The organism is Streptomyces sp. NPDC038707 (assembly GCF_040636485.1).
Taxonomy (GTDB): Bacteria; Actinomycetota; Actinomycetes; order Streptomycetales; family Streptomycetaceae; genus Streptomyces.
This window is the reverse complement of the sequence record NZ_JBEZUP010000048.1, coordinates 1-52,421: the sequence shown is the minus strand read 5'-3', so window position 1 is coordinate 52,421 and position 52,421 is coordinate 1. Positions and strand designations below refer to the sequence as shown.

Sequence of the window (52,421 nt, the reverse complement as noted above, 5' to 3'; positions counted from 1 at the left end):
TTGGCCTGGCGGGTGCGGACCATGAAGTCGTGGTTGGCCGGGTCGTAGGAGATGTTGCCCGTGCCGTCCTGCTTCTCGATGCCGCCGATGCGGTGTTCCAGGCCGGGGGTGCCCGGGATCGCCCACGGCCGGGCGAGGGTCTGCGGGTCGCGCTTGTAGGGCCAGAACACCTCGGTGCCGTCGGCCAGGGTGTGGTTGGGGCCCTGCGCGAACCGGACCCTGAGATCGGGCAGTTCCTCCGTTTCCGGGATGCGCCAGGGCTCCGAGCCGTTGGCCAGGTAGCCGTCCGACAGCAGCATCACGGGTGTGCGGTAGGCCAGCGCGATCCGGGCGGCCTCCAGCGTGGCGTCGAAACAGTCCGCCGGGGTCCGCGGCGCGACCACGGGCACCGGCGCCTCGCCGTTCCTGCCGTACATGGCCTGGAGCAGATCCGCCTGCTCGGTCTTGGTCGGCAGGCCGGTGGAAGGGCCGCCGCGCTGGATGTCGACGACGAGCAGCGGCAGCTCGAGACTGACGGCCAGGCCGATCGTCTCCGACTTGAGCGCCACGCCCGGGCCGGAGGTGGTCGTGACCGCGAGGGAGCCGCCGAAGGCCGCGCCCAGCGCCGCGCCGATGCCGGCGATCTCGTCCTCGGCCTGGAAGGTGCGCACCCCGAAGTTCTTGTGCCGGGACAGCTCGTGCAGGATGTCCGAGGCCGGGGTGATCGGGTACGAGCCCAGGAACAGGGGGAGTCCGGACCGCTGAGACGCCGCCACGAGCCCGTAGGCCAGCGCGAGATTCCCGGAGATGTTGCGGTAGGTGCCCTGCGGGAAGGCCGTCGCCGCGGGCGCGACCTCGTAGGAGATTGCGAAGTCCTCGGTCGTCTCGCCGAAGTTCCAGCCCGCCTTGAGGGCCGCCAGGTTGGCCGCGGCGACGTGCGGCTTCTTCGCGAACTTGGCCGTGAGGAACTGCTCCGTGGCCTCGGTGGGCCGGTGGTACATCCACGACAGCAGACCGAGCGCGAACATGTTCTTGGAGCGTTCGGCCTCCTTGCGGGAGAGGCCGAACTCCTTCAGCGCCTCCACCGTCAGCGTCGTCAGCGGCACCGGGTGCACGTGATACGCGTCCAGCGAGCCGTCCTCCAGCGGGCTGGACTCGTAGCCCGCCTTCGCCATCGCGCGCTTGGTGAACTCGTCCGTGTTCACGATCACTTCCGCGCCGCGCGGCACGTCGGCGATGTTCGCCTTCAGAGCGGCCGGGTTCATCGCCACCAGGACGTTCGGCGCGTCGCCGGGCGTCAGGATGTCGTGGTCGGCGAAATGGAGCTGGAACGACGAGACGCCCGGCAGTGTGCCTGCGGGCGCCCTGATCTCCGCCGGGAAGTTCGGCAGCGTCGAAAGATCATTGCCGAACGCTGCCGTCTGCGATGTGAAACGGTCGCCGGTGAGCTGCATACCGTCACCCGAGTCGCCGGCGAAACGGATGACGACCCGGTCCACGCGCCGCACCTGGCGGGACCGGTGCGGCGGCGGCGCCGGTGGGCTGTCTGCTGTCTGCACGGTCATGGCCGAACCGTAGGAAGCCCTCCTTGCGACGGGCCAAAGCGAGCCTCCGGCGGGGGACGCCGCACCGGGCGGACATGAGAAATTCATGGGAGGCGAGTGACGATCTTGCTGTCGGGGGCCCCGGCGTCCACGCGAGAATCGGGTGCCGACGAAAGGGGATGACATGTCGCGGGTCGTCGAGGGCCGCGCGCTCCATCTCTGGTCGTTGCACGAGGACGTGACCGTCGAACAGGACGACGCCGGGGACGGGTTGGTGCTGCGCAGCCGGTTCGGAACCGAGCGCGTCGGCGCTCCCACACCCGTGGAGCGCGAGGCGCTCCGCAGAATGCAGCTGGGACCCGTCCTGCTGGCCAACATCAGCACGCGTCAGCTGAAGGCCGACGCGTCGGGGCAGGGGCGGGGCGCGTATCTGATGCTGTGGCCGATGCTGCGCCGGCTGTCCCATCTGATCGTGCGCACCCTGAGCCTGGAGGATCTCAAGGGCCCGCTGCTGTCCGTCATCACGATCCGGCAGGGGGCCGAGTTCGCGCCCGCCGACGTGTCCGCGCAGCGTCTGATCCGGCTGATGAGCGACGCGTCGATGACCCTCGATCCGGCGGGGTTCGCGCTGCGCTCCGCCGGGTCGGCGCACTGGGTGCAGCTGCACCGGCCGGAGGCCGTGTGGGTCGTGGGACTGCTGGCCTGGCCGGTCACCCCGTCCCGGGCGGCGGCCGTCCTGCCGCTGCCGCCCGAGGTGACCGAGGCCGTCCTCAGCTATCTGGTCGCCGCGGGCATGACGGTGGACTGCTGACGGCCGGCGGCGGCTTCCTCACAGCAGCCAGCCCGATTCCTGCGCGATCAGGACGGCGTCCAGGCGGTTGCGGGCGTTGAGCTTGGTGGTGATGGTGGTCAGGTAGTTGCGGACCGTGCCCGTGGACAGATGGAGCTTGTCCGCGATCTCCGAGGGCTCGGCTCCCTTCGAGGCGAGCCGCAGGACCTCGGTCTCCCGCTCGGTCAGGGGGCTCGTCTGCCCGCCCCAGGCCGCCACCGCCAGCTGCGGGTCGACCACGCGCATGCCCGCGCCCACCCGCCGTACCGCGGAGGCCAGTTCGGCGGGCGGCGCGTCCTTGAGCAGGTAGCCGTCCACCTTGGCGGCCATCGCCCGCAGCAGGGTGCCGGGCCGGCCCATGCTGGTCAGGATGAGGACGCGAACCTCCGGCAGTTCCTCCCGGAGGTTCGCGGAGGCCGTCAGTCCGTCGGTGCCGGGCAGATCGATGTCGATGATCGCCACGTCGGGACGGTGTCGCCGTGCCTCCGGGACGATGTCGTCCCCGTTCTCGACCTCGCACACGATCTCGATGTCGTGCTCCAGGTTCAGCAAGGCCACGAGTGCGCCACGCACCATGCGCATGTCCTCGGCCAGCAGTACACGAATCAACGTGCCGCCCCGTTTCGTCCCCCCGACCCCACTGACCGTGGGCCCCCTGTGGGACTCTACCAACGGAGCGCCAGTACGAGTATGGAAAGTTCAAGGATCCAATACCAGCGCTCCCCGTGCGCTCACCCGGCGGGCCGGCGCGGGGTCACGGCCCGTACCTCGAAGGTGCCGTCCGCCAGGACGCGGGAGCTGAGGGTGCCGCCGATCTCGCCCACCCGCAGGGCGAGGTTGCCCAGGCCGCTGCCGCCGTGCGGGGACGGCGCCGTCGGCTCGTCCGGAACGCCGTCGTTGACGACGGTGAGGGTCATCTCGTCGCCCTCGGCGGTGAGCTCTATCGCGCACCGGCTCGCCTTGCTGTGCCGCAGCACGTTCGTCACGGCCTCCCGAAGCACCGCGGCGAGGACGTTCTCCACCCGGTGGTCGGCCGGGCCCGCCACCACGCGCAGCCGCACCTCCACGTCGGCGGCGTGCAGCACCGACTCGGCCGAGGTGACCTCCTGGTCGAGCGACATGTCGCGGAAGCCACTGGCGACCCGGCGCACATCGGCCAGTGACTGGCGGGAGATGGACAGGATGTCGGTCACCTCCCGCGTGGCCCGCTCGGGGTGGGTCGGGATCAGCCGGTGCACGAGCTCGCTCTTCAGCGTGATCGCCGACAGGCTGAAGCCGAGCAGGTCGTGCAGGTCCCGGGCGAACCTCAGCCGCTCCCGCACCACCGCGAGCCGGGCCAGCTCGCCGTGTGCGTCGGCCAGTTCGCGGATCACCTCGCTGAGCCGGGACAGCGCGTAGACCACCAGACCGGTGAGCAGGGTGGACTGGCACAGATAGATCGAGTCGACGATCCCCCGGCCGGTCAGCAGCGGGGGCAGGAACATGCTCAGCCCGGTGGCGGCGAACAGGGTCCACGCGGGCCGGGGCGGCAGCAGGAGCAGCAGCGAACCGGCGAAGAACCCGCCCAGCGCTCCCCACTGCGCGTGGTAGACGAACAACGGAAGGTAGGTGAGCAGGAGTTGGGCGCCCAGGGTGAGTGCCTTGTCCAGCGGCGGCCGGCGCGCGGCCCATAACGAGGAGTGCCGCAGCTGGATGAGGAAGACCACGACGAGTCCGGCGACGGCGCCGGCCCGGCCGGTGGTGCTCAGGTGCGTGCTGAAGACGTTCAGCGCCGTGATGGACGTGTAGGACAGCAGGGCCACGCGCAGGATGACCCGGGCCAGTCGCGGCCCGGGCAGCGCGAGGCCCGACCGGGTTCCGTCCGCAGGAGCGCCCACCGATGCGTCTGCCAGACGCTTACGCAGTCCCATGACCCGTCCCCCGACGTGTAGAGGCCTTCACGGACTCCAGCTCGTACCACAGAGAGCCGCCTCGGATCATATGGGAATGGCGTGAAAACTGTGAGTGACAGGTGTTGACAGCATGTTGACGGGATCTGGGCCATCTGGCCCTGCTGTGACGCGGTCTCCTGCGGCGAGGCTCCTACACGAACAGCGGAACGGGGTTGAGGTCGGCACACCGTGTCGGCCGCGCCAGCCTGCCGAGCTCGACCGGCACGTCGAACAGCCGCCCCGGTGCCAGCCGCGCCCAGAAGTGCCGCAGGCCGGGCACGATCACCTTGAGCACGGGCAGTTCCAGGTCCGGCCGGGTCTGGTCCAGGACCAGCAGTTCGAGACCCCGGGCGCGCACCAGATCATGCACCGCGTTGATGTCGTCCAGGAGATCGGCACGTGGCGAGTACGCCCAACTTCCGGGAACTCCCGCCCGCTCGAACGGGTCGGGGGTCAGATACGGCTGGTTGCCGAGCGTGGCGGTGCGCCACCAGTGGACGGCGTCGGGGTCGTCGATCCCGTAGCCGGGGCCGCCGGGCCGGCGCGGCAGCACCGCCGGCAGCATCTGCCCCATCTCCGTCAGGGCCCGGCACAGGGCGACCCGGGGGTCGAAGTGGGCGCCGAAGCCGAAGATCACGTCCTGCGTGGGGGCGCCGGTGCGCCGGCTGAGCGCGGCGACGACGGGGATGCCGAAGTCGGAGGTGAGGTCGAGGGCCCACACCTCGCGGCCCATCCCCGCGTAGCCCTCGCGTATACGGTCCACCTCGGGTGAGGTGAACGCGTCGAGGTCCACGGCGGGCTGGCGGGTGCGGTTGTACCACCACAGGGCCACCGCGTCCCGTTCCACCAGTTCCAGGAACCCCTGCAAGAGGGCGTCCTCGGGACTGCTGCCCGCCGCGTTCCCGTTGGAGTCGCAGCTCAGCCCGTCCTCGGCGGGAGCACCGCTGGAGAAGTAGAGCATCGAGGTGGGCAGCAGCCGGTGCCGCCCGGCCGTCATCGACCACACGGGGGTCCAGTCGGTGGGCCGGGTCTCGTCGAACGGCCGCGGCACGTACTGGAAGTGCGAGCCCCGCGCGTTCCACGCGTCGCGGTCGCGCAGCTGCTGCTCCCCGTAGAGCTGGCAGGCATTGGGGTGCAGGGCGTCCGCGCCGAGCGCGCGGTAGCTGTCCCGTACGACGGGCTCGTCGCCCTGCCGGGTACCGCTGTACCGCTCGGCCGCCTCACCCAGGGCACTGACCTGCGCCTCGACCGGGTCGAGCCCCTTGCCTCCGCTCAGTGCCCGCAGGCCCGCGCGCAGACCGGCCAGATCGTGCGGGCTGAAGGCGAGGTTGTGGCCCGACAGATAGCTGTCGACGAAGTCGGGGGTGCGCGGGGCCCGCCGGATCTCCTTCACGATCCCGGTGACGGGGCCCACGAGATGGCTGTAGCGCTCCAGCGTCCGCGCCGGTTCCTCGGCCCGGTGGCCGTTGCCGTGGCGCATGGCCTTGGGGCGGCTCGACGGGACGAACGGTGCGCGCGCCGTCCGTGCCACGATGCCCCGGTCGCCGCAGACCGGGCACTGGGGGCGCCGGTGCACGGGGTGGGCGGAGGCCCGCAGCAGCATGGTGTCCAGGGTGTGCACCAGGTCCTGTGCCGGGTACCGCATGCCCGCCAGCCACTTGGCGGCCTCCAGGACCGTGAGGTGGACGGCGATGGCGCGGCCCGCGGCCAGCGAGGCGGCAGGCCGCGCCGGTGGCCCCGCGAGCCCCAGCGCGCGCTGCACCGGCCACTCCGAACGCCGGTGTCCGCGCAGCCGGTCGGCCAGACAGGACCAGCACGGGCCCTGACCCGGACGGAAGATCGGCCCCACCCAGGGGTCGGTGCCGCACACCTTGGCCAGCAGCCACGGCGTCCCGTCGGCGCGGTGCCGCGCGTCGACGTCGGCGAGTTCGGGTGAGAGGTAGTCGTCGCACAGGACGAGGGAGAGGCCCGCGGGCGCGGAGGTGGTACCCGCGGCGGCGACGGAGAGCCCCGACTCCAGGCACGCCGCGCGCACCGGTTCCGCCTCGATGCCGGGCAGTGCCTCCAACTCGAGGGCGGCACCGGCCAGTTCGTCCGTGGCCCGGCGGCCGTCGAGGCCCGCCAGGTCCCAGTACGCCTCGGCCATCGGGTCGCCCTGCCCGTCCTGGGCGCCGGCCGGGGCCGCCGGGCGGAAACCCAGCAGCCCCGAGCGGGTCAGTGCGTCGAGCGACTGCCCCGCCTCCTCAGGGGGCAGCACCCGGGACGCCTCCCGCAGCACCGAGTCGACGGTGTGCGTCCCGTCGAGCAGTGGCACGAGGACCTCCGCCTGGGGGCCGCGCAGCGCGGTGACGCCGCGCCGCGAGACCAGGTAGGCGGCTTCGCCGGGAACCACGACCGGGCTGAGATGACGCTTGAAGCCCACCAGCGCAGTGTCGTCCGGGCGCAGCGTCCCGGATCTGTGCTCCCCGGCACCGGTCATGCCGCGATGTGCCCTCTGGCGTCGTTGACCGAGACGGAGACGATGCAGATGCTGAACAGCGCGACGTCGCACTGTCCCGCGCCGTCCAGATCCTCGATCACCAGCGACCGGCCGGCCCCGCGGGCCTGGGTGGTGTCGTCGAGGTGAGAGCCGGACGATCCTGCGTTGACCATGGGGAAACCTTTCCCTCGGATGTGCCTGGCAGTGAATGTCTGGACGCTGCGAGGCGCGGACGGAGGCTCTCCGTGCGGGGGACCGCTGTCTCACGGCCAGAATTCTGCGATGGCCGACCGGAGGCGGACAGTGCTGCCCTCACTGGTGGGGGATGACGTTTTCATACGTCTTCGATGACCGGCCCTAGCCGTCGTTTAGCACCGCCCCCGACCATCGGGGCTCCGCGCCGCGCCGTCGCGCGCGGCTGCCGAGAGGAGCCCCGATGTTCCGGCCCCTGGATGTTATCGCCCGCGTACTGGGCGAGGCCTACAACTGCCTGGTCGCGGCTGGTCAGATGTGGGTCCACCTGCCCGTCGAGCACGCCCGGTCAACGCTCTCCCACCCGCTGGAGAGGCTCCGGCCGGACATTCCGCTGAGCCCGGTCGAGCGGGCGCTGGACCGGCAGCTGCGGGACCTGGACAGCCTCGGCTGACGCTCCGCCCCGGCGCATCGCGGCGAACTCCAGGACCTGGTCCGTGAGGATGTCCAGGCGGCGTGCGGTGCGCGCGTCCGCGCAGGCGCCGGACGCGGCGAACTCCGTGTCGGCCGGCACCACCAGGCCCATCGGGACGGCCCAGCCGCGCAGCGACTGCGCACAGGTGCGCAGCGCGGCGAGCGCGGACGCGCCCGCCACCTCGTTCCACGCCACGCTCAGGCAGCCCACGGAGCGCCCGTCCAGGTAGGCGGGCACGTCACCGGCCAGCCCCTCCGTGTGGTCGAGGGCGTTCTTCAGCAACCCCGACATGCCGCCGTGGTACGTCGGACTGGCCAGCAGCACCCCGTCCGCGGCGCGCAGCGCCGACAGCAGCCGCGCCTCGGCGGCGCAGGGGCGGGTGGTGTCCGGGTCGTAGGGCGGAAGCACGAGATCGGTGCCGCACACCAGGGTGACCTCGGCTCCCGCGCTGCGGGCCCGCGCCGCGCACGCCCGCAGCGCGGCCGCGGAGACCGACCCCGAGCGCAACGAGCCCCCGATGGCGGCGATACGGATCGGACGCATGGCAACTCCGTTGTGTCGGAAGGGGATGGCTTGCAGCGGGCGGCGGCCGCCCTCACAGACGGGCGGCCGCGGCGTCGGCCGCCCGGGTTCCGCTGAGCACACAGGCGTCGGCGAGCAGACCGGCAGGACCGACCCAGTCACCCGCCACGAAGACCCCCTGATGGCCGGGGACCCGCACGTCGGGACGGCCCGCCAGCCCGCCGGTGCGTGCCTCGGGCACGGCCGTCATCGTGGTGATCCGAGGCAGGAAGCGCTCGTGCACCACCGCCTCCTGCCAGCCGGGCTGGCACTGGTCGAGGAGCTCGTACAGCCGCTTGCGGACCTCGGTGGGGCCGAGCTTCGAGCCGTCGTCGTAGCGCGCCAGATGGAGCACGGCGCCCCCTTCGGGAGCCAGCCGGGCCGTGCGCGAGAACACCGACAGGTACAGCGGCTCGTCGACACCGACGACGAGCGTGCGGCGCGGGTCGGGCAGGCGGTTCAGCGCCACGTCCAGGCAGGCGGTGTGCAGGGGCCGGGCGGCAGGAGCGCCCGGGCCCGGCCCGGCCGAGCCGAGGAGCCGGTCCGCGGCGCGCTGCGGCAGTCCGGCCAGCACCACCGACCGGGCCCGCACCGGATGCCCGTCGGCGGTCACCACCCGTGGGCGCTCCCCGCCTTCCACGACGGCGCACCGGCAGCCCGTGCGCAGCTCGACGCCCAGCTGCCGGGCCCGCGCGAGCAGCGCGTCCGTCAGGGTGCGCCAGCCGCCGTCGACGTACTCCACACCGCGCCGCACCTCGGCGAAGTGCAGCGACAGCGCGTCCGCGCCGATCATGTCGGGGCGGCCCGTGTAACTGCTCATGCGCAGCACCGCGAAGGCGGCCTGCCGGGCCCGCTCGGTGGGCAGCCGGTCGCCCAGCCACTGTGCGGCGTCGGTGCCGGCCAGGTCGGCGCGGCCGCGGGCCAGACCCAGCAGCCGGGCCACCGCGATCCGTTCCCGGGGCGAGAGGAGACCGGTGCGCAGCAGCGGCCCGGCCGCCGCGTACCCCGGGTGCAGAGCCCCGTCCCGCAGGGCCAGGGCCCCGTTCAGCCCGGGGGTCCGGCCGGGGACGCGTACGCCCAGCGCCCGCAGCCGGTCGCGGGTGGTGCGGTACAGGGCGCGCGGGCCGAGCCCCAGATGAAATCCTTGGTGTTCGGTGGTGCGGGCCCGTCCGCCCGGCTCTCCGCCGCCCTCCAGCAGCAGCACCCTGCGTCCGGGACCGGCGACGCGGGCCAGCCGCACGGCCGTCACCAGACCGGTCAGACCCGCCCCGACGACGACGGCGTCGGCCTGCTCGTCGGCCCCGGCGCTCATGCCCGGCCGGCCCCGGGCAGGATGAACGGGAAGCCGTGCCGGTCGAGCTCGCGCGCGGAGTCGGTGACCGCCGACACCAGGGCGTCGAGGTCCTCGGTGCTGTGCGCGCCGCCGGTGAACAGCATCGGCAGGCTGAGCGTGTAGAAGCCGCGCCGGCGCAGCATCAGGGTCAGCAGGAAGAACGCGATGGGGTTCACCGACCCGGCGAACGTGCGGTAGTCGTCGTAGGAGTCGTGCTCCAGGAAGCCGAACGATCCGATGAAGTCGCCGAACCCGACGAGCCGCAGCGGGATGTCCGTCTCGGCACGGAACGCGGCGAGACGATCCTGGACCCGGGCGACCTTCGCGCGGGTCTCGGTGTAGTACGTGTCCCGCTGCTCGTGCAGCAGCCGCAGGCTCGCGTAGGAGGCGCACAGGGCCAGGTGGTTGCCGGCGTGGGTGGTCTGCACGCAGGTCTTGCGGCCGATGTCGGTGAGCGGGAGCCCGGAGGTCTGGGTGTGGTCCAGCAGTGCGGCCCGGCCGCCGACCGCGGACAGCGGGATGCCGAGACCGCTGAGCACCTTGCCGTAGCAGTACAGGTCCGCCTCGATGCCGAAGTACGCGGCGGCGCCGCCGGGACCGTAGCGGAAACCGGTGAGCACCTCGTCGAGGACGAACGGCACGCGCAGGGCCCGGCAGCGCTCGGACACCGTCTTCAGGAGCGGAACCGTGTGCTCCACGAACGGGAACGACGAGGACGCCGCCTCGGTCAGCACACAGGCCAGCTCGTCCTTGTGCCGCTCGATCAGCTCCACGGCCCGCACCGGGTCGTTGGGCAGCACCAGCAGGTCGCGCGCATCGGCGACCGGCACCCCGGTGAGGGCCGACCGCCGCTCGATGCCGCCGTCCGGCGTGCTGCCGGGGAAGGGCTGGGTCGGATGGCCGTGGTACCAGAAGGCCGTGTTGTGCATGCCGAGGTCGTGCACGCCGTGCAGGGAGCCCTCGAACTTGGCCACCATCCGGCGTCCGGTGTGCGCGCGGGCGAGCCGGATGGCGGCCGCGGTCGCGTCGGTGCCCGAGTTCAGGAACGCGAACTTCTCGCAGTGCGGCACGAACTCGCCCAGTAGGTCGACGAGTTGGGACTCGACCGGTGTGCAGTATCCGTTGCCGGTGGTGGTCGTGAGGTGGTCACGGACGAAGTCGACCACCGGCTGCGGGCTGTGCCCGTGCAGCGCCTGCGCGCCGAAGCCGAGGTGACAGTCGGTGTAGGTGTTCCCGTCGGCGTCGACGATGCGGCTGCCGTGCGCCTCGGTCACCATCAGCGGGAACTGCGGCGAGTGGAAGGGCCAGAAAACGTGGGTGGCGGCGTCCTTGGTGCGCAGCTGCTCGGTCGCCGCGGCCGACGCCTTCTGCCGCTCGGTGAGTTCGCCGAAGAGGTCGATCAGCCACGGCTGGGTCAGCAGGTCGGCGACCAGCGACTCGACGGCCGTCGCGGCGGGGGCGGTGTTCGTCATGGTCAGCTCCCGGCCGGCTTGGTCGCGCGCAGCACGCCGTAGTGCATGACGCCGCGCTCGTACGCCTGCTTCATCAGCGGCACCGAATTGAGGAAGCGGAAGATGTCCACGCCCTTGGCGCGGACCAGCTTCCAGATCACCGAGGGGTCGCGGACCACCGGCTTGACGATGTCCGTGGACAGCTTCCAGGTGTCCCACACCTGCGGTGACCAGTCCGCCGTCCGGACGTCGGCAAGTCCCAGTTCGCCCGCGAGCTGCGCGTAGCGCTCCAGCGGGAGGACGTGGGAGACGACGAAGTCGCGGTAGATGCGGTGCAGCAGCCGGGTCTCGTCGGCGTCGAGGCTCTCGTCGCGGGCGCACCAGGTGGCGACCAGGAGCGTGCCACCGGGCTTGAGCACCCGGGTGCACTCGGCCAGGAACGCCTTCTTGTCGGGCATCAGCTCGCAGCTCTCCAGCGCCCACACGACGTCGAAGGCGTTGTCGGGGTAGTCGGTGTGCATCGCGTCGAGCAGCCGGAACGTGGTCCGGTCGGTGACGCCGGCCTCGGCGGCCTTCGCCTCGGCGCGGCCGATCTGCTCGGCGCTGATGGTGATGCCGTCGACGGTGCACCCCAGGCGGTTCGCGAGGTGCACCGCGGAGGCGCCGATGCCGCAGCCGGCGTCGAGGACCGTGGCCATCGGGGGCACCGGGCCGAAGGCGATGAGCTCCTCGACCAGGCGCACCTGGGCGGCGTGCCGCCCGCGGTCGGGCTCGTCGCCGGCCCAGTACCCGTGGTGGATGTGCTCCCCCCACAGGTCCTCGTACAGCTCGATCAGCCCGTCGTAGTGGTCCTTGATGGCGGCATGGAGGTCGGGGGTGGTCCAGCGGGGTTCGAGCGCGCTCGTCGTCGTGATCGTCATGGCGGGAAGTCCCTCGGTTCGAATGCGCCGGGTCGGGGCGGGGGTCAGAAGCGGACGAGAGCCGATTCCATGGTCAGTCCGGGGCCGAAGGCCATGAGCACGCCGTACTCCCCGGGGGCGGGCCGTCCCTCGCGCATGATCCGGTCCAGGATCAGCAGGATCGTGGCGGAGGAGCAGTTGCCGTGGTCGGCGAGGACCGCCCGGGACGGCGCGAGCTGGCTCGAGGTCAGGTCGAGTTTCTGCCCCACGAAGTCGATGATCTTCGGGCCGCCGGGGTGGATGCCCCAGTGCCGTATGTCGCCCACGCCCAGGCCGTGCGGGGCGATCAGCCGCTCGACGAACGGGGTGATGCTCTCGCCGATGTAGAACGGCACGTACGGGGAGAGCGTCATGCGGAACGCCTGGTCCTCGATGTGCCAGCTCATCGCGTGCGTGGTCTCGGGGTGGGTCTCGGTGTGCGTGCCGAGGAACACCGGTCCCGGCGCCGCCCCGCCGTCGTCCGCCGCCAGCAGCGTCATCGCCCCGGCGTCGCCGAACAGCGCGTTCACGACGGCCTGTTCGGCGGTGAACTCCGGGCGGTGGTGCACGGAGCAGACCTCGGCGCTGCCGGCCAGCACCAGCTCGTCGGGGCGGGCGGCCAGCGCGTCGAACGCGGCCTTGAGGACGTTGAACGCCGCGTTGCAGCCCATGTGCCCGATGAAGGTGCGCCGCAGGTCCTTGCGGAGCCCGAACTCCTTGGCCAGCAGGATGTCGGGGGTCGGCCCCGCGTACCCCGTGCAGCTGGCCATCACGAACGAGCCGATCCGGTCGGTGAGCCGGTCCGCGCCCGCGGCGCCCCCCGTACCGGCGGCCTGGGCCGCGCTCAGGACGCCGCCCACCGTGCTGCGGCTCATCGCCAGCACGTGCTCCTCCCAGGCGGCCATCCGCGGCTTGATCGGCGGATAGCCGTCCGCGTACGCGGTGCGCGGGTCCCAGGCCATGTGCCGGGTGCGCACCCCCGACCCGCGGAAGATCCCCTCCGCCTTCGCCACGCCCCGGTACCGCTCCCGGTAGTACGTCTCGAACGCGTCCTGCTGCGGGACGACCGTCTCGGGCGCCGCGGTGCGCAGCGAGAGCAGCCTGGCCACTCCGCGGGTCCGGGCGCGGCCGGCCGCCGGGGCCTCGGACACCGTCGTCATGACGCGGCTCCGGCGCCCGACTCCACCCGCTCCTTGACGGCGGCGAGGAAGCCCTCGGTGACCTGGTCGCTCTGCTGCCGCGCGAACGGCTCGACCAGCGGCAGCACGACCGGGGCGATGTCGACGTCCGCCTCGGACCGCGTGTCGATCTCCAGGAAGGTGGTACCGGGTTCGCTGCCGGGAGCGGTGCGGAACTCGCCCCAGGAGCGGAAGTTGTGCGCGCCGACCGGCTCCCAGCGGATCCGGGCCGCGTCGGTCGTGTCGAAGCGGGTGCGGTGGTCGGGGGTGTGGCTGACGGCACCGTTGGAGATGGTGGCCAGTACGTAGTGGTAGACGTCGCCGCCCTCGGCCGTGAGGCTTTCCACACCCGGCATCAGCAGGCCGCAGCCCACGACGTCGAGCAGGAGCGCCCGTACGGCGTCCGGTTCGGCCTTCACCTCGGTGCCGGCGACGCTGGCGGAGCGTATGGAGACCATGGTTGTCCTGTCCTTCACGTGGTGCTTCGTTTGACGGCGTGGCCGATGTAGCTGGCCGAGACATCGCCGGTGAGGGTGAACGTGCCCAGGCGGCGATGGCGCAGCAGGCCGGGCAGCAGCAGCGGCAGCGGCCGGGAGGGGCCGAGCCCGTGGGTGGCGGCGAGCCGCAGCCCGGCGGACGCGAGCCGCCCCCGCAGCTCGGCGGGCCGGATGAACATCTTCCAGTTGTGCGTGCCGGGCTTGATGATGCCCAGGAGCGTCTCGGCGACGAGGATGAGCAGCAGATAGCTGCGCACCGTCCGGTTCACCGTGTCGAACAGCAGCACACCGCCGGGCACGAGCAGCCGGTCGATCTCGGCGAGCGCCGCCGGCAGGTCGTGGAAGTGCTCCAGGACGTCGGAGGCGACGACCACCTCGGCGCAGCCGTCCGCAAGGCCCGTGCCGTACGCCGAGCCGACCCGGTACGTCACGTCGACGCCGGAGGCCGCCGCGTGCCGGCGGGCGGCGTCGACGGTGCCGGGGGAGAGGTCGATGCCGGTGACCCGGTAGCCGCGGCCGGCGAGTTCCTCGGCGACGAGCCCGCCGCCGCAGCCCAGGTCGACGACGCGGATCGTGCCGGCGGACCGGCCCGGGTGACGCTCCTTGATGATCCGGTCGAAGTACGCGGTGCGGGCCGGGTTCATCTCGTGCAGGGCACGCAGCGGGCCCTCGGTGTCCCACCAGTCGTCGCCGACCTCTTCGTAGTACTCGTTGTCGATCGCCGGTGCCGTGGACATCACACCCACCTCGGGGTCTCGACCGGGCTGATGCCCAGGGCCGCCTTGCCGATGAACTCGCGGGCCATGTCGTTGGTGAACGGCAGCAGCGGGCCCGCCTTGACGTCCCGCCAGATCTGCCCGATGCGGGAGCCGTCACGGATGCCGGAGCCGCCGATCACCTCGAACGCGGTGGCGACGACGTGCTCGGCCTCGTTGGTGATGTGGTACTTCGGGATGCAGGTGTCGGCCACGAACGCCGGCAGATCCTCGCCCGGGTCCACGTGGCGGGTCGCGTACTCGGTGAGCAGCGCGTCCATCGTGGCGAGCGAGGAGCGCATCCGGGCCACCGCGAACTGGATGCCGGGCAGCCGGGCCAGATCGGACACCGCCGTCGTGGCGCGGCCCCTGGTCCGTTCCACGGCCAGCTCGTAGGCCCGCTCGGCGAGCCCGAGGAACACCGCCGCGAAGCAGTAGTGCCCCCACTGCTGACGGGCCATCACGAACAGCGGGGTCAGCCCGTCGGGGAACACCGAATCATCGGCGTCGACCCGCAGACCGTCCAGCTTCAGCGAGTGCGAACCCGTCATCGGCAGGGCGAAGCCGCTCCACGGGGCGACCACCTCGATGCCCTCGTCGGGCTTCTCGACGAAGAAGGCCGCCAGGTTGAACGGCGGCTCCAGATGGGCGTCGTCGAGACCGGCGGTCACCACCAGGTGCGTGGCCGCGTCATATCCCGTGGCGAAGTGCTTCAGCCCGTCCAGGACGAAACCGTCCGGCACCCGCCGGGCCGTCGTGGACGGACGCACCCAGTTGCCGCCCGAGCCCTCGTCGGTGAACGGGCCCACGACGAACGCCCCGTCGCGCACCGCGCCGAACATCCGCTCGCGCACGGCGACGCTCAGATCGCTGCGCATCGAGCCGGTCAGGACCGCGTGGATGGCCAGCGTGAACGCCGTCGACCCGCAGCCGCCCGCGATGATCCGCAGCAGCCGCGTGTTCTCCTCCAGCGTTGCCTCGAAGCCCCCCAGGTCCGCGGGCACGTTGATCGCGGTGAGCCCGGCGTCCACCAGGTCACGGATGTTCTCGCCAACGAACTCGCCGGCCCCGTACCCGCTCTGCGAGCGCTCCTCGAAGCGACGGGCCAGGGCCCGGGCGCTGTCCTGCAACTCGGTCCAGCGCGCGGCCCGTTCGGTGACCCGCACCGGTGTGGCGGTGGTCATGGCGTTCAGCCCTCCCAACGGGGTTCGGCGAAGACCGGCACTCCGAGCGCGTGCTTGCCCGCCCACTCGGCGGTCACGTCGGAGTTCGGCGGGACGAGCAGCCCGGCCACCACGTCCCGGTAGGCGCGCTGCAGCGGATGCGAGGACATCAGCGCGGAACCGCCCTGGACCTGCATCGCCAGCGACACCACCTCGTGCGCGAGGCGGCACACGCTGTTCTTCATCACGCTCATCTCGATGTAATGACCCAGCGGATCCTCGGCGATCGCCCGGTCGTGATCGGCACGCACCGCCTGGTACAGGTGCGCCTCCGCGGCCGCGAGCCGGGTGCGCATCTCCGCCACCCGGAACTGCACGCCCGGCAGATGGGCGACGGTCCGGTCCAGCACGTGCAGGGTGCGGCCGCGCTGCTCGCGCACCACGGTCTCCAGCGCCCCGCGGGCGATCCCGAGGAACACGGAGGCGAAACTGCACCACGCCCAGTGCACGCCCTGCATGAACATCAGCGGCAGCGCACCCGGCTGCCCCACCATGTGCTCCTTGGCCACGAACAGGTTGTCCAGGAGCAGCGAATGGCTGCCCGTGGCCCGCATGCCCGCCGCGTCCCACTCGGCCGTGACGCTGACCCCGCGCTCCGGCTTGGGCACCAGGAAGCCGACCGGCTCGGGCAGCCCACGGTCGTCGGTGCGGGCGGCCGACAGGAACAGCAGGTCGGCCGCGGGGAACCCGGTGAAGAAACCCTTGCGGCCATTCAGCAGGTAACCGCCCTCCACCGGCTCGGCCCTGGTGGTGGGATGCCACCAGTTGCCGCCCACTCCGGGCTCGCTGAACCCGCCCGCGATCACCGAGCCGTCCTCGACGATGGCCCGGTAGGCCCGCTCGGCGGCAGGGCCGCCGATCCCCGCGATCATCGCGATGCCGTGGACGTGCATGTTGACCGCGAAGGCGGTGCTCGCGCAGCCGGCCGCGAGGGTCTCCTGCGCCCGGCACAGCTCCTCCAGGCCCGCGCCGCCGCCGCCGTGTTCGCGCGGCACGGTCATCGCGGTGTAGCCGGAGGACACCAGCTCGGCGATGTTCTCGTGCGGGAAGTCGCCCGCCCGGTCGTGCTCGGCCGCCCGGCCGGCGAACCGCTTCGCCAGCTCCTCGGCGAGCGCGACGAAGTCGGTGCGCGCGGGCGCGTCCTGGGTGACGGTCATCGGGCGCTCCCCGCGACCAGGGGCCGCTCCTCGGGCACGGCGAGCGCCAGGTAGCGCACCAGGCTGCCGACCGTGTCGCCCTCCGCCCGGGTCGCCGTCGCCAGCCAGTCCGAGATCTCCACTCCCGCGTACGTCTCCCGGATGCGCTCGAAGAGCTCGGCCAGCTCCACCGAGTCCAGACCGAGGTCCCCGGTGAGCCGGGACCGCTCGGTGATGTGCCGCTGGGCCGTCTCGGGGCGCACGGCGGCGAGTTGTCGCGTCAAGGTCGTCATGAAGGCTTGCGCCCGGTCGTCCTGCACATCCGCTCCTGGATATCTGGGGAGAAAAGTGGGTCGAAACCGCGGGAGAAGCTGGTGGTGCGTCGGCTGTGGGGTGCCTTCCGGCCATGGTGGGGGCCTCGGCTGTAGCGTCGGTTGCGCGGCCCGCGTGACCTCCGGGCGGGCTGTCCGGCGGGCCCCCTTCCGGCGGCCCGGCCTCGCCGCCGATCCGGGCGAGGCCGCTCGACGTGACCCGGTGCGGCCGGGTGGGCGGCGGTCGGAATCCGCCACCGAGGACAGGCCGACAGGCCGTACGGGGCCGGACGGACCGGACAGGGGTGCAGGAGTATCTGCCGGCCCGGCAGGCCGCGTGCCGCCTTCGCCGGTCAGGCGGACAGGGCGCCGGCCAGCACCGGAGCCCTGTCGTACCGGCGGATCACGGACGCGAGCTCCCGCAGGAAGGCGTCCTCGTGGGCGCGGATGAAGAAGTGCCCGCCCTGCACCACCCGCACCTCGCAGCCGCGCCCCGCGTGGCGCCGCCAGGCCACCACCTCGGGCACCGACACGAGCCGGTCCCTGGCGCCGATGAACAGATGCAGCGGCACCCGCACGGCCTCCGCGTCCGGTGCGAAGGACATCGTGCACAGCTGGAGGTCGTCGCGGGTGACGGGCAGCAGCGCCGCCAGGAACTCGGGGTGCTCCAGGACCACCCGGGGGATTCCGCCCAACGCGGCCAAAGAGGCCACGAGTTCCTCGTCACTGGCCCCCGGGTCGGCGATCCTCGGCGCCGGAAGGTGCGGAGCCCGGTACGAACTCAGGGCCAGCGCCATGGGCAGCGGCACGCCGCGGCGCTGGCGCCGGGCGGTCAGCGCGTACGCCACGAGGGCGCCCATGCTGTGCCCGTAGAAGACGTGCGGGTGCTCCAGCTCCGCGTCCAGCTGCTCGTCGAGGTCGGCGACGAGCGCGTGCAGATCGGTGAAGCGCGGTTCGGTCATCCGGCCCTCCCGGCCGGGCAGCTGGACGGGCAGCACCCGGGCGCCCGCCCCGTGCGCGTCGAGGCCGCGCTGCCAGCGCCGGTAGGCCGACGCCCCGCCGCCCGCGAAGGGGAAGCAGAACAGCCGCACCCCGGTCTCGGCGCCGTCCGTCGGTGAGGTGTGGGACAAGTAGCGTGTCATTCCGTTCCGCCTCGGGCTCGTCCGGTCGTCTGGACGCCCGCCGGGACCGCCGCACCGTGGGCGGCGAGGTGGACGGACCGGAGGGCGGCGGACGTCCGGGTCCCGGTGTGCGGACGCGCACGGGGCACCTGCCCGACCGGCCGGACATCTCGGCCCACGGCGGAGCGGGTCCCGGCAGGCACGCCAGGAGTGTGTGGTCGACCGCTAAAAGACAGCCAAATCGATCGAGAGCCCGATTCCGGCGAGACTGCTGCTCAGTGGCTGAGCAGCCAGCCGATGCGGTCGTAGGCGAGCACCTGGTAGATGACCATGATCGCCAGCAGCCAGCGGGCGGCCCGGCGCAGATCCGCGAAGTACAGAGCCGCCACCGCTCCGAAGAACACACCGAGTTCGAGGAGCAGCCGCAGCGGGCCCGGTGTGTGGACGTCGCTCTCGCCCGAGCGCGACGGGTCGTCCGGCACGGTAAAGGTGCCCCACATCCAGCCGACGGCCACCGGCACCACGACCACCGCGAGCCAGCGCCACGGCGAGGGAACCTTGCGCCAGGCCCAGATGCCGAAGCAGACCAGCGAGGTCACTTCGAGCAGGAAGCGGATGCCGAGGACGACGGCGTTGTTGGCGAGCGCCAGAGTCGTGTGACTCACCGGGGAACCTCCGTCTCGGTCTCAGCGGTCTCGGCAGTGGCCCTGAGGGCTTCCAGCCAGTTCTGCAGGACGGTGCTCAGCTTGGCACTGGGAAAGTACAGGGCGATGAGCGGGCCGCCGATGGACTCCTCGGACAGCACGTCGGTGGCCTGCCCGCCGTCGGCGGAGGCGAGCCGGAAGCGGTGCACCGCCCGGGTGCCGGCGAGCACACCGGTCCAGCACAGCTCCTGCAGCGGTTCGACCACGGCCAGCGTCGACCTGATGGGCATCCCGCCCAGCTTCCAGCGGAACCGCTCGTCCGGCACGGTGCCCTTCGGCCCCTGCCGCACGGAGGTGACCCCAGGCACCCAGGAGGGCCAGCCCGGCAGGTCGTGCAGCAGCCGCCACACGGTCGCCGGGGGAGCCGAGATCCGCACCCGGCTGACGGCCGTCACAGGCGCCCGGTCGTCGATGAGGCCGCCCTTGGCGTAGTGCCGGTGGAGCTCGTCCAGCGAGGGTCCGCGGTAGAGGACGCGGCCGAGTAAAGAAGGTGAGGCGACTGGCAAGGTGGCTCCCGGAGTGCGTGTGCGGAACGGTGTCGTACGTCAGGGGAACGGCCGGCCGGCGCGACGCCGGACAGATTCCCCGGGGCATCTTTCCCCGCCCCACGACTCCCCAGCCCCGTGAACGACAGGCGCCGACAGGCGTGCGACGAGAATGCGGGCCCCAGCTAAAAGGCAGCCAAACCAGCGGCAGCCGCGTCCAGCGCGGGGTCGTCGCGCAGGACCGCATGGTGGAGTCGCTGCAGGCGGTGCGAGGGCTCGATCCCGAGTTCACCCACCATCGCCGCGCGCAGCCGGCGGAAAGCATCCAAGGCCTCGCCGGAGCGGCCGCAGCGGTACAGGCACACGATCCACAGGGCGTGCAGGCCCTCCTGGAGGGGATAGCGATCCGTCATGGCGCTGAGTTCGCCGAGGATCTCGGAGTGCCGGCCGAGCATCATGTAGGCGGTGACGCGATGCTCCGTCGCGGCGCGCCGCACCTCGTCCAGGCGGTGGGTCTCGGTCCGCAGCACCGGCCCGGTCCGCACATCGGCGAGTGCCGGCCCGCGCCACAACTCCTCGGCCCTGTCCAGCAGCGCCGCCGCCTCGGCGGCCTCCTGCTGCGCCAGCGCCCGGAAGCCGTCCATCGCCAGCCGTTCGAAGGTTCTGGCATCGGCCTCGGCACCCGGCAGGTTCAGGACGTATCCGGTGTGCGTACGGCTCAACAGCTCCTTGGGACCCGTCTCGTCGGCGGGGCCGAGCGCGGCGGCCAGGGCGTGGCGCAGTTGTTTCACGTACGTCTGCACCACGCCCGTGGGGGAGCCGGGAGTCGTGCCGTCCCACAGTTCCCGGACAATGGCGTCCAGTGACACATGCCGGCCGAGGTTGGCCGCGAGCAGTGCGAGCACCTGCCGTGACTTGGCCGCGCTGGGCACAAGGGACCGACCGCGCACCGACACCACGAGCGGCCCGAGGACACCGATCTCCATCTCCCCTTCTCCTTCCGCACCGTGCAGGCCTTCTCCAGGCCTCCGCGGCGACAGTCGCACGAGCGCGCCGGTGCCGACAGGGACAGGAGCACGTGACGGAGGGTGAAGCCGTGGGGTGCGGCACATGAGATCTTCACGGGGTGGCCCCTGCCGGGCAGCAGCAGGTCCCGCCCGACGAAGGACCCTGCGCAGGAGCCGCCGGCGCCGGGGGCGATGCCGTGGCCGTGTTCCGGGGTCAGACCGGCCGGACCGGTGCCTCATTCCCCGTGGGCCCGGTGCGCACCGCCGACTCGCCCGTCCTTTCGTCCGCCCCGGGGCGGGCCGGGCCGGGCAGCAGCAGTGCGGCGAGCACGGCGCCGGCCGCGACGATGACCGCCGCGGTGACGAAGCCCGCTGTCGCGGCGGCATCGACGCCGGCGCCGGGCGCCGCGGCGCCGACCGCGCCATGTGCGAGAACGGTGCCGACGACGGCGACTCCGACGGCGTTGCCGAGTTCCATCATGGTGTCGCTGAGGGCTGCCGCGTTGCCCGACCGCTCGGGCGGGACCAAGGACAACTGGGCGTCCGTCGCGGGCCCGAGGGCCAGCCCGACGCCCACGCCGAGCAGCGCGAGCCCGGGCAGGACACCCGCGTAGCCGTCGGCCGCCGCAAGCGTCAGGGCGCCGGCCGCGGCCGCCGCCAGACCGGTGGCGACGCCGCCGCGCGGGCCGGTGCGCCGGGCCAGCCACGGGGCGAGGGACGAGCCCGCGCCGACCGCGATCGCGACCGGGGCGAGCGCGAGCCCTGCCTTCAACGGGCCGTAGGACAGGCCGAGTTGAAAGAACTGGGTGAGGGTGAACAGAGTTCCGGCGAGCCCGCTGAAGAGCAGCATGATCCCGGCGCTCGCGCCGAGAAAGGCGGGACGACTCAGCAGTGTGAAGTCGACCATCGGGCTCGGATGCCGCCGTTCCCACACCACGAAGCCGGTGGCGCACACCAGCCCACCGCCGAACGCGCCGAGGACGGCGGCCGACGTCCACCCCTGGCCCGAGGCGTGGATGGCGCCGAACACCAGGGCCACCATGACCGCGGAGCCGAGCACCGCCCCCACCGGGTCCAGCGGCCGGGGCACGGGCGCCGCCGACTCCGGCAGCAGCACGAGACCCGCGGCCAGGACGACGGCGACCGGCAGCAGGTTCACCAGGAACACCGAACCCCACCAGAAGTGGCCCGCGAGGGCGCCGCCGAGCACCGGTCCCACGGCCACGCCCAGCGCGGACGCGCTGCCCCACACGGCCAGGGCACGCGGCCTCTCGTGCTCGGGGAACACGTCCACCAGGATGGACAGGGTGCCAGGCATGACCAGGGACGCGGCCGCGCCCATCACCGCCCGCGCGGCGACGAGCTGGGCCGCGCCGTCCGCGGTGACGGCGAGGAGCGTACCGGCGCCGAACAGCACGACGCCGAGCAGGGTGGCCCGCTTGCGGCCGTACCGGTCGGACAGGGTGCCCGCGGTGAGCAGGCAGGCCGCGAAGACCAGCGAGTAGCCGTCGACGATCCACTGGGCCGTGCCGATGCCGATGTCCAGGTCGTGCATCATACTGGGCAGCGCGACGTTGAGCAGCCCGTTGTTCAGGATGATCACGAACAGGGCGAGGGAGAGGACCGCGAGCACCGCCCAGCGGCGCGGGTCCGGTGGGCCCGCGAGCTTGGACGTGCGCACATCCTCGTCGTACGTCGACCCCATCGCTCGTCCTCTCCTCGCGCTCACGGGCTGGGCCGGCACCGGTGCGCGCCCCCGACGAGCGTGGCCCCGCGCACTGAAGTCCCGCTTGCGCGCAGCCCGCCACAACCGTCACCGGGGCACCCCGGGACAGAACCCCTGAATGCCCGCGGCTGGAGAAAAGCCGAATTCCGTGGTGCGCGGGAACCGGCGCTTTGCCGGACTTTTAGCGCCGCGGCACACGATGGATCCCCGCCCTCGTGTGCTTGTGCGGAGCGAACACGCCCGGGAAAACCACTCGGATCCTTCTGACGTCGCTATCGGCCGGAGACACGAAAGGTAGTCATGATCAATCTCTTTCAGCCCCAAGTCGGAGCTGAGGAACTCGCCGCGATCGCCGAGACCTTCGATGACAAGTGGCTGGGGCACGGCCCGCGCACGCGGGCCTTCGAGGCCGCGTTCGCGGAGCACATCGATGTGCCCGCCGAACACGTGGTCTTCATCAACTCCGGCACGTCAGGGCTCTTCCTCGCCCTGGAGTCGTTGGACCTGCGGGACGGCGACGAGGTGGTGCTGCCGTCCCTGAGCTTCGTCGCCGCCGCGAACGCCGTCCTCAGCTGCGGCGCCCGGCCGGTCTTCTGCGACGTCGACCCCCGCACCCTCAATCCCACGGTCGAGGACATCGAGCGGTCCCTCACGCCCCGGACCCGGGCCGTGATCGTCCTGCACTACGGGGGCTCACCCGGTGACATCGTCCGCATCGCGGACCGTTGCCGTGAGCTGGGCGTCACACTCGTCGAGGACGCCGCCTGCTCCGTGGCCTCCCGGGTGGACGGCCGCGCCGTGGGGTCCTTCGGCGACATCGCCATGTGGAGCTTCGACGCCATGAAGGTCCTGGTCACCGGCGACGGCGGAATGATCTACGTCAAGGACCGGGAGCGAGCGGTCAGGACCAGGCGGCTGGCCTACCACGGGCTTGCCCAGCCCAGCGGTTTCGGCCACGCGAAGGTCTCCTCCCGCTGGTGGGAGCTGGACATCCCCGAGCCCGGCCGCCGCGTGATCGGCAACGACCTCACCGCCGCGATCGGCTCCGTACAGCTGCGCCGGCTCCCCGAGTTCGTACACCGCCGCCGGGAGATCTGCGCGCTCTACGACCGTGAGCTGGACGAGGTGTCCGGGCTGCTGCTGCCCCCCGCTCTGCCGGACGGCCACGAATCCACCCACTACTTCTACTGGGTGCAGACGGACCCCGGGATCCGGGACGAGCTGGCCGGCGACCTCTACCAGGACGGCATCTACACGACCTTCCGCTACGCACCGCTGCACAAGGTCCCCGCCTTCGGCTCCCAGAGCCTTCGGCTGCCTCACTCGGACTGGGCCGCCGAACGGACCCTGTGCCTGCCCCTGCATCCCGGCCTGAGCGACGGCGACGTACGCACGGTCGCGGCAGCCGTGCGCAAATCCCTCGAGAACCGGCGCGCGACCCCGATTCCGGAAGAGGAGCGCGTGGAATCCCGGGACGGGCGAACAGCGCAAGTGGACCTTTAGAACCGGACTGCACGCTGCTGGCGAGCGGCAGCCGCCGGCGTCATACGGACACCCTCAAGGAAGGTCAGCGATGCGTATTCTCTTCAACGTCTTCCCGGCATCGTCACATGTTTATCCCATCGTCCCACTGGCATGGGCACTGCAGAGCGCCGGTCACGAAGTCGTGTTGGCCACCACCGAGGCCGGGCTCGACCCGAAGTTGTTCACGAACATCGCCTCGGCCGGCCTCACCGCGGTGCCCCTGGGCGGCAAGGAGGAACTCGCCGAGTCGCTGGCGCCGCTGCTCGCTGTCGCGAACCGCCCCGACCGGCGTACCGCGTCGATCGACCCGGACGACGAGGACGCCTGGCGCACCTGCCGGGACATGCTGATCGACCTGCTCGACGCGCACTATCCGCCGGGACCGGCCGGCGGCGGTCGCCGGCCGGTGCTGGACACGCTGGTGGAGTTCGCCCGGGACTGGCGCCCGGACCTGGTGCTGTGGGATCCACTGGCTCCGACCGGGGCGGTGGCCGCGCGTGCCTGCGGCGCCGCCCACGCCCGCCTCCTGTTCGGCATGGACAACGTCGGTCTGGTCCGTTCGAAGACGCTGCAGGAGCTGGCCGATCCGGCCTCGGGCCTCACGCAGGACCCGTGGCTGCCATGGCTGGAGCCGGTGCTGGAGCGGTACGGTCTCGACTTCACCGAGGAGACGCTGCTCGGCCAGTGGACCGTCGACCTGACGGCGGCGCGGATGCAGTACCCCCTGGATCTGAGGTACATGCCGGTCCGCTGGATCCCGTACAACGGCGGCAGCACGCTCCCGGAGTGGCTGCACACCCGGCCCGAACGGGCCCGGGTGGTGTTCACACTCGGCCAGACCCGCCGGCTCCTCGACGGCCCGCAGGGCGGCTTCCCCCTGCGGGCGTTCTTCGACTCCGTGTCCGACCTCGACCTGGAAATGGTCGCGACGCTGAACAGCGACCAGCTGGCCACCGTCGGCGCGCTCCCCGACAACGTCCGAGCCATCGGATACGTGCCGCTCAATCAGCTGCTGCCGACGAGCTCGGCCGTCATCCACCACGGCGGCGGAGGCACCTCGGGTGCCTGCGTGGCGTTCCAGGTGCCGCAGCTGATCGTGCCGATCCCGATGTGGGACGAGAAGGTCATCGCGCAGCACATCAGCGGCCGGGGCGCGGGGCTGCTCATCGACCCCGCGGAGCTCGACGTCGACAGCATGCGCAAGGACCTCGTCCGGCTGCTGACGGAACCGTCGTTCCGGACCGGGGCCCGCGACCTGTACGAGGACATGCTGGCCGCCCCGGCGCCGAAGGACGTGATTCCGGTACTGGAGAGGCTGACGGCGGAGCATCGCGGCTGAAAGTCCGCACATCCGAAGTGAGAGGACCACTATGAAAGCTCTGGTGCTGGCCGGCGGATCGGGCACCCGTCTACGGCCCTTCAGCTACTCGATGCCCAAGCAGCTCATCCCCATAGCGAACACGCCGGTCCTGGAGTACGTCGTACGGAACATCCTGGACCTGGGCGTGAACGAGATCGGCGTCATCGTCAACAGCCGCGACAACGAGATCCAGCAGGTCCTCGGGGACGGTTCGAGGTTCGGAGCCCGGCTGACCTACATCCGCCAGGAGGACCCGCTCGGTCTCGCGCACACCGTCGCCATCGCCCGGGACTTCCTCGGCGACGACGACTTCGTGATGTTCCTGGGCGACAACATGCTGCCCGACGGAATCTCCGGAATCGCCGACGACTTCGCCGCCGGCCGCCCGGCAGCCCACATCGTGGTGCGCAAGGTCCCGGACCCGCGAGCCTTCGGCGTGGCCGAGCTGGGGCCCGACCGCGAGGTGCTGCGCCTGGTGGAGAAGCCGCAGCGGCCGCGCAGCGACCTGGCCCTGATCGGGGTGTACTTCTTCACCGCCGCGATTCACGAGGCGATCGCGTCCATCACGCCCAGCGCCCGCGGCGAGCTGGAGATCACCGATGCGATCCAGTGGCTGGTGACGCGGGGCGCGGACGTACGGGCCAGCGAGTACGAGGGCTACTGGAAGGACACCGGGAAGGTCGCGGACGTCCTGGAGTGCAATGCGCGCATCCTGGACGGCCTCCGGCCCTGCGTGGACGGCACGGCCGACAACACCAGCGTGCTGGTGGGCCCGGTCATCGTGGAGGAAGGGGCGCGCATCGTGCGCTCCCGCATCGAGGGGCCGGCGATCATCGGTGCGGGCACCGTGGTGGAGGACAGCCACATCGGCCCGCACACGTCCGTCGGACGCGGCTGCGCGGTCGTCAACAGCCGCCTGACGCACTCCATCGTCCTGGACGGGGCGTCGGTCACCGGCGTGCAGGGCCTGCACAGCTCCCTCGTCGGCCGCTCCGCCACCGTCGGCATCACCACACAGAGCACGGACCGCTACCGGCTGGTCATCGGAGACCACACCCAAGTGGAAGTCGCCGCATGAGGATCCTCGTCACCGGAGGCGCCGGCTTCATCGGCTCCCACTTCGTCCGCAGCCTCCTCGCGAACCAGTACGCGGGCTGGGAGAACGCCCGGGTCACCGTCCTGGACAAGCTGACCTACGCGGGCAACCGCGGCAATCTCCCGGCCTCGCACCCGCGGCTCGATTTCGTCCAGGGCGACATCTGCGACGCGCGGCTGCTGCGCGAACTGCTGCCCGGACACGACGCCGTGGTGCACTTCGCCGCGGAATCCCACGTGGACCGCTCGCTGGCCGACGCGGGAGACTTCTACCGCACCAATGTCCTCGGCACCCAGACGCTGCTCCACGCCGTGCTGGTCAGCGGCGTCCAGCGGGTCGTGCACGTCTCCACCGACGAGGTGTACGGATCGGTGGACGAGGGCTCCTGGACCGAGGACTGCCCCCTGCTGCCCAACAGCCCCTACGCCGCCTCCAAGGCCTGCTCCGACCTGGTGGCCCGCACGTACTGGACCACACACCGGGTGAACCTCTCCATCACCCGCTGCTCCAACAACTACGGCCCGTACCAGCACCCCGAGAAGCTCATCCCGCTGTTCGTCACCAATCTGCTCGAGGGGAAGCAGGTGCCGCTGTACGGCGACGGGCGCAACATCCGCGAGTGGCTGCACGTGGACGACCACTGCCGCGGCATCCACCTCGTACTCGACCACGGCCGGCCCGGCGAGATCTACAACATCGGCGGCGGCGACGACCGAACCAACCGCGCCCTCACCGAACGCCTGCTGGAGCTGACGGGCCTGGGGCCGGAGATGATCCGCCACGTCGCCGACCGCGAGGCACACGACCTGCGGTACGCCATCGACGACTCCAAGATCCGCGAAGAACTGGGCTATGCGCCGCTGACCGGCTTCGACGAGGGACTGGCCGCCACGGCGCAGTGGTACCGCGACAACCCGGGCTGGTGGAAGTCCGCCAAGTACGGAACCGAAGGTGCGGCCGCCTGAGAAACGCACAGCCGCCGCACCCCCGCGAGGCATCCCGGGGTCACTTGCCGCCCTGCCACGTCCGCCGTGGCTGCTCACGGTGCCGGCCAACGGAAAGGAATGACGATGACTGACAGCAAGGACCTCGTGCTGGACGCGGTCCGCGACTACCACCGGGCGACCGCGTCGGACGCGGGGTTCACGCCCGGAGTGACGGAGATCTGGCCGTCCGGCGCCGTTCTGGACGAAGAGGACCGGGTCGCCATCGTCGAGGCCGCGCTCACCCTGCGCATCGCGGCCGGGCCCAGCTCCAAGAAGTTCGAGTCCGACTTCGCCAAGCTCCTGAAGCGGCGCAAGGCCCATCTCACGAACTCGGGATCGTCGGCGAACCTCCTCGCCCTGTCCGCTCTGACCTCGGAGACCCTCGGTGACAGACGCCTGAAGCCGGGGGACGAGGTGATCACGGTCGCGGCGGGGTTCCCCACCACAGTGAACCCGATTCTGCAGAACGGGCTCATCCCTGTCTTCGTGGACGTGGACCTGACGACGTACAACACGACAGCCGACCGGGTGGCACAGGCGATCGGCCCCAGGACCCGGGCGATCATCATCGCTCACGCGCTCGGCAACCCCTTCGAGGTGGCCGAGGTGGCCCAACTGGCCAAGGACCACGACCTCTTCTTCGTCGAGGACAACTGCGACGCGGTCGGCACCCTCTACGACGGCCGGATCACCGGCACCTTCGGTGACCTGAGCACGGTCAGCTTCTACCCCGCGCACCACCTCACCATGGGCGAGGGCGGCTGTGTCCTCACCGACAACCTCCGCCTGGCCCGCGTCGTGGAGTCACTGCGCGACTGGGGACGGGACTGCTGGTGCGAACCGGGCAAGAACAACACCTGCTTTAAACGGTTCGACTACCAGATGGGCAACCTGCCCGCAGGCTACGACCACAAGTACATCTTCTCCCACGTCGGTTACAACCTGAAGGGAACCGACATCCAGGCGGCGCTGGGCCTGACGCAGCTCGCCAAGCTCGACGGCTTCGTCGAGGCACGACGCCGCAACTGGCGCCGTCTGCGCGAAGGCCTGGACGGTCTTCCGGGCCTGCTGCTGCCCGAGCCGACCCCACGGTCCCGGCCGAGCTGGTTCGGCTTCGTCATCACCGTCGACCCCGAGGCCCGCTTCACGCGCGCCGAACTGGTCGCACACCTGGAAGAACGGAAGATCGGAACCCGGCGGCTGTTCTCCGGCAACCTCACCCGGCAGCCGGCCTACATCGGCCGCCCCCACCGCGTCGTCGGCGACCTCACCAACAGCGACATCATCACCGAGCACACCTTCTGGATCGGCGTCTACCCCGGGCTCACGGACGAAATGCTCGACTACGTGGTCGCCACCATCAAGGAATTCGTGGCCGGACGCGGCTGAGAGCCCGCCACACCCACCTCACCAGAAGCCAGGGGAGATCCCTCGATGCCGTCCAAGGTCCTCCAGAGGCGTGCCGTCCAGAGCCTGCCGGCACGTATCGCCGCATCGGCCGCCACCACGCAGGGGCTGCACCTGCCCACCGAGCACTTCGACGGCTGGCTGGCCGAACGACGCCGAGCCAACACCTTCCGCGTGGACCGCATACCGTTCGCGAAAATGGAAGGCTGGTCGTTCCAGGAGCACACAGGGAATCTGGTGCATCGAAGCGGCCGCTTCTTCACCGTCGAAGGGCTGCACTTCACGGAAGAGGGCCGGCCTCACGGCGACGGCCCTGCCGGCGACTGGTACCAGCCCATCATCCGGCAGCACGAGGTGGGCGTCCTCGGGATCCTCGTCAAGGAGTTCGACGGGGTGCTGCACTTCCTGATGCAGGCGAAGATGGAACCGGGCAATCCGAACCTGCTCCAGCTCTCGCCCACGGTCCAGGCGACCCGCAGCAACTACACCAAGGCCCACCGGGGCGCGGACGTCAAGTACATCGAGCACTTCGTCGGACCGGACCGCGGCCGGGTCATCGTGGACGTGCGCCAGTCCGAGCACGGCTCATGGTTCTCCCGGAAAGCCAACCGCAACATGGTCGTGGAGGCGTCCGGCGACGTGCCGCTGCTGGACGACTTCTGCTGGCTCACCCTCGGCCAGATCAACGAGCTGCTGCACCGCGACAATGTCATCAACATGGACTCACGCACCGTCCTGTCGTGCCTGCCCACCGACGACCCGTCCGGCGACGCGCTGCTCACCGACACCGAACTGCTCTCGTGGATCACCGGTGAGCGCACCCGGCACTGCGTGCGCACCGAACCGGCCCCGCTGGCCCACCTCCCGGGCTGGAAACGCCGGGACAGCGCCATCGAGCACGAGACGGGCCGCTACTTCAACGTCGTGGCCGTGTCCGTACAGGCCGGAAACCGAGAGGTGACCGGCTGGACCCAGCCCTTGTTCGAGCCGGTCGCCCAGGGCGTCCACGCCTTCCTCACCCGCGAGATCGAGGGCACCGCGCACGTACTGGTGCAGGCCCGGGTCGAACCCGGCCTCGTCGACACCGTCGAGCTGGCCCCGACCGTGCAGTACACCCCGCACAACTACGACCACCTGCCGGAAAACGAGCGCCCTGCCTTCATCGAGACGGTGCTCCACGCCGCCGGCGACCGTATCCGCTACGACGCCGTGCACGCCGAGGAGGGAGGCCGATTCCTCAACGCCGAGAACCGCTGCCTCGTCGTCGAGGCGGACGCTCCGCTGGATCCCCCGCCCGGCTACGCCTGGGCCACCCCCGCACAACTCACCTCCCTGGTCCAGCACAACCACTACCTCAACGTCCAGGCCCGCACCATGCTCGCCTGCCTCAACGCGATGAAGACCACAACCCGATGACCGCCCCGCTCCGGGTCGGGGTGATCGGATGCGCGAACATCGCGGTACGCCGGATGCTCCCCGCCTTCGCCTCCAGTGGCGACACCGAGCTCGTGGCGGTCGCCAGCCGCGACCCGGACAAGGCACAGCGGGTCGCGGAGCGGTTCGACTGCCGCCCCGTGCACGGATACGAGCAGCTCCTGGCACAGGACGACATCGACGCCGTCTACGTGCCCTTGCCCGCTGCCCTGCGCCCCCGATGGGTCGAGGCGGCACTGCGCGCAGGCAGACACGTCCTCGCCGAGAAGCCCGTCTCCACCGAGCACGCCCGCACCGGAGACCTGTTCGGCCTCGCCGCCTCTCGTGGCCTGGTGCTCATGGAGAACGTCATGTTCGTCCATCACCGCCGGCACGAGGCCGTGCGGCACCTGATCTCCGACGGGGCCCTGGGCGAACTGCGCTCGTTCCACGCGGCCTTCACCATCCCGCCGCTCGCGGACAGCGACATCAGGTACCAGCCGGAACTCGGCGGCGGGGCCCTGATGGACGTCGGGATCTACCCCCTGCGGGCCGCGCTCCACCTCCTGGGCCCCGAGCTCGACCTCATCGGCGCCTGCCTGGTCCGGGGAGCGGGACGGCAGGTCGACACCTCGGGCGCCGCACTGCTGCACACGCCCGGCGGCGTCACGGCCCAGATCACCTTCGGCATGGAGCACACCTACCGCTCGGCATACGCACTACGGGGCAGCGAAGGGTGCCTGACCGTCGACCGGGCGTTCACCCCGCCCGCCGATGACGTCCCCGTCATCGGCCTGCACCGCGGCGCGAAGACCGAGGAGATCCGCCTGGAGCCGCACGACCAGGTGGCGGCCACCGCAGCCGCCTTCGCCGCCGCGGCGCGTGCCGGAACACCGCCGGACACCAGAGACACCCTGCGGCAGTCGGAACTTCTCGACGAGATGAGCCGGACAGGGCCGGGCGCGCGGATCGCTGCGCTCGTGCGGCAGGAGGCGAGCTGAGACGCGCGCTCCGTGCCCGTACTGAACCGTGGACATCTGCTTGTTGATCCGCTTGAGCCGGTCGTCCAGGGCCAGGACCTGCGCTGCCAGGTCGGCGACGATCTGGGCGGCGACGATCTGGGCGGCGACGTCCTCGCCGGGCAGCGCGGTGTGCTGGGCCTGCGCGGCTTCCACCGCAGTCGCGGCAACCGCGTCGGCGCCGCGGACGCCGCGGTTGGCCAGCCAGGCCGTGAGTCGGGCCCGGCCGCGACGGTGAGGAGCGGCCGGGGTCTGGTAGCCGGTCAGCAACACCAGCGCGCCCTTGTGGCTGCTGTAGTCGAAAGCCCGCTCCAGCGCGGGGAAGATGCCGGTCAGCACGTCGCGGAGCCGGTTGACCAGCCGGACCCGGTCGGCGACCAGGTCGGATCGGTGGGCGGTCAGCAGGGCGAGGTCCGCGGCCAGCTGGGCGGGCACGTCGATGACGGCGAAGTCCCGGCGCTGACGGGGGTCTCCGCGATGACGTAGGCGTCGCAGGCGTCTGTCTTCGCCTCGCCCCGGTAGGCGCCCGACATGCGGTTGACCGTGCGGCCGGGCACGTAGACGGCCTGCCGGCCGTGGGCGGCGAGCAGAGCCAGCAGCAAGGCGGAGGATGTGCCGGAGATGTCCACTGCTGTCGCGGTTCGTTGGTTCTGATCGGCATCTGGGACGTTGAGCTGGGTTGATCAGTTGGCTGGTCGGGTCCGGTGGTGTGGTGTGTGTTGGCGGGGTGCTTGGTGTTGCTTGCGGGCGCCGACTGGGCGGGCTTGTGAGCTGCGGGTTTCCTGTTCTGGGTGGGTTTCGTGGGTGTTGATCAGTTTGGTTGGCTGGTTGGGCAGGTTCGCTGGTCGGTTGTTGTAGCGGTGTAGGGGTGTGGGGCCGTGGATGCCGATGGTGGTCATCAGGTGTTGTTGGTGGGGTGGAGCTGGTTCCAGGTGCGTTGTTGGGTGTGGATCCATTTGGTGGTCTGGTTGGGGAAGGGCATGCCGGTGCTGTGGTGGGTGTGGGCTTGGTGCCAGCTGTGGTTCCAGGTGGCTCGCCAGGGCGGGTTCCACCACGGGTCGAGCGCGGTGAGCTGTGGATCGTGGAGCCAGGAGTTCCTGTCGTCGCCCAGTTTTTCTGGGTGATTGTTGTGGATGTGAGCTGGGGCTCTCATCTTTTCTGGTTGGTATCGGCGAGCTCGGGGTGGGGGCTTGAGTGGTTGGGGTTGTCTGACCTGTGTGTATGTGGTGTGTGCAGGTTGGTTGAGCGGGATGCAGTTTCGCTGAGTCGCTACGTGGTGCTGTCGTTGGCGGGTGTGTCGGTTGCAGGGGGGTGTTGTCGCTTGGGCCGGTCAAGGGGCGTTGGCGCTTCCTGCGGTGGCCTGGCTTGTTGGAAGGAAGAGGGGGGCCGGTGCGGTGGGCCGGGGCGTAGGGGTGCGTAGTTGGGGTGGGCAGGGCCGGGGTGGCCAGGGCTGGTCTCTTATGGCCGGTGGAGAAGCTGGTGCGGCCGCAGGTTGGCGAATTGCAGGTCACGCTGTTGTCGGCCGCGCCATCATTGGCTGACGTCTCATGCGGATGAAGGGCTGCTCGTTGTGCTGATCTACGCTTTCCGTGATGCCCGTGGGACTTGGTACGGCGATCCTGACGCCGTTATCCAAGACAGCCAGCCGGGTCGCGGGGTTTTGACTCTCCCGCGTACCGCGCCAGGCGAAGAACCTGGTCTGTTCGATGGCCAGCGGGTCGAGGTTCTGTACGCGGCATGTGACCTGGAAGCGAGTCAGACGAGCTACCGGCTCGACGGCGGTGACTCCTTTGTGGCTAGCTGGCATGTCCACGAGTTACTGTCTCCGGCCTACCAGCGTGTGCTCACGGCCCCTGCTGCATCGCGGGATACGGCGACAGTGAGGCTTGAGATCGGCAGTTCCCACCGCCGCTACAGCTTGCACGCCGATCTCCTGGGTGAGGGCCGGGCCGAGATCACCGTCGTCGTCTGTACTCCTGACGGAGTCATCCGCGGTGAGCTGACCGGAGAGGTGGACATGGGCGACCTTGCCGAGGTCGGCCGTCTGATCGCCTCTACTCCTGTTACCTCCGCTGGGAAGGCGGTGCCGTCTGTCTCTTCTCCTGCCTCCGTCAAAGCCACCCGCCACGGCCAGGGATGGGCTCCCGAAGCCATTGCCCACCTCAAAGAGCACTACCAAGCAGGCATGAGCCCAGAGCAACTGGCTGAGGAGCTCGGACGCAGCGAGAAGTCCATCCGGTGGAAGCTGCACAGCCTCGGGCTCGCGTCCTTCCCCAGCGATCTGGTGCCCGATCCCCGCACCCCGGTTGAGCCACAAGTGCCCAAGGCGTACACCGTGGAGGAGAAGCGGCAGCTGCACCCCAACGCGTACAAACCCTGGAACCTTGAAGATGAACAGCGGCTCGCCGAGCGCTGTGCCCGAGGCGCCTCTCTGTCCGAACTGTCGCAAGAATTCGGCCGCAACGAAGGTGCCATTGCCTCCCGGCTGCTAAAGATCCAAGCGAAAGGGCCGGCCGCCGAGGATGCCTGGGAGTACGGCGGATAGGGCGACATCGCGCTGTCTGTGGCTATCCGAGTGTGCGTTGCTGGGCTTCGCCTGTGGCCTGCACAGCCGCGCCGGTTCTATCGCTTGCAGCGTCGGTCCACGCGGGACGGATGCCGATGGTGGTGAGGAGCTCCTGCTGTTGGGGGTGGAGGGTGTTCCAGCGGCGTTGCTGCTCGGTCCATCGCTGGAGGGTGGGGGAGTGGTCCTGGCCGGTGTGGTGGTGCAACTTGGCTTACTGGTAGGTGCGTTGCCAGGTGTGGGGCCAGGGCGGGCACCACCAGGGGTCGAGGTTTTCAAGGGCGTGAGCGGCGGTGGGGGAAAGGCGGCCTTGCCGGGCAGCGCGGCGTTTTTGTGTCAGCCAGTCGCCCAGCGCGAAGTCGTCGTGGCGGGTGTCTTTGCTGCAGGCGAGGTGGCCGTGGCGGGCGGCGTAGGCGCGGGCGTGGGCGAGTCCGGGGCTTGCAGGGGAGACGCGGCTGGTCCGGCGGCGGCCGACGGGGGTGATGCCCAGGCTGATCAGGAGTTGTTGCTGTTGGGGGCGTAGATGTGCCCAGGCGGCGTGTTGTGCTCTGATCCAGGTTCGTACGTCGGCCGGCGAGCCGGTGGTGCGGCTTTGCGTGGTGCGGGCGCGGGTGTAGGCGCGTTGCCAGGCAAGGTCCCAGGGTGGGTCCCACCACGGGTCGATCGAGGTGAGGACTTGGTGGCGGGCGGTGGGGATGGCGTCGCGTCGGGCTTGTTGCCGTTGGCAGTTGAGCCAGCGGCCGAGGGGGAAGCCGTCGTGGACGGTGGAGTAGGTCACGGCCAGGGTGTGGTGGGCGGCAGCGTAGGCGCGGGCGTGCGCGAGCGCGGTTTCGGCGTAGGGGTTGAGGGGACGGGTGCGGGCGGCTCCGCGGGTGAAGCCGATGCCGGCCAGGAGGCGCTGCTGGTCGGGGTGGAGGTCGTCGTAGTGGGTGCGTTGCAGGCGTAGCCAGGCGCGCTGGGTGGGGGCGAAGCTGCGGAAGTGGTGGTCGGCGTCGAGCCGGTGGCCGGCTCGGACTTGGTCGTGGATGTGCTGCCAGGTGCGCTGCCACGCCAGGGTCCAGGGCGGGCACCACCAGGGATCGACCCTGTCCAGCGCCTTCGCCGCGGCAGAAGGAGGTGTGCCCCTGTCGGCGTCGGTACGGGCGTGCTGGCGTTGCCGGCGCAGCCACCACCCCAGCTGGAACCCGTCGTGGACGGTGTCGATCGCGGCCGCGAGGGTCCCGTGGATGGCGTGGTAGGAGCGTGCGTAGCCGAGGCCGACGGTGAAGTCGGCTTCGCGTTCGGCGGGCCGTGCGGCGGCGCCGCGGGCCCGGTCCGCGGTGATTCCGATGCGGGCGAGGAGGTAGGTCCTTCTGGTCGGGCTGGAGGGTGTCGTACTGGGCGCACTGGGTGGTCAGCCATGTGGCGAGCGCGCTGGTGGTGCTGGGGAATCCGGCCGCGGTGTCCAGGACGTGGCCGTCTTGGACGGGGGTGTGTGCCTGGCGCCAGGAGCGCTGCCATTCCAGTGTCCAGGGCGGGTTCCACCAGGGGTCGATCGCCGACAGTGCCAGCGCGCGGGGTGAGGGGGTGCCGTGGCGGTGCTGGTAGGCGCGGTCCTTGCTGCGCTGGTTGGACAGCCACTGCCCCAGCTTCAGCCCGTCCTGGACGGTGTCGGTGGTCGCGGTCACCAGCGTGCCGTGGGCGTCGGCGTAGGCGCGGGCGTGGGCGAGGACGCTTTGGAAGTGGGTGGCCATGTGTTTGCGGCGGGGCCGGGCCGCCCGGGCGCTCTCGGAGGTGAGGCCGATGTCGGCCAGGAGGCGCTGTTGTACGGGGTGCAGGTGGTCGTAGCCGGTGCACTGGTTGTACAGCCACTCGCCCAGGCCGAAGCTGGTGGTGGGGAAGCCGCGGTCGGGCCGCAAGGGTCCGCGGGCGCGGACGTGGTCACGGGCCTGGTAATAGAAGCGCTGCCACATCACCGTCCACGGCGGCCGCCACCACGGATCCAGCGCCTCGAGTTCTGCGACATGTTCGGGTGGCATCGCCGGGAACTTCCGATGATTCGACAGCCATCGGCCGAGGGCAAAGCCGTCGAACCGGCTGTGGATCGGGGCGGCGAGGTGGCCGTGTACCGCGGCGTAGGCACGGGCGTGTGCCAGCCCCGTTGTGAACGCCTGATCTGACCTGTGCCGGAGCCCCAGGTGCAGCCGCATACCGCCCGCAGCCTTCTCAGACCGTTGTGCGGCGTCGCGGTAGGCCTGCAGTTCGCGGGCGATGGGGCGGGGCCGGTGAGCCATGTGCAGCGTCCACAGCCGGTCGGCGACGGCTGCGTCCGCGGCGGCCCGTACGCAGTGCTGCGCCCAGAGCAGCAGAGAACCGGCCGAGGTCGAGGCGATCCGCTCAACAAGCCACGGCCGCCCCGTGACCCGCGCCAGTTCGCCGACCAGACCAGGCACGTGAGCGAGCGTGCGAGGCAGATGTTCACCGGTGTCGGCGAGCAGCCGGTGGCTGGTGCGTTCATCGGTGAGGACCGAGGTGAGGGCGACGGTCTCGGGGTAGGTGACCGCGTCCCTGACCAGCAGCCGCCACCAGCCGGGATCGGCCCCCTGCGGCGTGAGTTGGCGTACCCGGCGCGGCCACTGCTCTTCTTCGGGCCATTACTGCGCCCACCAGGAGACGACCACGGCATGGGCGACCTCGAACGCGCGGGCGGTATCCGGCCGGTGGCGCAGCAGGTCCAGGTGCCGTCGGTGCGCCGCGACCATCTCCGGCAGCTCCGCCAGGTCGGCCTGCTCAATGTCGGCCGGCGCGCCGTCGATCCAGTGGGTGCCGAGCATCCAGCGCCCATGGCGCGGGCAGATCCGGGTGTGCGGCTGCAGATACACCCGGGCGGGCTTGGTCCGTCCGGTGCGTGCGGCCGTACACAGCCGACAGCCTTCCCCCGCGGCCGGCACCACGGCCCCGAAGCGGAACCGCCCGGCTGCACCCGCCCCGTCCGGCGAGACGGGCTCCTGGGCGGTCCAGACGGGCAGGGCCCGCCGAAGGATCTCCTCGGGCACGCGGCTGAACACGGAGACGCGGACGCGGGCCTCGGCGTTGAGATACACCTCGCCGTCCGTCCAGTAACCCTTGAACAGGCCTTCGCCGACCTGGAGGAGCGCGGGGATGAGGTCTCTGACGCCGAGCCGGTAGCGGTCGGCCAGCCGGTCCAGGTACGACAGGTTCGTCTCGCCCTTAAGCGGCGCGAGCCGTACCGGCCCCGGACGTGCCGCAGCCGTACGCGGCGGCTGCGGCTGCGGTGGAGGAAAGTCGTGCATGAGGGGGCAGAGGTCGTTCCTGACGGGCTCGGATGTACCGGCATCCGGGCAGCGGCCAAACAGGGAACGGGGCGGGGCGGACGGTTGATGCAGACGCCGCCGGTCAGGGCTGGCGTTGCGTGGGCATCCGCTGGCGCCTGGGTGCCCGGGCCCGTTGTTCGGCGGCACTGTCGAGCTCGATCTGTTCGAGGAGTTTCTTAGTGATCTTCTCGGTGCCGTCCAGCAGCGACACCAGGGCGGCTTCCCGGATGAGGTGGGAGAGGCTGCCCATCCGGCCGCCGGCTCGGGCGTGCAGGCAGGCGGCGTGCGTGACCAGCGTGCCCGGCCGGTGGCGGCGCAGCCGCAGGGCGCTGTCCATGCCGTGCACCAGGTCATGCCAGATCTGCTGGTCCGCGCCGCTGCCGTAGCGCAGCGGCTGATTGCGCACGATCTTGAAGCGGCCAGCGAGCTGGGAGCCGCGCACGCCGGTCAGCAGGGGCGAGGATTCGACGTCGATGCCGGAGTAGACGAAGGTGGCCGGGATCCGCTCGCCGAGGTACTTCAGCTGGTCGGAGGTCTCGGCGCCGGCCCGGCTGCGGGTGTCCATCAGGTGTACGTCGTCGACCAGGACCAGCTGGGTGCCCATCTCGCACAGCAGCTCGCACACGGCGTTGGTGATCTGGATCTGGTTCATCCGCTCCAGCGTCGGCAGGCCCAGAAAGCGGGCGAACTCGCTGATGAGCATTTCCGGGGTGGAGGACGGTGGCACGGTGATGAACAGCACCGGCAGCCGCCCGTCCTGGTTGGGGTGGCGGCGCCGGTCGGCGAGTTCGACGGTGCGCCCGAGCTGCTGCATGGCGGTGGTCTTCCCGGTGGTCGCGGGCCCGGAGATGATCAGGCCGCGTCTGGCTCCGCCCTGCTGGCCGCGGTTGAGCAGCAGCAGGCGGCGTACCGCGGTGGAGATGGTGTCCATGGCGGGGGTCTTCAGCACCACGAACCGTGCGTGGTAGTCCTCCCGCTGCTCCAGCGTCCATTCCTGGTCGCCGGCGTCCCGAGCCGGTGCGGGGGGCGTGTCGACGAACTGCTGCCACCCGTCCCACGTGGTCAGCGGACTGAACGTGCTCGTGGTGGCGGGCTGGGCCGCTGTCACCATGCCTGGGCCTCCTGGTACGGGCCGTAGATGCGCATGCCGCCCGCCCCGGCGGCGTCCGGCGTCTGCTCAGCGGCCTGGGCCCGGTCCGTTTCGGCCGTCGGCTCGGATGCTTCGGCCTCATCCGCGTGGTCTTCCGCGGCGTCCTGGCCGTCGGCGAGGGCGGCGAGAAGGTAGTCCTCGCCGCCCGGGTCGTCCTCGAGGTCGTCCAGGCTGTCGTCGGCGTCCCAGCCGTCGGGATCCTGAACCGGGACGGTGAAGGAGCCGGGCAGCCCGAACGAGGCCCCCGGCGCGAGAGGCGCAGGCCACTGCTGCCCGGTGGCGGCGGGGGCGGAATCGGTCAGCTGCGCGGCCGCCTGGGCCCGGGCGGCTACCGTCCGCTCCCGCCTGCTGCCCAGTCCCTGGCTGGCACGGCGCAGCAGCGCATCGAGCGCTTGGGCGATCGCCGCCTCGTGCTCTTCACGGCCATGCCGGCGTTGGACGGTGCGGCGGACGTGGTCGAAGGTGAACGCGGTGAACGGGCGCCGGACCGCCTCCGCGTGGACCCACGGCACCTCGAGCCATCCCTCGGGCAGGCGCACCCACACCCGGTTCGGGTCGTAGGGGTTGTGGTGGACCTCCCAGCGGCCGTTCTTGTCCGCTCGCGGTGAGCGGCGGCGCCGGTAAGGGTTCAGGCCGGGGTGGTCGTAGGTGCGGTAGCCGAAGCGGATGCCGTAGTCGTTGACGGCCTGCCACCGAAGAGGCAGCAGCTCGACGTAGTCGTCGGCGGACAAGGGCACCGGTACATGCCCGGTCAACGCCACCAAAGCTGCCCACATCTCGTTCGGGGAGACGGCGACCCGCGGCATCATCGGGTGCCGCAGTGCCTCGTGCCGGCGCTCCTGCCACCCGCAGATGACCCACTCGTCCAGCAGTTCCTGAAGCTGCTTCAGGCTCCAGCAGGGCTCCGCGGCCGCGCCCCGCTGGGAGACATCCGAGCCGGTGTGGCCCGGCAGGTACTGGCTGAACCCGTCGGCGATGGCACGGAAGGTCCGCTCCACGTTCCCCTTCGCCGGGCCGTTCGCCGGCGGCACCGGCTGCACCGACACCCCCAGGCTCTCGCACGCCGAGACGAACGAAGCCGACACATACACCCGGCCCTGGTCCACCACCACCGTCTCCGGCATGATCACCGGCCGGGCAGCCGCCTGCTCCAGCCGCGCGTCCAACGCGACCAGCCGCTCGTAGGGGATGACCGACCGCTGCATGGACAGCGCCGCATCCCAGCCCGGCCGCATCGCCGTCGGCACCACCATCTGCGCCAGCAGCATCGCCGCGTCCACCGACATCGTGCCCCACCGGCCGCAGCACCGCGGCGCAGATGCTGCGCGTCGCCACGTCCAGCGCGATGCTCAGTTCAAGGCGGCCGGTCACACCGTCGTCCAGCACCGCCAGGACATCCAGCGGCGTGCTGCCCAGCATCACCAGCTCGCCCGGCCGCAGTGCCACCGTCGGCGTGAACGGAGGTGCCGGCCGCGACGCATGCCACCGTCGCTGCGTCGCTGTCCCGAGCAGCCCCTGTCCGTCGGCCACCGCGTGCACCAGCCGGTTGAACGTCGACGCCGGCGGCAGGGCCACCACCCCGGCGCCGTACTCCTCCTCCAGCAGCCACCCCACCTGGCGGCGCAGCCGCACCAGCGTGCCCGTCGACCGCTCCCGCTGCCCCTCCAGCACCTTCCTGAGCGCCGCGACGACCCGCTCATCGGCCCGCCCCACCGCCGACCGCTCCCGCACCGCCCGGCCGTCCACCAGCCCCCACAAGCCCTCGCTGCGGTAGCGCGCCCGCATCCGGCGCACCGTCGCCGCACTCGCCTCCCAGCCCGCCGCCCTCAACTCCTCGGCCTTCGCCCGCTCCCGCTGCGCCAGGCTCCGCGTCGCCGATCGAACTGCTCACGCGGGGCGCCCTGCCCGACCGCGCCAGGAAAGCCGGTCTCCACCTCCCGCACATGCCGCTGCCACGCGCATCACGCCGCTTCGGCCTCCCGCCGCGCGCCCGAAACGACAACGCGCTCGTGCAGCGATTCGTCCAGCCGCACCCGCAGCACACCGCTCCACAGCGCGTGAAAGACCGCGGGCCACACGGCGATCGGGTCACCCAGCTCACACACCGCCTCCACCGCCGGCCGGGGACTGCCGAAGGCCTCCAGCAGAGCCGGCATCCACGGCCCTGCGGCGTACCGGGGATGCCGGTAACCCGCCAGCCACCGCACATTGGCCACCAGCACCGGATCCGGCGGCCCCGCGAGCCGGTAGGACCAGCCCACTGCCTCCGCGGCAGCCGTCACAACCCGTGCCCGCTTTGCCAGCCGGGCAGAGGGTCCGCTGCGTCCGGCGCAGTCGAGTAACAGGCCGCTGCCGTCCTGCAGTCTGGCCATCAGCTGCGGCGCATGACCGACAGCCTTGCCGTCCCCACGCCACACCAGTTCCACTGGCCGGCAGGCCAGCGCCACCACCGCCGGATCCCGATCCAGCAGCATCAGCTCGGTCCGCATGACCCCGGACCCGTACGCCACCAGCCGCCCGATCGTCGACGACCACCACCAGCCAGGAGCAACCCGCCGCCCGTGCCGGACGGGGAAAGGCCGTACTGCAGGAGAGTCCTCGAAGGGGACGTCCTGAGCAGCCTCAAGCCACGGGACCTGACGCGAGCAACCCAGAGGGTCTCGAAAGCGCACATCGATCAGGCTGGCGTCTACGGCTGGAGCGCCTTCGCGTCGCACAGCCCCATCCGTACTGTGCGGCTCGGGAATGCGGCACCCTGCCCCGGGTACCGCGGACGATGCGGCCTCCTGGCTGCTGTCGATGATCACGTACTCCACACAACGCCATACCTGACCTGGCGCGCAGCAGAACCGGCCGGTAACCAACATCGGTGCAGCCGCCGGATGTTGGGCTGCGCGGGGCACCCAGGGTGCCGGGCGGGGGCACCGGTGTCAGTGCAGAGTCCTGCACTCTCACCTCGCCGCGCCGCACCCTGTCGGGCAACGGCTCACCGACAGCCGACTGGCCCGCGCCGCCATTCGGCTGCCGCCGGTCGTATCAGTCCTCGCCCTCACCCGCGGCGAGCACCTCGGCCAGCTCCTGGGCGGACAGGCGGGACCACGCGGCGACCTCCTCCAGTGCCACCCCGGCGGCGACGGCCGCGGTGGCGGTGTGCACGAGGGCCTGGTCGATCAGGGCGGCACTGCGGCTGAGGTGCTCCAGCAGGGTGCGGGCCACCTCGGCGGTAGTGCCGCTGTGTACGCCGCGCAGCTCCACCAGCTGTTCGCGCGCCTCGTCGACCAACTGCGTGATGTGGAACCGCTGTTCGGCGCTCACCGTAGCCCGCCACCGGGTCCCCGAGCCGCCCGATTGGGCTTCTGCCGCCATGACACGCAGCGGGCCGGCCATCGTGGCGGGCTGCTGCTCCCGCTTCAGCCGCCACGGATCCTCCCGCCACCCCGGCCGCCTCGGCTCGTGGCGGCGGCCGCGCACGATCGCACCCTTCCAATCGTTCAGCGGGCTGCTGTGCTCGGCCGCAAGTTCGAGTCCCAGCCAGGTGCGGCCCACCAACTCGCCCAGCCGGTGACAGAACGCATCGTCGGCACCCCGCGCCCGAGGCTGCATCCCGCCGCTTGCCCGTAAGGCCACCTCGGCCATCGCCGGCTCCAGCAGCGCCCGCGCCACGGCCACCACCTCCGGGAAGATCGCCGAGTCCCGGCCCACGATCCGCCACCACTTAAGCCGTGATCCCGCGTTGCCGCCCGACGGCTGGTGCAGACGGCGCGGCCAGATCTCCTCCTGCTCCCAGTACAGAGCCTGCTCCCACCAGCAGTCCACCACCGCATGCGCCAGCGTGAACGCCTGCTCCGGCTCCACCCCGGCGCGCACCACACGCCGCGCACACGCCCGGCCACCGCCGCTGCGCGGCCACCACCTCCGGCAGCAGGCGCAGATCGAGGTGTTCCAGCGGCTGGTCGGCGTCCGCGTCCAGCAGCCAGCGCCCGTGCCGCAGGCAGATCCGCTGCAGGCGCGGCAGATACCGCACCGCCCGCAGCGCCTGCCCGGTGCGCCGCGCCGTGCACAGCCGGCAGCCGAACGCTGCTTCCCCCGCCACCGCGGCCGCCGCCCGCCACCGTGCCTGCGCCAGGGAGGCGTCCCGGCCGGTGCTGATCTTGGGATCGTCCACGGTGAACGACGGAAGAGCGCGCACCAGCACCGCCAGTTCCACCCCGCACAGCTCGGCGAGCACACCCCGCCCGGCCCCGTTCAGGACGACCTCCACATCTGCCCTCACACCACCGCCATCGTGCCGGGTGGGGGAGTTGCGGCACGTCCACAGCCGCATCACGCTGCTGGCTGCGAGACCGTAGCGGGCAGCCACCCGGCTGATCAGCGACGCGGTCAGCTCCCCCGCCAGCGGCACGGTTCGCAACACCCCTGCGGCCACACCTCACCCCCGATACCCTTTTCGGCTCGCACAGCGACTGGACAGGTTCCTGCCCCGGTCGGCGTTTGGTCAGTAGTCGAGGTCGAGGTAGTCGATGTCGTTGAGGGTGACGTCGGAGAGTCCCATGGCGCGGTTTCCGTTGTCCTGGAAGTAGATCTCTTTGAAGCCTTCGGCGATGATCTGGCGCATCTGCTGGTCGCTGGCTCCGGCGTCACGGGCGTCGAAGAGGCGTTGCGCGTAGGTGGGGGGGAGATGGACGGTGAGGCGGCGGAAGCGTCCGTCGTCGGTGGTGCCGATCGGCGCGGTATAGCCGAACCGGGCCCGGGTCTCCACCGTGATGCCCGTGGTGGTGGCGGCCTGCTTGCGGCGGCGTCTGCGGACCTGTGGCTGCCAGCGGGCCCGTACGGCGGCGTCGATCCGTTCGACGATGGCGCGTGGCGGGTGTTTGCGTTCGCCCTTGCGGTATCGCTCCACCGACCGCTGGCTGACCCCGATCTCCTGGGCAACGGCTTTGGTCGTCTTGAGCTGTTTCATCAGGAAGTTGATGCGGCCCTGCAGTGTCTTGGGCGGCTGGCGGGTGAAGGCTTCCCGGTCGGCGCGTTCGATGGCGTCGTCGATCTCTCCCACAGCGCCTACTCGCCTTCGTCCAGGACGGCGTCGCCACCCTTGATGTGGCGGGCCGGGTTGAGGCCCTGTTCCATCAGGTCGACCGCCCACAGCATCGACTGGACGCCCTCCAGCTTCGCCAGGCCAGGTGTGGGCCCGAGGCGGAAGCCGCCGGGCTGCGGCTTGCCGCTGGCGGCGTAAGGGAGGAAGTCCAGCGGCGAGTCGCCCGGTGAGGGGTAGACAACGCAGTCGGACAGCACGGCGAGCGGATACAGGCCCGTCATCGTGGCCATGTTGCGCATCTTGCGGTGCATGTTGACCCTGGCCTTGGAGATGACGGCGGCACGGATGTCGGGCCGCCAGGTGGGGCGCTGGAGGGCCGGCCACCGCTCGCCCTCCTTGTACTTCTTGCCCTGCGGGCGCTCGCGCAGTTTGCCGATGCCGCCCTTGACGGTGGCCTTGATGGCGGCGAGGACGGCGGCCATCGCCGGGTCGGCTTGCTTGTGCTGCTCCATCGCCTCGAGGAAGACCCGGTCGTCCAGGTCCCGGGTGACGCCGAGGTCGGCGAGGGTGTCGACGTAGGCGGTCTTGAGCCGGTCGTGCCACGGGTCCAGGTAGGCGCCGGTCTCGCGGCGCAGGTACGCCTCGATCGGCTCCACGTTGTAGCCGAGCTCCTGGGCGTAGGCCACGGTGTGCGTCTGGTACCAGGCAGGTCCCGTCGGCCGGGAGCCGTCCGGAGTGAACGGCGAGGGCAGACGCGGGTCCACCTCGACGTGGGACAGGTCGACCAGCCAGTGTGAGGTCTCACCGATGTTGCGGTGGTTACATGTCTCTGACGTGGTCTGCCGTAGATAAATTGCGACGACCCGTGGAGCGTATACGGGCCTTGTGACCTGCGGTTCTGCAGGTTAGATGAGACTGCCGTAGATTGCGTGAGAACGCCTACTACGGGCGGGTTACCGGAAGGGTGTCGGGAACTGTTCGTGCTGCAGTTCGGACGGCTACGCCGCCTGGTGGCAGATACGTGAGCAGGTGGTCTCCTGAACTGGATGCCGATGCGAACGCTCACTGCTCCAAGAAACTTGCGGTGTCCGGGGTGCCCTCTCGGCACCGTATATCGTGGCTGGTCGCTGCTTCATACCAGATGTCGTCGTTGAGGTACTCGGGTAGGCCTTGGTGGAAGCGTTGCGCCCACTCCCGTGCCGTCTGGTGGATGGCCCTCATGCCGTCCCCGGGGATCAGGTGTTTAAGGCCTGGGCTGTTCCTGCGGTAAGCCCGGTAAAGGACGGCGAGAGGGCTAGTGTTGGTGGGGTAGCCGTACCGGTGGCTGTGCTGCATGCCCAAGGGACCTTGGCCCCGCACGGCGTGGACGACTGCTCGCCACTGTGCGCTGTCTGTGTCGAATGAGTCCTTGCTCCAGGCAACCGGTACGTGATCGCAGTGGATCTCCCCGACGATCCGGCCCATGCCGGCGGGGAGTTCGCTGGGGTACTCCGTGCGTGGGTCACCGGAGTCGTCATGCCAAGTGAACAGGCTTTTGTCGCGGACGAGGATCTTCCTGCCGTGACTGTAGAAGTCGATGCCATAGTCGGTGGTGTGGAGGTACCGCTGGATGCCCACCCAGCCCCACACTCGCTGAAGGAGCGGAGCGAGGCTATGGCCGTGACACTCGGCGCAGCGCTCGGCATCCAGGGCGCTGTCGTGCCCGCAGTCCACGCAGTTGTGCACGGTGGCCACAGTCACATTGATGGGCAGCTTGGTCGGGACTGTACCATCGCGACGGACAACTGACCGGTTGTCACCCCAGATACACGGCAGACGGGGCCTGACTGTACGACCGTTGATGGTGAGATGCAGATGGTTCTCACGAATCGGGTAACTGTAGATGTCACCAAGCTTGACGCCTAGGCGGCGCTGTTGCGCGGCGGACCAGGGTTCGCGCAACCGGGAAATGGTGATGTGGGTGCCGTGTTCCGTCGGCTGTACCTTGGGCTCGGTGCTCACCGGCACGCGCCACTCCGCGCCGCGCACCAAGGACCCCAAATCGAGAGTGAGAACGGTCCAGTCTGCTGCCTCAGGGCGGGCGGTGCGCACGGTGATGTGCGACCCCAAACGGCTGGTGACAACGCTGAAGCCGAGCCCCAGAGTGGGGTAGCGGGGTGCTCTGCCGCTCCGGCCGAGGCGTACCGCTTCAAGAAGCGTTTTCTCGTCCATGCCTGGGCCACGGTCAGAGATCGTTACAGCACTTTGATCAGGATGGCTGCTATCGGAGAAGTTGATCGACACGGGCAGCGGACCGGTCCGACCCGTTGGAGGGTTGTCATAGGCCGATCCATGCGCAGCGACCGCGTTATCCACGAGTTCCGCGAAGCAGCTCCAGCCGGACATGGGCAGGTCGGATAGCGCCCTCAGCAGCTGCGGAGAGGGCGCCACGTGCACAATCTGTCGCTGAGGAGTGTGTCGGTTGCGTTCTGCTCTGTCCCATGCCGCACCCCAGGATGCCTCGGCGTTCTCACCGACTCCCAGCACACGGACGAAGGAGAGCACGATGTCCTTGCGCAGGCGGGTCTTTCCGCGCATGGTCTCGTTCAGTGTGGTCCTGGGCAAGATGCCCGGCCCCGCACGGTCCTGAAGCTTCCGCAGGCTCGGACTGCCGTGTGCGGCGTGCAAAACCCACATGGCCTGCCGCAGTTGTGCGAAGGTGTTGATCTCCTCTACACGGACCTGTTCCGCTGCCGACGTGTCGGCCGTTCCAGGGCTGTGCGCCTGCTGCCAAAGCGCACGGGCCTCGTCCACGCTGGCTCCACATGCACGTGCGAACGCTTCCACGACTGGCAACGGCGTGCGCCAACCGTTCGCGGCCCGATGCAACCGGGAGCTGCTCACGCCCGCCTCCTGCGCCAGCTCCGCATAGGTGAGTCCGGCGAGGCGGCGCGCGCGGCGAAGCCACCGTGCCACCTCACCCATCTCTACGGCATGCACACGGAGTTCCTGCTCGTGACGCCCCATCAGGTTCTCGTCAGGCGTGTCGGCCGTCGGTGCGCCACGCCTGGAGCGCGGCAAGGCTGATGGCTGTCATCACCTCGACCACGAGAGCGGCCAACATGTCCCGCCAGGGCAACGCCACGCTGGACAATGCGACCAGGATGATCAACACGGCAATGACGACCGTGCTTCCCCGGGCCGGCTCAGGTTCGGGCCGACCGACCCCAACACAGGAAAGGGTTCCGCTCATAGCTGTCAACACTTCCTTTGCGCTTTGGACTTGAGTGCTCCATGCGCCGGCAGGTTTGGGGCCTGCTCGGCGCAGCACGCTCCTTGGATGGTGCCGCATCCAGTGGACGCGCGCCCAACCGGAATCCCATCGTCCTGGGTTTGTCCCAGCACTGTCCCGATCGCGAATGGATTGTTGTTGATGCTGGTCGGGGCATGCTGAGAGACGCTGGGGCGGCAAGCAGTTGAGGGATGTTGCAGCTCCGTCCGGACTTTGAGTTGCGTGCCTGGCGCTCATCGGCCAGCCTGTTGAGCAGGATCCTGCGCGCTTTGGATGACAGGGACCGCGGCTCGGGGCGCATTTGGGGTGCACTCCGGGCAATTGGGCTGAATTTCCTGGCATACCGCTCGGAGGCAGCCCGCCCCATCTGCTGTTCGCGTTGAGCGGCACGTGGGCCGTGCCCCGCCAGCGTTGCCGGATGCCCCGACCAGGCGAGAACGGCTCACCTAGGCAGTTCGTTTGGATCGGTTGGTCGTTGGTCTGGGTGTGTCGTTGACTGATGCGCAGTAGGCGCGGATCGAGCCGTTGCTCCCTGACCGGACCCCGAATCGGGGTGGCCGCTGGCGGGACCATCGCGAGGTGATCGACGCGATCGCCTACGAGTTTCAGACCGGCACGCAGTGGGTCCACCTGCCGGGGAAGTACGACAACTGGCGAGGCGTTTACAACCGGCTGCGGATGTGGGCCGTGAACTGCACCTGGGAGCGGGTGTTCACCACTCTGGTGGCCCAGGCCGACGCGGACGAGGACTTCGGCCGGGCCTCTCGGTGGACTGCACGCCCGTGCGGGCCCACCAGCACGCGGCCAGGGCCCGCAAAAAGGGGTCCCGGCCACCTCGCCGCCGATACCCGTTGCTTGCCCCTCGCGATCGTCCTCACCGCCGGACAGGCCGGTGATGCACCCGCCTTCACGCATGTCATGGTCCGCCTGCGCGTTCCCCGTTGGCGAGGACGACTTCGCACCGGGCCGGATGTGGTTCTGGCCGACGAGGCGTAGTCCTCCCGCGCGATCCGCGAGCACCTGCGCAAGCGCGGCATCCGGGCAGTGATCCCCGTTCCGGCGGACCAGCGCAGCCACCGTCTCCGTCGGGGCAGCCGGAACGACAGGCCGCCGGCCTTCACCGCGAGACCTACAAGCAGCGCAACACCGTCGAGCTGTGCATCAACCGCCTGAAACAGTGGCGAGGCATCGCCACCCGCTACGAGAAGACCGCCACCATCTACCTGGCCGGACATCACGTCGCAGGCATCTTCCTCTGGTCCGCCCGCTGGTCCAAACGAAAGACCCTAGCGCAGCGCCATGAGCGGCAGAGCGTCCTCCGGCCGTACGAAGACCACCATGTGACGTGCGCGGGTGATGGCGACGCGGAGCAGGCGGCGATTAGCACGGATGCGTTCGGCGTCCCAGTCCTGGTCTAGCAGGCGACTGTGATATGTGCCCTCGACGATGACCACCCAGTCGAACTCGTCGCCCTTTGAGCGGTACATGCCCATCAGATTGACGTGGCGGTACTCTGTTCGGGCGCGGCCAGCTGGTCGTGGCCAGGGCGCGGCGTACAGCGGCGGCCGCTTGAGTGGGAGGCCGTGTGCCTGACTTCCCTGCCCCGAGTTCGACGGGAGTTCGTATCGCCGGTGACCGGTACCAGTGGCTGGTCGCGTGGCAGGGCTGTGTCACGGCGGTGCGTGATGAGGCACTGCGCGTGCCGAACCCGGTGGTGGCGGTGGGTGTTGAGGTAGACGGTGTGGGAAATGTGGACGACGTCGTCTTGTACCGTCAGCAGCCGCCGCACACCTACATGCAGGTCAAGTATGCCGCAGACAGTTCCTCGCCCGTCAATGAGGAGTACTTGCTCAAGCCGAGCGACCAGGGTGGACCGTCGATCCTGCGCAAGGTGGCGCAGGCCTGGCAGCAACTTGCCGGGGACGGCACTCCGGTCGATCTTGTCCTGATGAGCAACCGGTCCCCAGACGCCGGGGATCCGCTGATTTCACTGCGGGATTCCCGCACCCAGTTGCTCGTGCCGAAGGCAGCGCAGCAGGGACCGCGATCGAAGAAGGGGCAGGCGCGCAGTCGTTGGGCCGCCGGTATCGGGCTGAGCGAGGACGAGCTGCTGGATTTGCTGGAGGCGCTGCGCTTCGACCTGTCACGGGATGTGATGCGCCTGCATGAGCATCTGCAGATGATGATGTTCGCCGCCGGGCTGCAGTTCGACGAGAAGGCCATGCATGCCGGCACGGACTGGGTAGCCCGCCAAGTTGCCGATGGTCGGCGCAGGTTGTCCCTGGCAGATATCAGGGGGGCGATCCGGTCTCAGTGTCTGGAGGCCGGCTCGTCACGAGCGGTGCTTTCCGTCGCGACGTTGAAACCGGACCCGATGGCAGAGGATGCCGACTACGCGGTGGACTGGGCGGACCGATTCGAGGGCGCCTCGCCGTACGTGAAGCGGCGTCCGCTTGCCCCGGCGTCCTGGGCGCAGCTGCAGGCGGACATCGAAGCGGCACCGCTTCGGATGCCACCGGGCACGACGTCTATCGCAGTCACTGGCAGTCTGCGTCTCGCGCCTGCTTTCGTGGTCGGTGCGGCTTTCCGCATGGTGACCGGAACCGACTTGGCCGTGGCACAGCGCGGACAGGTGTGGTCGTCCGCTGCCGCGTATGACGCTGTGCTGGCCCCCGACGTCCATGAGCACGCTCTCGGTCTTGGGCCGGACCTCGCCGTGGCCATAGCGGTCGCCGTCGATCCCACCAAGGACGTGCTCGACTTCCTGCAGGAGCAGCAGGTGCCCGTCTCCCGGCTGCTGGTGCTGCGCCCGCCTGGTGGTGCGAAGGACAACTCCATCCCGGATGCGGCAACGGCCAGCGCCCTGGCCGTCGGTATCCGGGATCTGCTGCGTCGTGCCTGCCGCGCGCATCCGGCGATCCACCTCTTCCAGGCCGGTCCGATGGGCTTGGCTCTGCTGCTGGGCAACCGTTGGAACCGCCTGCGCCCCACCACCGTGTACGAGGACGTCAACGCGCAGCAGGTCTATGAGAAGGCGTTTGTCGTCGACGCGTAGCCCTCAACCCATCTTCTCCATGACCAGGCCATCGAGGGTGGACCGTCTCAATGCCCCTCGTGTCAGTTCGGGGGCAACGTGGTGTGGGAGGCCATCCAGTCCAGTCATGGTGATCGGGGGCCGCGAACAAACGGAAGCCTCTCCGCCGCAGCAGTGCCGGTGAGCCGCCGAAGGGGATCAGAGACGAACGCGAAGATCAATTGCGGCTGGCCGAGGAGCGTTGTCAGTGGGGGGCCGTACCGTACGAACGAGCAGCCATCGAGCGTCCGTTTTCGGTTGCGCCCCGCAGAGGGCCGCGGCCGGGACCGCGCAACGGGCTGAACAGCGAGCCCGAGGAGGCGCACTGCATGAGGATCGACGAGGCGTTTGACGCGCTGCAGAAGACCGTTGATGAGGACATCGAGAAAACGCGGCTGGCCCGCGGGCGCCGGGATCTGTTCAAGGAGGCGCTGCTGAATGAGCCCGACGTCCTCGAGACGTTCGGATCCGGCTCGTTGAGCCGCAGCACGCAGCTCAAGCCTATTCACGACGTCGACATCGTGGTTGTTTACGACCGGGACGAGCACCCCGAGTGGGGGAGCAGCGGGCCGAGCGCGGAGGAGGCCCTCGAACACATCCGCTTCCAGGTCAACCGGCTGCTGAGCCAGAGCAAAGGCACCCACGCCACCGTGGTGCGGCACACCCTGCTGCGCAACCACGCCGTCAAGTGCTTCCTCGATGACCCCGACGACCCGGAGGCGTTCACCGTCGATGTGATGACCGCGCTACGACAGCCTGATAACTCGCTGCTCATCCCCGAGAAACTCAGCGCTCGGTGGGTGCCAGCGAACCCCGAGTACCTCATCGCCTTGGTCGCCGAACATCAGCGTTCCTGGTCGTACTTCCGGCCGCTGGTCAGGCTGCTCAAGCAGTGGCGGCTCGACGCGCCGGTCGAGGGACGCGTCAAGTCTCTCGTCATGGAGGTCCTCGCCCTGCAGTGCCTGCCCACGTCCGGAAACCGCTCCCAGGGGTTGAAGACGTTCTTTACCGCTGCCGCGACCCGGGTCAACGAGGGCGTGTGGGACCCGGCTGGTCTGTGCGGTGAGATCCAGCCCGACCTGGACCGCCAGGGCCTGTCGGCCGCGTTCGCCAAGGCCGCGGACCTGGCGGACCAGGCCTGCGCGGCAGCGGCCGAAGGCGGCACCGACGAGGCGCTGCGGCTGTGGCAGGAGATCTTCGGCGAGGACTTCCCGGCGCCCGCCCGTGCCCCCAAGAGCACCTCGCTGATCGGCGCTCCCGCGCTCATCACCCCCCGCCCCATCAAGGACGCACCCCAGGGATGATGACGACCACACCTGCCCGCAGCACCCGTATTCCCATCACCTGGTGGGAGTGCGAACCGCGCCGGCTGCGACGAGATCAGGAGGAGATCCCCGCCCGTTTCCCCCGCCTCGTCTTCAGCGACGAGGGAGCAGGAAGCTGGGAGGGCATGCTGCCCCGCTGGCCGTTCGACCGGCCCGAGCCCGCCCACCTCACCGACGGGATCGGCGAGCACGGCCTCCGGCTGCGCCTGGAATACGGCCACGCCTACCCTATGGTGGCCCCCCGGATCTTGCCCCTGGACCCGCTGCCCGAGCCGTGGGAGTGGACCCAGCACCGCTGGCACGTCAACGGCGACGCCAGCCTGTGCCTCCTGCGCGACGACATATGGACGGGCCGCGAGTCGGTTGTCGACCTGCTACTGAAGGCCGCCGGGTGGCGGATCGAGTACGCCCTGATGAAGCACCAGACGATCGAGGTCATGACTGGCAGCGGCATCGTCACCGACCACTGCTTCGACCACTTCCTGGCCCAGCCCCCGACACCCGAGGACGCCAGCGGGCATCGTGCGCCGGACACCGCCGACCAGGGCGGTGCCGCGTGCTGATCCTCATCCCGCAGGGCGCTGCGAGCAGACTTCGGGCCTCGGGTTCGTGGGGCCGACTATCGTTGCGCATCAGCCGGCCCGATGACCTTGTCGTCGTGAGCGGCATCTCCGACGGAGCGGAGGGATCCATCATCTCGGTGGATCCCGCACCCGGAAACCGGCTGCTGGCGGGCTGTGACGCCCTTCCCACCGGTTACTGGTACCGCGCCACCGGTGAACTGCACGCGCTCTGGCATCTACTGCGAGTACGGCGCGGCACATCTTTGAAGCTTGATGCGTTCAAGGAAGCCGTGCCCAGTGGTTTCAAGACGCCGGGGGACGGCGGCTACGTGGCCATCACCCACGCCCCCGGCGTGAAGGACACGTTTCCCGAAAGCGGTCTGCCCGACCTCCTCGCCTGGCACGTCACCCGCGCGGGCATTCAGCCACTCGAGGTGTCGGTCGAACCCGAAGCCACCGGAATCGTGCAGCTCAAGGGACACTGGCCCGTCGAAGACCTCCACAACACCCGCGTCATGTTGATCGGTGCGGGGAGTATCGGATCGGCCACCGCGCACGCGCTGGCCGGCTACGGCGTCGGCCACCTCACCCTCGTCGATCCAGATCGCCTCCAATGGCACAACCTCGTCCGGCACACCAGCTCCCGCAGGCACATCGGCCGCACCAAGGTCACCGCGCTGTCCGAGGAACTCACCCAGCTGCGCCCAGACACACGGGTAGCCCCCTTGGCGCTGGACGTCATCGAGCACGCCAACCAGATCCGTGCCCTCCTCACGGACACCCACCTTGTCGTGTGCGCGGCCGACGGGGTGGCCGCACGCCGCGTTACCGGCCACCTGGCCCGCCGCGCGGGCCTCACCGCCGTCCTCGCCTGCATCCTGCAGGACGGAGCCCTCGGCGAGATCCTTCGACTGCGCCCCTGGCCCCAGCACGGCTGCCTGACCTGCCGACGCCAAAGCCTCGCCGAAGCCGGTGGCCTCGACCCCGAGCCCGCCTTGGACGCCGGCTACGGCACCGGCACCCGGCACCGGCCGATGACCGCTGTTGGACCCGACCTCCACCTCGTCGCCTACCTCGCGGCGAAAACCGCCGTCGCCACCCTCCTCGAGCGCGCCGGACACCCCGACCAGCGCCTGCCGGGAGAGCACGCCTTGGTCGGACTGCGCCGCCAACCCGGATGGGCCCCGCCCTTCGACCTCAACCGCACCGCCGAATTGCGCTGGCTTCCCCCCACCCCGCCCAGGCCCGGTTGCCCCACCTGCGAAGCGCCATGACCACAGAGCCCGTGACCGCCGTGCACCGGTGCAGCCGCTTCGGACAGCGCGTAAAAGGCTAAGCGGCTGGTGCCGTCGATGCGATCGACAACCCGGATTTAGGCACCGTCTCATTTGGTGAGTCTGCGGTAGCAGATGAAGGTGCAGGCGATGCTGGTGAAGGCAAGGAAGTGCTCGGCTTTGCGCTCGTAGC

At 70.4% G+C, this 52,421-nt stretch carries 46 protein-coding genes and 5 pseudogenes; 16 read left to right on the top strand and 35 right to left on the bottom strand.

Annotation, left to right across the window (positions count from 1 at the left end):
- Nucleotides 1-1,544: 2-oxoacid:acceptor oxidoreductase subunit alpha (locus tag AB0E62_RS36985; protein ID WP_362204458.1), on the bottom strand; the 1,544-nt coding region annotated here is incomplete at its 3' end.
- Nucleotides 1,545-1,707: 163 nt separating this feature from the next.
- Here AB0E62_RS36985 and AB0E62_RS36980 point away from each other — a divergent pair.
- Entirely contained in the window at nucleotides 1,708-2,334 is a 627-nt protein-coding gene (locus AB0E62_RS36980) for an NADH oxidase (RefSeq protein ID WP_362204455.1), read from the top strand.
- 18 nt (nucleotides 2,335-2,352) lie between these two features.
- On the opposite strand, the gene AB0E62_RS36975 is transcribed toward AB0E62_RS36980, so the two are convergent.
- The 4 genes from AB0E62_RS36975 to AB0E62_RS36960 form a co-directional block, all read right to left on the bottom strand.
- Entirely contained in the window at nucleotides 2,353-2,961 is a 609-nt protein-coding gene (locus AB0E62_RS36975; protein WP_362204452.1) for a response regulator transcription factor, read from the bottom strand.
- A 122-nt stretch (nucleotides 2,962-3,083) separates the two neighbouring features.
- Nucleotides 3,084-4,262, bottom strand: a complete 1,179-nt coding sequence (locus tag AB0E62_RS36970; RefSeq protein WP_362204449.1) for a histidine kinase — start codon at nucleotides 4,260-4,262, stop codon at nucleotides 3,084-3,086.
- A gap of 172 nt (nucleotides 4,263-4,434) precedes the next feature.
- On the bottom strand, nucleotides 4,435-6,762 hold the full coding sequence (locus AB0E62_RS36965; protein ID WP_362204446.1) for a TOMM precursor leader peptide-binding protein: 2,328 nt from the start codon (nucleotides 6,760-6,762) through the stop codon (nucleotides 4,435-4,437).
- Entirely contained in the window at nucleotides 6,759-6,935 is a 177-nt protein-coding gene (locus tag AB0E62_RS36960) for a hypothetical protein (RefSeq protein ID WP_362204443.1), read from the bottom strand. Before AB0E62_RS36960 ends, AB0E62_RS36965 begins: the two co-directional genes overlap by 4 nt.
- 263 nt (nucleotides 6,936-7,198) lie before the next feature.
- On the opposite strand from AB0E62_RS36960, the pseudogene AB0E62_RS36955 reads away from it, so the two are divergent.
- Nucleotides 7,199-7,324, top strand: a pseudogene (locus AB0E62_RS36955) (hypothetical protein); the annotation flags it as partial.
- On the opposite strand, the gene AB0E62_RS36950 reads toward AB0E62_RS36955, so the two are convergent.
- The 15 genes from AB0E62_RS36950 to AB0E62_RS36880 form a co-directional block, all read right to left on the bottom strand.
- Nucleotides 7,304-7,972 carry an NAD(P)H-dependent oxidoreductase gene (locus AB0E62_RS36950; protein WP_362204440.1) on the bottom strand — a complete coding sequence of 223 codons (669 nt, stop codon included), beginning with the start codon at nucleotides 7,970-7,972 and terminating at the stop codon, nucleotides 7,304-7,306. The pseudogene AB0E62_RS36955 and the gene AB0E62_RS36950 overlap by 21 nt on opposite strands.
- A 52-nt stretch (nucleotides 7,973-8,024) precedes the next feature.
- Complete coding sequence (locus tag AB0E62_RS36945; protein WP_362204437.1) at nucleotides 8,025-9,302, bottom strand: FAD-dependent oxidoreductase; 1,278 nt, start codon at nucleotides 9,300-9,302, stop codon at nucleotides 8,025-8,027.
- On the bottom strand, nucleotides 9,299-10,795 hold the full coding sequence (locus AB0E62_RS36940; protein ID WP_362204434.1) for an aminotransferase class III-fold pyridoxal phosphate-dependent enzyme: 1,497 nt from the start codon (nucleotides 10,793-10,795) through the stop codon (nucleotides 9,299-9,301). The genes AB0E62_RS36945 and AB0E62_RS36940 overlap by 4 nt, the downstream gene beginning before the upstream one ends.
- 2 nt (nucleotides 10,796-10,797) lie before the next feature.
- Nucleotides 10,798-11,694, bottom strand: coding sequence for a methyltransferase domain-containing protein (locus tag AB0E62_RS36935; protein WP_362204431.1), 897 nt, complete (start codon nucleotides 11,692-11,694; stop codon nucleotides 10,798-10,800).
- 44 nt (nucleotides 11,695-11,738) lie between these two features.
- On the bottom strand, nucleotides 11,739-12,872 hold the full coding sequence (locus AB0E62_RS36930; RefSeq protein WP_362204428.1) for a type III polyketide synthase: 1,134 nt from the start codon (nucleotides 12,870-12,872) through the stop codon (nucleotides 11,739-11,741).
- Complete coding sequence (locus tag AB0E62_RS36925; protein WP_362204425.1) at nucleotides 12,869-13,348, bottom strand: hypothetical protein; 480 nt, start codon at nucleotides 13,346-13,348, stop codon at nucleotides 12,869-12,871. Before AB0E62_RS36925 ends, AB0E62_RS36930 begins: the two co-directional genes overlap by 4 nt.
- A 14-nt stretch (nucleotides 13,349-13,362) precedes the next feature.
- Nucleotides 13,363-14,124, bottom strand: a complete 762-nt coding sequence (ubiG, locus tag AB0E62_RS36920) for a bifunctional 2-polyprenyl-6-hydroxyphenol methylase/3-demethylubiquinol 3-O-methyltransferase UbiG (RefSeq protein ID WP_362204422.1) — start codon at nucleotides 14,122-14,124, stop codon at nucleotides 13,363-13,365.
- Complete coding sequence (locus AB0E62_RS36915) at nucleotides 14,124-15,326, bottom strand: acyl-CoA dehydrogenase family protein (protein WP_362204419.1); 1,203 nt, start codon at nucleotides 15,324-15,326, stop codon at nucleotides 14,124-14,126. The genes ubiG and AB0E62_RS36915 overlap by 1 nt, the downstream gene beginning before the upstream one ends.
- 5 nt (nucleotides 15,327-15,331) lie before the next feature.
- A complete protein-coding gene (locus AB0E62_RS36910) occupies nucleotides 15,332-16,522 on the bottom strand; it encodes an acyl-CoA dehydrogenase family protein (protein WP_362204416.1) in 1,191 nt (396 codons plus the stop codon).
- Nucleotides 16,519-16,794, bottom strand: coding sequence for an acyl carrier protein (locus tag AB0E62_RS36905; RefSeq protein WP_362204413.1), 276 nt, complete (start codon nucleotides 16,792-16,794; stop codon nucleotides 16,519-16,521). The genes AB0E62_RS36910 and AB0E62_RS36905 overlap by 4 nt, the downstream gene beginning before the upstream one ends.
- A gap of 371 nt (nucleotides 16,795-17,165) precedes the next feature.
- On the bottom strand, nucleotides 17,166-17,954 hold the full coding sequence (locus AB0E62_RS36900) for an alpha/beta fold hydrolase (protein WP_362204410.1): 789 nt from the start codon (nucleotides 17,952-17,954) through the stop codon (nucleotides 17,166-17,168).
- Nucleotides 17,955-18,208: 254 nt separating this feature from the next.
- The gene (locus AB0E62_RS36895) at nucleotides 18,209-18,598 is read right to left on the bottom strand and encodes a YrdB family protein (protein ID WP_362204407.1); all 390 of its coding nucleotides are present in this window, start codon (nucleotides 18,596-18,598) and stop codon (nucleotides 18,209-18,211) included.
- Nucleotides 18,595-19,143 (bottom strand): SRPBCC family protein, encoded by a 549-nt coding sequence (locus AB0E62_RS36890; RefSeq protein ID WP_362204404.1) that lies wholly within the window; start codon nucleotides 19,141-19,143, stop codon nucleotides 18,595-18,597. The genes AB0E62_RS36895 and AB0E62_RS36890 overlap by 4 nt, the downstream gene beginning before the upstream one ends.
- Nucleotides 19,144-19,307: 164 nt before the next feature.
- The gene (locus AB0E62_RS36885) at nucleotides 19,308-20,108 is read right to left on the bottom strand and encodes an AfsR/SARP family transcriptional regulator (protein ID WP_362204401.1); all 801 of its coding nucleotides are present in this window, start codon (nucleotides 20,106-20,108) and stop codon (nucleotides 19,308-19,310) included.
- A 235-nt stretch (nucleotides 20,109-20,343) separates the two neighbouring features.
- On the bottom strand, nucleotides 20,344-21,834 hold the full coding sequence (locus tag AB0E62_RS36880) for an MFS transporter (RefSeq protein WP_362204398.1): 1,491 nt from the start codon (nucleotides 21,832-21,834) through the stop codon (nucleotides 20,344-20,346).
- 321 nt (nucleotides 21,835-22,155) lie between these two features.
- On the opposite strand from AB0E62_RS36880, the gene AB0E62_RS36875 reads away from it, so the two are divergent.
- From AB0E62_RS36875 to AB0E62_RS36845, 7 genes are all read left to right on the top strand, one after another.
- Nucleotides 22,156-23,358: a DegT/DnrJ/EryC1/StrS family aminotransferase gene (locus tag AB0E62_RS36875; RefSeq protein ID WP_362204395.1), complete on the top strand. Its 1,203-nt coding sequence runs from the start codon at nucleotides 22,156-22,158 to the stop codon at nucleotides 23,356-23,358.
- 70 nt (nucleotides 23,359-23,428) lie between these two features.
- Nucleotides 23,429-24,718, top strand: a complete 1,290-nt coding sequence (locus tag AB0E62_RS36870) for a nucleotide disphospho-sugar-binding domain-containing protein (RefSeq protein ID WP_362204392.1) — start codon at nucleotides 23,429-23,431, stop codon at nucleotides 24,716-24,718.
- A gap of 31 nt (nucleotides 24,719-24,749) precedes the next feature.
- Nucleotides 24,750-25,817 carry a glucose-1-phosphate thymidylyltransferase gene (locus AB0E62_RS36865; protein ID WP_362204389.1) on the top strand — a complete coding sequence of 356 codons (1,068 nt, stop codon included), beginning with the start codon at nucleotides 24,750-24,752 and terminating at the stop codon, nucleotides 25,815-25,817.
- Complete coding sequence (gene rfbB, locus AB0E62_RS36860; RefSeq protein ID WP_362204386.1) at nucleotides 25,814-26,800, top strand: dTDP-glucose 4,6-dehydratase; 987 nt, start codon at nucleotides 25,814-25,816, stop codon at nucleotides 26,798-26,800. Before AB0E62_RS36865 ends, rfbB begins: the two co-directional genes overlap by 4 nt.
- A 105-nt stretch (nucleotides 26,801-26,905) precedes the next feature.
- A complete protein-coding gene (rfbH, locus tag AB0E62_RS36855; protein WP_362204383.1) occupies nucleotides 26,906-28,210 on the top strand; it encodes a lipopolysaccharide biosynthesis protein RfbH in 1,305 nt (434 codons plus the stop codon).
- 45 nt (nucleotides 28,211-28,255) lie between these two features.
- Nucleotides 28,256-29,644 (top strand): NDP-hexose 2,3-dehydratase family protein, encoded by a 1,389-nt coding sequence (locus tag AB0E62_RS36850; protein WP_362204380.1) that lies wholly within the window; start codon nucleotides 28,256-28,258, stop codon nucleotides 29,642-29,644.
- Entirely contained in the window at nucleotides 29,641-30,642 is a 1,002-nt protein-coding gene (locus tag AB0E62_RS36845; RefSeq protein WP_362204377.1) for a Gfo/Idh/MocA family oxidoreductase, read from the top strand. The genes AB0E62_RS36850 and AB0E62_RS36845 overlap by 4 nt, the downstream gene beginning before the upstream one ends.
- Nucleotides 30,643-30,675: 33 nt before the next feature.
- Here the strand turns inward: AB0E62_RS36845 and AB0E62_RS36840 are convergent.
- Both AB0E62_RS36840 and AB0E62_RS36835 read right to left on the bottom strand, forming a co-directional pair.
- Nucleotides 30,676-31,292: pseudogene (locus AB0E62_RS36840) on the bottom strand (transposase); the annotation flags it as partial.
- Nucleotides 31,293-31,558: 266 nt separating this feature from the next.
- A complete protein-coding gene (locus AB0E62_RS36835) occupies nucleotides 31,559-31,813 on the bottom strand; it encodes a hypothetical protein (protein WP_362204374.1) in 255 nt (84 codons plus the stop codon).
- 417 nt (nucleotides 31,814-32,230) lie between these two features.
- Here AB0E62_RS36835 and AB0E62_RS36830 point away from each other — a divergent pair, with 417 nt between their 5' ends.
- Entirely contained in the window at nucleotides 32,231-33,205 is a 975-nt protein-coding gene (locus AB0E62_RS36830; protein ID WP_362204371.1) for a hypothetical protein, read from the top strand.
- A 232-nt stretch (nucleotides 33,206-33,437) separates the two neighbouring features.
- On the opposite strand, the gene AB0E62_RS36825 is transcribed toward AB0E62_RS36830, so the two are convergent.
- The 5 genes and pseudogenes from AB0E62_RS36825 to AB0E62_RS36805 all read right to left on the bottom strand — a co-directional run bounded on the left by AB0E62_RS36825 (nucleotide 33,438) and on the right by AB0E62_RS36805 (nucleotide 38,973).
- A complete protein-coding gene (locus AB0E62_RS36825) occupies nucleotides 33,438-34,001 on the bottom strand; it encodes a helicase associated domain-containing protein (protein WP_362204368.1) in 564 nt (187 codons plus the stop codon).
- Nucleotides 34,002-34,812: 811 nt separating this feature from the next.
- A pseudogene (locus AB0E62_RS36820) lies at nucleotides 34,813-35,412 on the bottom strand (helicase associated domain-containing protein); the annotation flags it as partial.
- A gap of 444 nt (nucleotides 35,413-35,856) precedes the next feature.
- A complete protein-coding gene (locus AB0E62_RS36815; protein ID WP_362204365.1) occupies nucleotides 35,857-36,516 on the bottom strand; it encodes a hypothetical protein in 660 nt (219 codons plus the stop codon).
- 103 nt (nucleotides 36,517-36,619) lie between these two features.
- Nucleotides 36,620-37,648: a TniB family NTP-binding protein gene (locus AB0E62_RS36810; RefSeq protein ID WP_362204363.1), complete on the bottom strand. Its 1,029-nt coding sequence runs from the start codon at nucleotides 37,646-37,648 to the stop codon at nucleotides 36,620-36,622.
- Nucleotides 37,642-38,973 carry a hypothetical protein gene (locus tag AB0E62_RS36805; protein WP_362204360.1) on the bottom strand — a complete coding sequence of 444 codons (1,332 nt, stop codon included), beginning with the start codon at nucleotides 38,971-38,973 and terminating at the stop codon, nucleotides 37,642-37,644. The genes AB0E62_RS36810 and AB0E62_RS36805 overlap by 7 nt, the downstream gene beginning before the upstream one ends.
- Nucleotides 38,974-39,233: 260 nt before the next feature.
- Here AB0E62_RS36805 and AB0E62_RS36800 point away from each other — a divergent pair, with 260 nt between their 5' ends.
- On the top strand, nucleotides 39,234-39,461 hold the full coding sequence (locus AB0E62_RS36800; RefSeq protein WP_362204357.1) for a hypothetical protein: 228 nt from the start codon (nucleotides 39,234-39,236) through the stop codon (nucleotides 39,459-39,461).
- Between the two features lie 187 nt (nucleotides 39,462-39,648).
- Here AB0E62_RS36800 and AB0E62_RS36795 read toward each other — a convergent pair whose 3' ends face one another.
- The 7 genes and pseudogenes from AB0E62_RS36795 to AB0E62_RS36765 all read right to left on the bottom strand — a co-directional run bounded on the left by AB0E62_RS36795 (nucleotide 39,649) and on the right by AB0E62_RS36765 (nucleotide 45,954).
- Complete coding sequence (locus AB0E62_RS36795) at nucleotides 39,649-40,554, bottom strand: TnsA-like heteromeric transposase endonuclease subunit (protein WP_362204354.1); 906 nt, start codon at nucleotides 40,552-40,554, stop codon at nucleotides 39,649-39,651.
- A gap of 169 nt (nucleotides 40,555-40,723) precedes the next feature.
- Nucleotides 40,724-41,506, bottom strand: a complete 783-nt coding sequence (locus AB0E62_RS36790; protein WP_362204351.1) for a hypothetical protein — start codon at nucleotides 41,504-41,506, stop codon at nucleotides 40,724-40,726.
- Nucleotides 41,403-42,113, bottom strand: a complete 711-nt coding sequence (locus AB0E62_RS36785) for a hypothetical protein (RefSeq protein WP_362204348.1) — start codon at nucleotides 42,111-42,113, stop codon at nucleotides 41,403-41,405. Before AB0E62_RS36785 ends, AB0E62_RS36790 begins: the two co-directional genes overlap by 104 nt.
- Nucleotides 42,114-42,182: 69 nt before the next feature.
- Nucleotides 42,183-42,740, bottom strand: coding sequence for an XRE family transcriptional regulator (locus AB0E62_RS36780; RefSeq protein WP_362204345.1), 558 nt, complete (start codon nucleotides 42,738-42,740; stop codon nucleotides 42,183-42,185).
- 5 nt (nucleotides 42,741-42,745) lie between these two features.
- Nucleotides 42,746-43,513 (bottom strand): annotated as a pseudogene (locus AB0E62_RS36775) (transcriptional regulator); the annotation flags it as partial.
- 271 nt (nucleotides 43,514-43,784) lie between these two features.
- Nucleotides 43,785-45,701, bottom strand: coding sequence for a helix-turn-helix domain-containing protein (locus AB0E62_RS36770; RefSeq protein ID WP_362204342.1), 1,917 nt, complete (start codon nucleotides 45,699-45,701; stop codon nucleotides 43,785-43,787).
- A gap of 37 nt (nucleotides 45,702-45,738) precedes the next feature.
- Nucleotides 45,739-45,954, bottom strand: coding sequence for a hypothetical protein (locus AB0E62_RS36765; RefSeq protein WP_362204339.1), 216 nt, complete (start codon nucleotides 45,952-45,954; stop codon nucleotides 45,739-45,741).
- Between the two features lie 555 nt (nucleotides 45,955-46,509).
- Between AB0E62_RS36765 and AB0E62_RS36760 the strand changes: the two are divergent.
- A pseudogene (locus AB0E62_RS36760) lies at nucleotides 46,510-47,252 on the top strand (IS5 family transposase); the annotation flags it as partial.
- A 27-nt stretch (nucleotides 47,253-47,279) separates the two neighbouring features.
- Here AB0E62_RS36760 and AB0E62_RS36755 read toward each other — a convergent pair.
- Nucleotides 47,280-47,489, bottom strand: a complete 210-nt coding sequence (locus AB0E62_RS36755; RefSeq protein WP_362204461.1) for an ATP-binding domain-containing protein — start codon at nucleotides 47,487-47,489, stop codon at nucleotides 47,280-47,282.
- 89 nt (nucleotides 47,490-47,578) lie between these two features.
- Here AB0E62_RS36755 and AB0E62_RS36750 point away from each other — a divergent pair, with 89 nt between their 5' ends.
- From AB0E62_RS36750 to AB0E62_RS36735, 4 genes are all read left to right on the top strand, one after another.
- Nucleotides 47,579-49,048 (top strand): SAVED domain-containing protein, encoded by a 1,470-nt coding sequence (locus AB0E62_RS36750; protein ID WP_362204336.1) that lies wholly within the window; start codon nucleotides 47,579-47,581, stop codon nucleotides 49,046-49,048.
- Nucleotides 49,049-49,395: 347 nt separating this feature from the next.
- Nucleotides 49,396-50,370, top strand: a complete 975-nt coding sequence (locus tag AB0E62_RS36745) for a hypothetical protein (protein WP_362204333.1) — start codon at nucleotides 49,396-49,398, stop codon at nucleotides 50,368-50,370.
- Nucleotides 50,370-50,954: a hypothetical protein gene (locus tag AB0E62_RS36740; protein ID WP_362204330.1), complete on the top strand. Its 585-nt coding sequence runs from the start codon at nucleotides 50,370-50,372 to the stop codon at nucleotides 50,952-50,954. The genes AB0E62_RS36745 and AB0E62_RS36740 overlap by 1 nt, the downstream gene beginning before the upstream one ends.
- Before the next feature lie 95 nt (nucleotides 50,955-51,049).
- Nucleotides 51,050-52,228, top strand: a complete 1,179-nt coding sequence (locus tag AB0E62_RS36735; RefSeq protein ID WP_362204327.1) for a ThiF family adenylyltransferase — start codon at nucleotides 51,050-51,052, stop codon at nucleotides 52,226-52,228.
- Nucleotides 52,229-52,421 lie beyond the last annotated feature (193 nt).

What these genes read in the sequence shown, in the direction of transcription:
- AB0E62_RS36910 (WP_362204416.1), bottom strand. Translation starts at nt 16,522, where the DNA reads ATGACCGTCACCCAGGACGCGCCCGCGCGCACCGACTTCGTCGCGCTC.
- AB0E62_RS36945 (WP_362204437.1), bottom strand. Translation starts at nt 9,302, where the DNA reads ATGAGCGCCGGGGCCGACGAGCAGGCCGACGCCGTCGTCGTCGGGGCG.
- AB0E62_RS36870 (WP_362204392.1), top strand. Translation starts at nt 23,429, where the DNA reads ATGCGTATTCTCTTCAACGTCTTCCCGGCATCGTCACATGTTTATCCC.
- AB0E62_RS36875 (WP_362204395.1), top strand. Translation starts at nt 22,156, where the DNA reads ATGATCAATCTCTTTCAGCCCCAAGTCGGAGCTGAGGAACTCGCCGCG.
- AB0E62_RS36765 (WP_362204339.1), bottom strand. Translation starts at nt 45,954, where the DNA reads ATGAGCGGAACCCTTTCCTGTGTTGGGGTCGGTCGGCCCGAACCTGAG.
- AB0E62_RS36835 (WP_362204374.1), bottom strand. Translation starts at nt 31,813, where the DNA reads ATGAGAGCCCCAGCTCACATCCACAACAATCACCCAGAAAAACTGGGC.
- AB0E62_RS36795 (WP_362204354.1), bottom strand. Translation starts at nt 40,554, where the DNA reads ATGTTGGTTACCGGCCGGTTCTGCTGCGCGCCAGGTCAGGTATGGCGT.
- AB0E62_RS36970 (WP_362204449.1), bottom strand. Translation starts at nt 4,262, where the DNA reads ATGGGACTGCGTAAGCGTCTGGCAGACGCATCGGTGGGCGCTCCTGCG.
- AB0E62_RS36740 (WP_362204330.1), top strand. Translation starts at nt 50,370, where the DNA reads ATGACGACCACACCTGCCCGCAGCACCCGTATTCCCATCACCTGGTGG.
- AB0E62_RS36815 (WP_362204365.1), bottom strand. Translation starts at nt 36,516, where the DNA reads ATGCACGACTTTCCTCCACCGCAGCCGCAGCCGCCGCGTACGGCTGCG.
- AB0E62_RS36745 (WP_362204333.1), top strand. Translation starts at nt 49,396, where the DNA reads ATGAGGATCGACGAGGCGTTTGACGCGCTGCAGAAGACCGTTGATGAG.
- AB0E62_RS36885 (WP_362204401.1), bottom strand. Translation starts at nt 20,108, where the DNA reads ATGGAGATCGGTGTCCTCGGGCCGCTCGTGGTGTCGGTGCGCGGTCGG.
- AB0E62_RS36845 (WP_362204377.1), top strand. Translation starts at nt 29,641, where the DNA reads ATGACCGCCCCGCTCCGGGTCGGGGTGATCGGATGCGCGAACATCGCG.
- AB0E62_RS36925 (WP_362204425.1), bottom strand. Translation starts at nt 13,348, where the DNA reads ATGGTCTCCATACGCTCCGCCAGCGTCGCCGGCACCGAGGTGAAGGCC.
- AB0E62_RS36810 (WP_362204363.1), bottom strand. Translation starts at nt 37,648, where the DNA reads ATGGTGACAGCGGCCCAGCCCGCCACCACGAGCACGTTCAGTCCGCTG.
- AB0E62_RS36905 (WP_362204413.1), bottom strand. Translation starts at nt 16,794, where the DNA reads ATGACGACCTTGACGCGACAACTCGCCGCCGTGCGCCCCGAGACGGCC.
- rfbB (WP_362204386.1), top strand. Translation starts at nt 25,814, where the DNA reads ATGAGGATCCTCGTCACCGGAGGCGCCGGCTTCATCGGCTCCCACTTC.
- AB0E62_RS36950 (WP_362204440.1), bottom strand. Translation starts at nt 7,972, where the DNA reads ATGCGTCCGATCCGTATCGCCGCCATCGGGGGCTCGTTGCGCTCGGGG.
- AB0E62_RS36850 (WP_362204380.1), top strand. Translation starts at nt 28,256, where the DNA reads ATGCCGTCCAAGGTCCTCCAGAGGCGTGCCGTCCAGAGCCTGCCGGCA.
- AB0E62_RS36900 (WP_362204410.1), bottom strand. Translation starts at nt 17,954, where the DNA reads ATGACACGCTACTTGTCCCACACCTCACCGACGGACGGCGCCGAGACC.
- AB0E62_RS36930 (WP_362204428.1), bottom strand. Translation starts at nt 12,872, where the DNA reads ATGACGACGGTGTCCGAGGCCCCGGCGGCCGGCCGCGCCCGGACCCGC.
- AB0E62_RS36940 (WP_362204434.1), bottom strand. Translation starts at nt 10,795, where the DNA reads ATGACGAACACCGCCCCCGCCGCGACGGCCGTCGAGTCGCTGGTCGCC.
- AB0E62_RS36880 (WP_362204398.1), bottom strand. Translation starts at nt 21,834, where the DNA reads ATGGGGTCGACGTACGACGAGGATGTGCGCACGTCCAAGCTCGCGGGC.
- AB0E62_RS36805 (WP_362204360.1), bottom strand. Translation starts at nt 38,973, where the DNA reads ATGTCGGTGGACGCGGCGATGCTGCTGGCGCAGATGGTGGTGCCGACG.
- rfbH (WP_362204383.1), top strand. Translation starts at nt 26,906, where the DNA reads ATGACTGACAGCAAGGACCTCGTGCTGGACGCGGTCCGCGACTACCAC.
- AB0E62_RS36915 (WP_362204419.1), bottom strand. Translation starts at nt 15,326, where the DNA reads ATGACCACCGCCACACCGGTGCGGGTCACCGAACGGGCCGCGCGCTGG.
- AB0E62_RS36980 (WP_362204455.1), top strand. Translation starts at nt 1,708, where the DNA reads ATGTCGCGGGTCGTCGAGGGCCGCGCGCTCCATCTCTGGTCGTTGCAC.
- AB0E62_RS36935 (WP_362204431.1), bottom strand. Translation starts at nt 11,694, where the DNA reads ATGACGATCACGACGACGAGCGCGCTCGAACCCCGCTGGACCACCCCC.
- AB0E62_RS36865 (WP_362204389.1), top strand. Translation starts at nt 24,750, where the DNA reads ATGAAAGCTCTGGTGCTGGCCGGCGGATCGGGCACCCGTCTACGGCCC.
- ubiG (WP_362204422.1), bottom strand. Translation starts at nt 14,124, where the DNA reads ATGTCCACGGCACCGGCGATCGACAACGAGTACTACGAAGAGGTCGGC.
- AB0E62_RS36960 (WP_362204443.1), bottom strand. Translation starts at nt 6,935, where the DNA reads ATGGTCAACGCAGGATCGTCCGGCTCTCACCTCGACGACACCACCCAG.
- AB0E62_RS36965 (WP_362204446.1), bottom strand. Translation starts at nt 6,762, where the DNA reads ATGACCGGTGCCGGGGAGCACAGATCCGGGACGCTGCGCCCGGACGAC.